Source organism: Ancylobacter sp. GW821-FHT10E12 (assembly GCF_058809335.1).
Window position 1 is genome coordinate 441,809 of the sequence record NZ_JBXASN010000001.1, and the last position, 53,163, is coordinate 494,971.

The 53,163-nt window shown below is 68.5% G+C and carries 49 protein-coding genes, 1 tRNA gene, 1 pseudogene and 1 riboswitch (1 of these 52 running past the window's edge); of the genes and pseudogenes, 37 read left to right on the top strand and 14 right to left on the bottom strand.

The features are described from left to right. The 6 genes from AC1RU4_RS02140 to AC1RU4_RS02165 all read left to right on the top strand — a co-directional run. Positions 1–217, top strand: partial view of an Nramp family divalent metal transporter gene (locus tag AC1RU4_RS02140; RefSeq protein ID WP_492889337.1) — the end only. Its footprint begins 1,118 nt before the window's first position; 217 of the gene's 1,335 nt are visible here — the last part of the coding sequence; its start codon lies off the left edge, out of view; it ends in the stop codon at positions 215–217. Between the two features lie 90 nt (positions 218–307). Next, a complete protein-coding gene (locus AC1RU4_RS02145; protein ID WP_492889338.1) occupies positions 308–1,681 on the top strand; it encodes a malonyl-CoA decarboxylase in 1,374 nt (457 codons plus the stop codon). A 207-nt stretch (positions 1,682–1,888) separates the two neighbouring features. Beyond that, positions 1,889–3,142 carry a class I SAM-dependent methyltransferase gene (locus AC1RU4_RS02150; RefSeq protein ID WP_492889339.1) on the top strand — a complete coding sequence of 418 codons (1,254 nt, stop codon included), beginning with the start codon at positions 1,889–1,891 and terminating at the stop codon, positions 3,140–3,142. Between the two features lie 84 nt (positions 3,143–3,226). Continuing rightward, positions 3,227–3,754, top strand: a complete 528-nt coding sequence (locus AC1RU4_RS02155) for a biliverdin-producing heme oxygenase (RefSeq protein ID WP_492889340.1) — start codon at positions 3,227–3,229, stop codon at positions 3,752–3,754. After that, positions 3,741–6,299 carry an HWE histidine kinase domain-containing protein gene (locus tag AC1RU4_RS02160; RefSeq protein WP_492889341.1) on the top strand — a complete coding sequence of 853 codons (2,559 nt, stop codon included), beginning with the start codon at positions 3,741–3,743 and terminating at the stop codon, positions 6,297–6,299. Before AC1RU4_RS02155 ends, AC1RU4_RS02160 begins: the two co-directional genes overlap by 14 nt. Positions 6,300–6,670: 371 nt before the next feature. After that, complete coding sequence (locus AC1RU4_RS02165) at positions 6,671–8,257, top strand: 2-isopropylmalate synthase (protein WP_492889342.1); 1,587 nt, start codon at positions 6,671–6,673, stop codon at positions 8,255–8,257. Positions 8,258–8,315: 58 nt separating this feature from the next. Here the strand turns inward: AC1RU4_RS02165 and AC1RU4_RS02170 are convergent, their stop codons facing one another. Then, positions 8,316–9,284, bottom strand: coding sequence for an MBL fold metallo-hydrolase (locus tag AC1RU4_RS02170; protein ID WP_492889343.1), 969 nt, complete (start codon positions 9,282–9,284; stop codon positions 8,316–8,318). A gap of 219 nt (positions 9,285–9,503) precedes the next feature. On the opposite strand from AC1RU4_RS02170, the gene AC1RU4_RS02175 reads away from it, so the two are divergent. Beyond that, entirely contained in the window at positions 9,504–10,244 is a 741-nt protein-coding gene (locus AC1RU4_RS02175; RefSeq protein ID WP_492889344.1) for a DUF930 domain-containing protein, read from the top strand. 6 nt (positions 10,245–10,250) lie between these two features. On the opposite strand, the gene AC1RU4_RS02180 is transcribed toward AC1RU4_RS02175, so the two are convergent. From AC1RU4_RS02180 to pabB, 3 genes are read right to left on the bottom strand one after another with little or no spacing between them, the layout of a single operon-like run. Next, complete coding sequence (locus AC1RU4_RS02180) at positions 10,251–11,078, bottom strand: aminotransferase class IV (RefSeq protein WP_492889345.1); 828 nt, start codon at positions 11,076–11,078, stop codon at positions 10,251–10,253. After that, positions 11,075–11,650 carry an anthranilate synthase component II gene (locus tag AC1RU4_RS02185; protein ID WP_492889346.1) on the bottom strand — a complete coding sequence of 192 codons (576 nt, stop codon included), beginning with the start codon at positions 11,648–11,650 and terminating at the stop codon, positions 11,075–11,077. Before AC1RU4_RS02185 ends, AC1RU4_RS02180 begins: the two co-directional genes overlap by 4 nt. A gap of 5 nt (positions 11,651–11,655) precedes the next feature. Next, positions 11,656–13,065: an aminodeoxychorismate synthase component I gene (gene pabB / locus AC1RU4_RS02190; protein WP_492889347.1), complete on the bottom strand. Its 1,410-nt coding sequence runs from the start codon at positions 13,063–13,065 to the stop codon at positions 11,656–11,658. A 148-nt stretch (positions 13,066–13,213) separates the two neighbouring features. Here pabB and AC1RU4_RS02195 point away from each other — a divergent pair, with 148 nt between their 5' ends. The 5 genes from AC1RU4_RS02195 (at position 13,214) to AC1RU4_RS02215 (ending at position 17,032) form a co-directional block, all read left to right on the top strand. Then, positions 13,214–13,561, top strand: a complete 348-nt coding sequence (locus AC1RU4_RS02195) for a hypothetical protein (protein WP_492889348.1) — start codon at positions 13,214–13,216, stop codon at positions 13,559–13,561. Positions 13,562–13,792: 231 nt separating this feature from the next. Then, positions 13,793–14,779 carry a tripartite tricarboxylate transporter substrate-binding protein gene (locus AC1RU4_RS02200; protein WP_492889349.1) on the top strand — a complete coding sequence of 329 codons (987 nt, stop codon included), beginning with the start codon at positions 13,793–13,795 and terminating at the stop codon, positions 14,777–14,779. Between the two features lie 79 nt (positions 14,780–14,858). Then, on the top strand, positions 14,859–15,347 hold the full coding sequence (locus tag AC1RU4_RS02205; RefSeq protein WP_492889350.1) for a tripartite tricarboxylate transporter TctB family protein: 489 nt from the start codon (positions 14,859–14,861) through the stop codon (positions 15,345–15,347). A gap of 15 nt (positions 15,348–15,362) precedes the next feature. Then, positions 15,363–16,862 carry a tripartite tricarboxylate transporter permease gene (locus AC1RU4_RS02210; protein WP_492889351.1) on the top strand — a complete coding sequence of 500 codons (1,500 nt, stop codon included), beginning with the start codon at positions 15,363–15,365 and terminating at the stop codon, positions 16,860–16,862. A gap of 94 nt (positions 16,863–16,956) precedes the next feature. Then, positions 16,957–17,032, top strand: a tRNA-Lys gene (locus AC1RU4_RS02215). A 153-nt stretch (positions 17,033–17,185) separates the two neighbouring features. On the opposite strand, the gene AC1RU4_RS02220 is transcribed toward AC1RU4_RS02215, so the two are convergent. Continuing rightward, on the bottom strand, positions 17,186–17,377 hold the full coding sequence (locus AC1RU4_RS02220) for a hypothetical protein (protein ID WP_492889352.1): 192 nt from the start codon (positions 17,375–17,377) through the stop codon (positions 17,186–17,188). An 84-nt stretch (positions 17,378–17,461) separates the two neighbouring features. Here AC1RU4_RS02220 and AC1RU4_RS02225 point away from each other — a divergent pair, with 84 nt between their 5' ends. After that, on the top strand, positions 17,462–17,761 hold the full coding sequence (locus AC1RU4_RS02225) for a hypothetical protein (protein WP_492889353.1): 300 nt from the start codon (positions 17,462–17,464) through the stop codon (positions 17,759–17,761). Positions 17,762–17,791: 30 nt separating this feature from the next. After that, a complete protein-coding gene (locus AC1RU4_RS02230; protein WP_492889354.1) occupies positions 17,792–18,682 on the top strand; it encodes a transglutaminase family protein in 891 nt (296 codons plus the stop codon). 102 nt (positions 18,683–18,784) lie between these two features. Here the strand turns inward: AC1RU4_RS02230 and AC1RU4_RS02235 are convergent, their stop codons facing one another. After that, entirely contained in the window at positions 18,785–19,876 is a 1,092-nt protein-coding gene (locus tag AC1RU4_RS02235; protein WP_492889355.1) for an alkene reductase, read from the bottom strand. A 160-nt stretch (positions 19,877–20,036) separates the two neighbouring features. Between AC1RU4_RS02235 and AC1RU4_RS02240 the strand changes: the two genes are divergently transcribed. The 11 genes from AC1RU4_RS02240 to AC1RU4_RS02290 all read left to right on the top strand — a co-directional run bounded on the left by AC1RU4_RS02240 (position 20,037) and on the right by AC1RU4_RS02290 (position 35,488). Next, on the top strand, positions 20,037–20,504 hold the full coding sequence (locus tag AC1RU4_RS02240; RefSeq protein ID WP_492889356.1) for a MarR family winged helix-turn-helix transcriptional regulator: 468 nt from the start codon (positions 20,037–20,039) through the stop codon (positions 20,502–20,504). A gap of 9 nt (positions 20,505–20,513) precedes the next feature. Beyond that, on the top strand, positions 20,514–21,656 hold the full coding sequence (locus AC1RU4_RS02245) for an HlyD family secretion protein (RefSeq protein WP_492889357.1): 1,143 nt from the start codon (positions 20,514–20,516) through the stop codon (positions 21,654–21,656). Positions 21,657–21,784: 128 nt separating this feature from the next. After that, positions 21,785–23,344 (top strand): DHA2 family efflux MFS transporter permease subunit, encoded by a 1,560-nt coding sequence (locus tag AC1RU4_RS02250; protein ID WP_492889358.1) that lies wholly within the window; start codon positions 21,785–21,787, stop codon positions 23,342–23,344. Positions 23,345–23,419: 75 nt separating this feature from the next. After that, positions 23,420–24,712, top strand: a complete 1,293-nt coding sequence (pncB, locus tag AC1RU4_RS02255) for a nicotinate phosphoribosyltransferase (RefSeq protein WP_492889359.1) — start codon at positions 23,420–23,422, stop codon at positions 24,710–24,712. 629 nt (positions 24,713–25,341) lie between these two features. Beyond that, on the top strand, positions 25,342–26,430 hold the full coding sequence (locus AC1RU4_RS02260; RefSeq protein WP_492889360.1) for an SH3 domain-containing protein: 1,089 nt from the start codon (positions 25,342–25,344) through the stop codon (positions 26,428–26,430). 134 nt (positions 26,431–26,564) lie between these two features. Then, positions 26,565–27,560 carry a Gfo/Idh/MocA family oxidoreductase gene (locus AC1RU4_RS02265; RefSeq protein ID WP_492889361.1) on the top strand — a complete coding sequence of 332 codons (996 nt, stop codon included), beginning with the start codon at positions 26,565–26,567 and terminating at the stop codon, positions 27,558–27,560. Between the two features lie 13 nt (positions 27,561–27,573). Then, a complete protein-coding gene (locus tag AC1RU4_RS02270) occupies positions 27,574–28,728 on the top strand; it encodes a DegT/DnrJ/EryC1/StrS family aminotransferase (RefSeq protein ID WP_492889362.1) in 1,155 nt (384 codons plus the stop codon). Positions 28,729–28,781: 53 nt separating this feature from the next. Next, positions 28,782–29,375 carry a Uma2 family endonuclease gene (locus tag AC1RU4_RS02275; RefSeq protein WP_492889363.1) on the top strand — a complete coding sequence of 198 codons (594 nt, stop codon included), beginning with the start codon at positions 28,782–28,784 and terminating at the stop codon, positions 29,373–29,375. A 33-nt stretch (positions 29,376–29,408) separates the two neighbouring features. Beyond that, complete coding sequence (gene murJ, locus AC1RU4_RS02280; protein WP_492889364.1) at positions 29,409–30,959, top strand: murein biosynthesis integral membrane protein MurJ; 1,551 nt, start codon at positions 29,409–29,411, stop codon at positions 30,957–30,959. 135 nt (positions 30,960–31,094) lie between these two features. Further along, the gene (locus AC1RU4_RS02285) at positions 31,095–32,303 is read left to right on the top strand and encodes an efflux RND transporter periplasmic adaptor subunit (RefSeq protein ID WP_492889365.1); all 1,209 of its coding nucleotides are present in this window, start codon (positions 31,095–31,097) and stop codon (positions 32,301–32,303) included. Between the two features lie 17 nt (positions 32,304–32,320). Then, positions 32,321–35,488 carry an efflux RND transporter permease subunit gene (locus AC1RU4_RS02290; protein ID WP_492889366.1) on the top strand — a complete coding sequence of 1,056 codons (3,168 nt, stop codon included), beginning with the start codon at positions 32,321–32,323 and terminating at the stop codon, positions 35,486–35,488. A gap of 73 nt (positions 35,489–35,561) precedes the next feature. On the opposite strand, the gene AC1RU4_RS02295 is transcribed toward AC1RU4_RS02290, so the two are convergent. After that, the gene (locus AC1RU4_RS02295; protein WP_492889367.1) at positions 35,562–36,182 is read right to left on the bottom strand and encodes a helix-turn-helix domain-containing protein; all 621 of its coding nucleotides are present in this window, start codon (positions 36,180–36,182) and stop codon (positions 35,562–35,564) included. 170 nt (positions 36,183–36,352) lie between these two features. Between AC1RU4_RS02295 and AC1RU4_RS02300 the strand changes: the two genes are divergently transcribed. After that, complete coding sequence (locus AC1RU4_RS02300; RefSeq protein ID WP_492889368.1) at positions 36,353–37,348, top strand: threonine ammonia-lyase; 996 nt, start codon at positions 36,353–36,355, stop codon at positions 37,346–37,348. Between the two features lie 3 nt (positions 37,349–37,351). Here the strand turns inward: AC1RU4_RS02300 and AC1RU4_RS02305 are convergent, their stop codons facing one another. From AC1RU4_RS02305 to AC1RU4_RS02315, 3 genes are all read right to left on the bottom strand, one after another. Further along, positions 37,352–38,425 (bottom strand): glycosyltransferase family 4 protein, encoded by a 1,074-nt coding sequence (locus AC1RU4_RS02305; RefSeq protein ID WP_492889369.1) that lies wholly within the window; start codon positions 38,423–38,425, stop codon positions 37,352–37,354. Further along, positions 38,425–39,231, bottom strand: a complete 807-nt coding sequence (locus tag AC1RU4_RS02310) for a UDP-2,3-diacylglucosamine diphosphatase (RefSeq protein ID WP_492889370.1) — start codon at positions 39,229–39,231, stop codon at positions 38,425–38,427. The genes AC1RU4_RS02305 and AC1RU4_RS02310 overlap by 1 nt, the downstream gene beginning before the upstream one ends. Before the next feature lie 225 nt (positions 39,232–39,456). Then, the gene (locus tag AC1RU4_RS02315) at positions 39,457–40,053 is read right to left on the bottom strand and encodes a LysE family translocator (RefSeq protein ID WP_492889371.1); all 597 of its coding nucleotides are present in this window, start codon (positions 40,051–40,053) and stop codon (positions 39,457–39,459) included. A 145-nt stretch (positions 40,054–40,198) separates the two neighbouring features. On the opposite strand from AC1RU4_RS02315, the gene AC1RU4_RS02320 reads away from it, so the two are divergent. Continuing rightward, complete coding sequence (locus AC1RU4_RS02320; protein WP_492889372.1) at positions 40,199–41,047, top strand: fumarylacetoacetate hydrolase family protein; 849 nt, start codon at positions 40,199–40,201, stop codon at positions 41,045–41,047. A gap of 40 nt (positions 41,048–41,087) precedes the next feature. Here the strand turns inward: AC1RU4_RS02320 and AC1RU4_RS02325 are convergent, their stop codons facing one another. Next, complete coding sequence (locus AC1RU4_RS02325) at positions 41,088–41,903, bottom strand: universal stress protein (RefSeq protein ID WP_492889373.1); 816 nt, start codon at positions 41,901–41,903, stop codon at positions 41,088–41,090. A gap of 242 nt (positions 41,904–42,145) precedes the next feature. On the opposite strand from AC1RU4_RS02325, the gene AC1RU4_RS02330 reads away from it, so the two are divergent. From AC1RU4_RS02330 to AC1RU4_RS02340, 3 genes are all read left to right on the top strand, one after another. Further along, complete coding sequence (locus tag AC1RU4_RS02330) at positions 42,146–42,586, top strand: c-type cytochrome (RefSeq protein WP_492889374.1); 441 nt, start codon at positions 42,146–42,148, stop codon at positions 42,584–42,586. 1 nt (position 42,587) lies between these two features. After that, entirely contained in the window at positions 42,588–43,292 is a 705-nt protein-coding gene (locus AC1RU4_RS02335; protein ID WP_492889375.1) for a cytochrome b/b6 domain-containing protein, read from the top strand. Between the two features lie 63 nt (positions 43,293–43,355). Continuing rightward, the gene (locus AC1RU4_RS02340) at positions 43,356–44,276 is read left to right on the top strand and encodes a DMT family transporter (RefSeq protein ID WP_492889376.1); all 921 of its coding nucleotides are present in this window, start codon (positions 43,356–43,358) and stop codon (positions 44,274–44,276) included. 6 nt (positions 44,277–44,282) lie between these two features. Here the strand turns inward: AC1RU4_RS02340 and AC1RU4_RS02345 are convergent, their stop codons facing one another. Then, positions 44,283–44,519 (bottom strand): Lrp/AsnC ligand binding domain-containing protein, encoded by a 237-nt coding sequence (locus AC1RU4_RS02345; protein ID WP_492889377.1) that lies wholly within the window; start codon positions 44,517–44,519, stop codon positions 44,283–44,285. A gap of 140 nt (positions 44,520–44,659) precedes the next feature. Then, a riboswitch (TPP riboswitch) is annotated at positions 44,660–44,771 on the top strand. A gap of 55 nt (positions 44,772–44,826) precedes the next feature. On the opposite strand from AC1RU4_RS02345, the gene thiD reads away from it, so the two are divergent. Together thiD and AC1RU4_RS02355 are read left to right on the top strand one after the other, a co-directional pair. Next, a complete protein-coding gene (thiD, locus tag AC1RU4_RS02350) occupies positions 44,827–45,648 on the top strand; it encodes a bifunctional hydroxymethylpyrimidine kinase/phosphomethylpyrimidine kinase (protein ID WP_492889378.1) in 822 nt (273 codons plus the stop codon). A 93-nt stretch (positions 45,649–45,741) separates the two neighbouring features. After that, positions 45,742–46,893 carry an MFS transporter gene (locus AC1RU4_RS02355; RefSeq protein ID WP_492889379.1) on the top strand — a complete coding sequence of 384 codons (1,152 nt, stop codon included), beginning with the start codon at positions 45,742–45,744 and terminating at the stop codon, positions 46,891–46,893. Here AC1RU4_RS02355 and dgcA read toward each other — a convergent pair. After that, positions 46,890–47,867: an N-acetyl-D-Glu racemase DgcA gene (gene dgcA, locus AC1RU4_RS02360; protein WP_492889380.1), complete on the bottom strand. Its 978-nt coding sequence runs from the start codon at positions 47,865–47,867 to the stop codon at positions 46,890–46,892. The genes AC1RU4_RS02355 and dgcA overlap by 4 nt on opposite strands. A 288-nt stretch (positions 47,868–48,155) precedes the next feature. Between dgcA and AC1RU4_RS02365 the strand changes: the two genes are divergently transcribed. Genes AC1RU4_RS02365 through AC1RU4_RS02385 form a run of 5 tightly spaced genes read left to right on the top strand, consistent with a single transcriptional unit; the run spans position 48,156 to position 52,452 of the window. Continuing rightward, positions 48,156–49,304 carry an MlaE family ABC transporter permease gene (locus AC1RU4_RS02365; protein ID WP_492889381.1) on the top strand — a complete coding sequence of 383 codons (1,149 nt, stop codon included), beginning with the start codon at positions 48,156–48,158 and terminating at the stop codon, positions 49,302–49,304. A gap of 8 nt (positions 49,305–49,312) precedes the next feature. Further along, positions 49,313–50,140: an ABC transporter ATP-binding protein gene (locus tag AC1RU4_RS02370; protein ID WP_492889382.1), complete on the top strand. Its 828-nt coding sequence runs from the start codon at positions 49,313–49,315 to the stop codon at positions 50,138–50,140. 9 nt (positions 50,141–50,149) lie between these two features. Then, complete coding sequence (locus AC1RU4_RS02375) at positions 50,150–51,196, top strand: MlaD family protein (protein ID WP_492889383.1); 1,047 nt, start codon at positions 50,150–50,152, stop codon at positions 51,194–51,196. Positions 51,197–51,237: 41 nt separating this feature from the next. Beyond that, complete coding sequence (locus AC1RU4_RS02380; RefSeq protein WP_492889384.1) at positions 51,238–51,849, top strand: ABC-type transport auxiliary lipoprotein family protein; 612 nt, start codon at positions 51,238–51,240, stop codon at positions 51,847–51,849. Positions 51,850–51,906: 57 nt separating this feature from the next. Next, on the top strand, positions 51,907–52,452 hold the full coding sequence (locus tag AC1RU4_RS02385) for a hypothetical protein (RefSeq protein ID WP_492889385.1): 546 nt from the start codon (positions 51,907–51,909) through the stop codon (positions 52,450–52,452). A 115-nt stretch (positions 52,453–52,567) separates the two neighbouring features. On the opposite strand, the pseudogene AC1RU4_RS02390 reads toward AC1RU4_RS02385, so the two are convergent. After that, positions 52,568–53,163: pseudogene (locus tag AC1RU4_RS02390) on the bottom strand (apolipoprotein acyltransferase); the annotation flags it as partial.

Consider the following 53,163-nt stretch of genomic DNA (forward strand, 5'->3'; position numbering starts at 1 on the left):
CGAGAGCGGCGCCGGCTCGCTGCTGATCCTCAGCCAGGTGATCCTCAGCCTGCAGCTGCCCTTCGCCATCGTGCCGCTCATCATGTTCACGGCGGACAAGCGCAAGATGGGCACGCTCGTCGCGCCCCGCTGGCAGACCGTGCTGGCGATCATGGCGGCCGCGCTGATCATCGCGCTCAACATGAAGCTCCTGTTCGACTTCGTGACGGCGTCGTGATCGCGCCCATCCAAAAGGCCGTCTTGCGTCCGTCGCCGCGACGACGTCTCATGACGCCTTCTTCGGTGCGTCGTCGACGCGGGGACGGGCATGAGCGATACGGCAAGCTTCTTCGGTGATCTGCTCGGCAGCATCGCCGAGCGCGGGCGGGCGCTGCTCGACATGGGCCGCGAGCGCAAGCCGGCCGGGGCGGTGAAGGCCGCCGGCCTCGTCGCCGCCTGCGAGCAGCTGCATTCCGGCCGCGGGGAGGCCTCCGGGGTCGCTCTGGCCGACGAGATCCTGCTCGCCTATGGCGGGCTGAAGAGCGCGGAGAAGATCGCCTTCTTCGAGGCGCTGGCCAGCACGTTCGGGCCGGATGTCTCGCGGCTGGATGCCGCCGTCGCCGCCTACGCGGCCGCCCCCTCCGCCGCAACGGCGCATGCCCTGCATCTGGCGAGCGAACCGCGCCGGCAGGAACTGATCCGCCGGCTCAACCTTGCGCCCGGCGCCACCGCGCGGCTGGTGGCCATGCGCGCGGACCTGCTCGCCAGCCTGAAGCGGCGGCCCGAGCTGGCCGAGGTCGACCGCGATTTCACCCATCTCTTCGCATCCTGGTTCAATCGGGGGTTTCTCGTGCTGCGCCGGATCGACTGGTCAACACCTGCGAACGTGCTCGAAAAGATCATCCGCTACGAGGCGGTGCACGAGATCCGCGACTGGAACGACCTGCGCGCCCGCGTCGACAGCCCGGACCGGCGCTGCTACGCCTTCTTCCATCCGACGCTGGTCGACGAGCCGCTGATCTTCGTCGAGGTGGCGCTGACCCGCGACATTCCCGGCGCCATCGCGCCGATCCTGGCGCAGAAGCGCATCCATCTCGATCCGGCCAAGGCGACCACCGCGGTATTCTATTCCATCTCGAACACGCAGACCGGCCTCGGCGGGGTGAGCTTCGGCAATTTCCTCATCAAGCATGTGGTGGAGGAAATCTCGCGCGAGCTGCCGGGTCTGAAGACCTTCGTCACCCTGTCGCCGGTGCCGAGCTTCCGCGCCTGGCTGGAGGCCGAGCGGGCCAGCGCCGGCTCGTCCCTGTTCACCGCCGCCGATCGCGCGCTACTCGCCGGGCTCGACGCGCCCGGCCTCGCCGAGGACGAGGCGCGCCGCATGGCGCTCGCCCCGCTGCTGGCGTCGCTGGCGGCGCATTACCTTCTGGTGGCGCGCAATCCGCGCGGCCGTCCGCTGGACCCGGTGGCGCGCTTCCATCTCGGCAATGGCGCGCGGCTGGAGCGCATCGACCCGTTCGGCGACCTGTCGGAGAAGGGCATGAAGCAGGCCGCCGGCCTGATGGTGAACTACCGCTACGTGCTCGGCGACATCGAGGCCAATCACGAGGCCTATTTCGACCACGGCGAGGCGGTGGCGAACCCGGCGGTGCGCAAGCTCCTGCGCGCCGAGACGCAGCAGAAGGCGCTGGCGGTGCAGTAAGGCTGGATCCCCGGCGTTCTGCGGCGGCCAAATCCTCCGGTGCCGATGGCGCGGTCTTCCGGGCCTCGCAGGCCGGCGCACGCAAAGGGGCCTTGGCCGCCAGCCTCGCCCCTGCGTGCCGGCCCGTCGATCCCGCACTGCCTTGACAGGACCCGCCGGGCCATGCCCGATGCCGGCAGTTGTATCGGTCCCCGGGTCGCCTTGCGCATGTTCCTTCTCCCTCATCTCCTGAAGCGTTTCGTCGACAAGGGCCGGCTCGTCGTGATCGACGAGAAGGGGGCCTCGCACAGCTTCGGCTCCGGCGAGGGCGGGCCGGCCGTCACCATGCGCCTGCACGACGGCAAGCTCGACCGCGAGCTGTTCTTCAATCCCGAGCTGGTGATGGCCGAGGCCTATATGGACGGCCGCCTCACCTTCGAGAACGGCTCCACGATCTACGACTTCCTCTATCTGTTCTCGATCAACCGCAAGGGCCTCGCCTCGCACCCGATGCAGCAGGCGCTGCGCAAGGCGTGGCGGGCGCTGAAGCGCTGGCACCAGTCCAATCCGCTCGGCCGCTCGGCGAAGAATGCGCAGAGCCATTACGACCTGCCGCCGGATTTCTACCGGCTGTGGCTCGACGAGCAGATGATCTATTCCTGCGCGTATTTCCCCACCCCCGATGCATCGCTGGAGGAGGCGCAGCACGCCAAGCTCCGCCACATCGCCGCCAAGCTGAAGCTGGAGCCCGGCATGCGGGTGGCCGAGATCGGCTCGGGCTGGGGGGCGCTCGCGATCTATCTCGCAAGGGAATGCGGCGTCCACGTCACCGCCATCAACGTCGCCACCGAGCAGCTCGCCGAATCGAAGAAGCGCGCCGCGGCGGCCGGGGTGCTCGACCGCATCACCTTCTTCGAGCGCGACTATCGCGAGCTCACCGGCACCTATGACCGCGTGGTGTCGGTCGGCATGATGGAGCATGTCGGCGTCCATTATTTCGACGAGTATTTCAATACCGTGAAGCGGCTGCTGGTGCCCGGCGGCTTCGCGATGATCCACGCCATCGGCCGCATGTCGCCGCCCGGCTCCACCGCGCCGTTCATCCGCAAATACATCTTCCCCGGCGGCTATGTGCCGGCGATGTCGGAAGTGTTCTCGTCGCTGGAGCGCGTCGGCCTGTGGACCGGCGACTGCGAGATGCTGCGCCTGCACTATTACTGGACCATCCGCCACTGGCGGCTGAATTTCGAGGCCAAGCGTCCCGAGGTGGTCGCCATGATGGGCGAGCGCTTCGCCCGCATGTGGGAATTCTACCTCGTCGCCGTCGAGCTCGGCTTCCTCAACGGCTCGAACATGGTGTTCCAGCTGCTGCTGGCAAACGAGCGCGACGCGGTGCCGGTGATCCGCGACTTCATCGTCGACGAGGAGCGCATGCTCGCCGCGGGCGAGACGGCGCGGGCCGCGGAACCCTTTGCCGGCTGAGGCGTTGTCACGGCGTTTTCCACCCCTGCCGGCGTGCCGGCCAATCCTCGTTTTCCAATGCCTGATGATTCCCGGCGCCATCGGTTGCGCGCCCTGACCAAAGACGCCCACAGCCTCGTCGATGCTAGCGTCGGCAGCTTTGACAGCCCGGCGGATTATGTCCGCTACCTGAAGGGCCAGATCGCCTTCCGCCACGCCGTCGAGACGGGCCTGGCGCGCCTGCCCTGGCCGGCGAGCTTCGGCGGCTGGCTGTTCCGGCCGCTGGCGCCGCTGCTGCGGGCCGATCTCGACGATCTCGGCATTGCGCCGCCGCCGCTGCCGCCCCTCGCGCCGGTCGCGCCGCAGGACCTGCTCGGCGTGCTCTATGTGCTCGAAGGCTCCAGTCTCGGCGCCCGCGTGCTCTACAGGCGTGCCCGCGCACTCGGCTTCGACGCCGGGTTCGGCGCCCGCCACCTCGCGGCGCAGGCCGAGGACCGCGAGGCCTGGCCGGGCTTACTCGCCATCCTCGAATCCGCCGAGCCCTTCGACATGGACCGTACCGTGACCGCCGCGCTCGCCACCTTCGCCGCGGCCGGTCGGGCATTCGAAAGGCCGCTCGATGTCGTCGGCTGAGGCGGTCGATCTCACCAATTGCGATCGCGAGCCCATCCATGTTCCGGGAAGCATCCAGCCGCATGGCGGGCTGATCGCCTGCGATCCCTCGAGCGGACGGCTGCTGCGCTGGTCGGCCAACATGCCGGGCTTCATCGGCGTCGACGGCGCCATGGATGGCCGCGACCTCGCCGGCCTCGTTGGCGCGACGGCGGCCGCGCGGCTGGCCGATGCGCTGGCGCAGGCGCGCGAGGGGCGGCCGCCGCTGCTGCTGTTCGGGCTGGTGGCCGGTTCCGGCGCGCGCTTCGACGTCACGGTGCACCGCACCGCCGAGGCCGGCCTCCTCGAATTCGAGCCGCCCTCCGCCGAGGACGGGCCGGCGCTCGACATTGCCCGCGCCATGATCGCCCGCACCACCGGCGAGGACACCGTCGACGCGCTGCTCGAACGCACCTCGCAGGTGGTGCGCGAGGTTCTCGGCTATGACCGGGTGATGGTCTATCGCTTCGCCCCCGACGGTGCCGGGCAGGTGGTCAGCGAGGACAAGCGCCCCGATCTGGAGAGCTTCTTCGGCCAGTGGTTCCCGGCGAGCGACATTCCCCAGCAGGCGCGCGATCTCTACAGGCGCAACCTCATCCGCGTGATCGGCGACGCGCGCGGCGCGCGCTGCGCCATCGTGCCGGAGCCGGACGGGCAGGGCCGGCCGCTCGACCTCTCCCATGCGCATCTGCGCTCGGTCTCGCCGATCCATCTCGAATATCTGCGCAACATGGGCGTGGCGGCCTCGATGTCGATTTCCGTGCTGGTCGACGGGGCGCTGTGGGGACTGATCGCCTGCCACCATTATTCCCCGCGCGTGCTGCCGATGGCGCAGCGCACGGCGGCGGAAATGTTCGGCTCGTTCTTCGCGCTGCGGCTGCATGCGCTCAAGCAGAAGCGCACACTGGAGATTTCCACCGCCGCCCGCCGCGGGCTCGACCGCTTCCTGCGCATCGCCTCGCATCACGACGATGTCGGCGAGCTGCTGCGCACCAACATGCTGGAATTCGCCACCCTGATACCCTGCGACGGCATCGGCCTCTGGCTCGGCGGCGAGTGGACCGGCCACGGCGCCACGCCGCCGGCCTCCGCCATTGCCGGCCTCGCCCGCGTCGTCGGCACCCTGGCGGAAGGCCGGGTCTGGGCCACCCATTCGATGTCCGCTTCCTGGCCGCCGGCGGAGGAGTTCTGCGAGGTGGCCGCCGGCGTGCTGGCCCTGCCGCTGTCGCAGCTGCCGCGCGACTATCTGCTCTTCTTCCGCCGCGAGGTGGTGCAGACCCTCGCCTGGGCCGGGCGGCCGGAAAAGCTCTACGAGACCGGCCCGCATGGCGACCGGCTGACGCCGCGCAAGAGCTTCGCCATCTGGAAGGAGACGGTCGACCGGCACGCCAGCCCCTGGACCGAGGCCGATCGCGAGATCGCCGAGGCGGCGCGCTCGACGCTGGTCGAGATCGTGCTGCGCCACAACGAGCTGATGGCCGACGAGCGCGAGAAGTCCGACACCCGCCAGCGCATGCTCAACGAGGAGCTGAACCACCGCGTCAAGAACATCCTTGCGGTGATCAAGTCGCTGGTCGAGCATTCGATGCAGGACGGCCGCTCGGTGCAGGACTACGTCGCCTCGCTGCGCGGGCGGGTGAATGCGCTGGCGCTGGCGCATGATCAGGTGGTGCGCGGGGCCGGCGGCGGCTCCCTGCTCGATCTGCTGCGCGCCGAGCTCTCGCCCTATGAGGGCGCCGCCGCCCATGCCGCCCTCAGCGGCCCCGTGGTCCGGCTCGACGCCCGCGCCTTCTCGGTGATGGCGCTGGTGCTGCACGAGCTCGCCACCAACGCGGCCAAATATGGGGCGCTCTCGCGCGCGGGCGGCCATGTCGAGGTGCGCTGGCACGTCGATGCGGTCGGGGATTGCGAGATGGTCTGGCAGGAGCGCGGCGGCCCGCCGGTGCGCGTGCCCGGCCGCAGCGGCTTCGGCACCGCGCTCATCGAGCGGGCCATCCCCTACGACCTCGGCGGCGAGAGCCGCATGAGCTACGAGGAGGCCGGCTTCGTTGCCCGGCTCAAGCTGCCGGCCCGCCACATCGCCACCACCGGCTTCGGCGAGGGCGATTGGGTGGAGGGCCTCGCCGCCGCGCAGACCGCGCCGGTGTCGTTGGCCGGCGCCTCGGTTCTGCTGGTCGAGGACCAGATGATCATCGCCATGGATGTCGAGCTGATGATGAACGAGGCCGGCATCACCGATATCGCCACCGCTGCCTCGGTGGCCGACGCGCTGAGGAGGCTGAAGGGCTACACGCCCGATATCGCGGTCCTCGACGTCAATCTCGGCTCCGGCACCTCGGCGTCGGTGGCGGAGGAGCTGCTGCGGCGCGGCGTGCCCTTCGTGTTCGCCACCGGCTATGGCGACCGCTCGATGATCCCGCCCGGCTGCGCGCATGTGCGCGTGCTGTCCAAGCCCTATGACCGCGACGTGCTGCTCACGGCGCTGCGCGATCTCTACGGCACCCGCAGCGAAAAGGTGCCGGGCTGACCTCTCGCCAGCGGGCGGGAGGGACAGAGTCCATTGATCGAGACAGAGTCCATCGCTTGGGACAGAGTCTAGCGCTTGGGACTTGCCAGCACCGGCCTGTTTCCATTAAGAGGAAATCCAGAGCAACCTCGCGAGAGCCGAGCCGTGACGCATTCGTCCGTCCGCCGCACCGCGACCCCGACCGCCAGGCGGTTTGCGGGGAACGCTCTCCTTCTGTCCGGCCTGCTGCTTCTTAGCCGCCCCTGAGGGCCGGCCGGGCTGCGTGCCTGGGCGCTCAGGGGATGATGCCCGCACCGCCCGCACTACCAGTTTCGAGCCGCCGCCGTGACCCCAAGGGGCCGCCGGCTCGCGCGTCCAGAAGGAAGACCGACATGTCCCCGCACGCCCCGTCCGCCGCCGCCGCCCATGACCGCGTCGTCATCTTCGACACCACGCTGCGCGATGGCGAGCAGTGCCCCGGCGCCTCCATGACCTTCGAGGAGAAGCTGGACGTCGCCGAGCTGCTCGACGAGATGGGCGTCGACATCATCGAGGCCGGCTTCCCCATCGCCTCCAACGGCGATTTCGAATCCGTCGCCGAGATCGCCCGCCGCACCCGCAATGCGGTGATCGCCGGCCTCGCCCGCGCCATTCCCGCCGACATCGCCCGCGCCGGCGAGGCGGTGAAGCATGCGCGCCGCCCGCGCATCCACACCTTCGTCTCCACCTCGCCGATCCATCTGGAACACCAGATGCGCAAGACGCAGGAGCAGGTGATCGAGATCATCACCGCGACGGTGACGCAGGCCCGCAACCTGGTGGAGGACGTCGAGTGGTCGGCGATGGACGCCACCCGCACCCCGATCGACTATCTGGCGCGCTGCGTGGAAACCGCGGTGAAGGCCGGCGCCACCACCATCAACCTGCCCGACACGGTCGGCTATGCGACGCCGTCGGAGTATGAGGCGATGTTCCGCCAGGTGCGCCAGCAGCTGATGGACCGCGTCGCCAATGCCGACAAGGTGATCTTCTCCGCCCATTGCCACGACGATCTCGGCCTCGCCGTCGCCAATTCGCTGGCGGCCCTGGCCGGGGGCGCCCGGCAGATCGAGTGCACCGTCAACGGCCTCGGCGAGCGCGCCGGCAACGCGGCGCTGGAAGAGATCGTCATGGCGATCAAGACCCGCGGCGACGTGCTGCCCTTCGCCACCGGCATCGATGCCGGCATGCTGACCCGCGCCTCCAAGATGGTATCGGCGGTCACGTCCTTCCCGGTGCAGTACAACAAGGCGATCGTCGGCCGGAACGCCTTCGCGCATGAGAGCGGCATCCACCAGGACGGCATGCTGAAGAACAACACCACCTACGAGATCATGACGCCGGAAAGCGTCGGCGTCTCCAAGACCTCGCTGGTGATGGGCAAGCATTCCGGCCGCGCCGCCTTCCGCGACAAGCTGAAGGCGCTCGGCTACGAGCTGGGCGAGAACGCGCTCAACGACGCCTTCACCCGCTTCAAGGATTTGGCCGACCGCAAGAAGATCGTCTATGACGAGGACATCGAGGCGCTGGTCGATCACGAGATCGCCGCCGCGCATGACCGCATGAAGTTCGTCTCGCTCTCGGTCATCGCCGGCAGCCACGGCCCGCAGCGCGCCACCCTGAAGATGGAGGTCGACGGCCGCGTGTTCACCGAGGAGGCCGAGGGCAACGGCCCGGTCGACGCCACCTTCAACTGCATCAAGGCGATCGTGCCGCATGCCGCCAAGCTGGCGCTCTACCAGGTCCACGCCGTCACCGAAGGCACCGACGCGCAGGCGGAAGTGTCGGTGCGGCTGGAGGAGGGCGACAAGGCGGTGACGGGTCGCGGCTCGGCTCCCGATACGCTGGTCGCCTCGGCGCAGGCCTATATCATCGCGCTCAACAAGCTGCAGTCGAAGCGCCAGAGCCTGAACGCGCAGGCGAGCCCGGCGGCGGAGTGAGGCTCGGCGGATTCGCGCCCCGCCCGGGCCAAGACCGGGGCGGGGCGCGGTCGTCTTTTCAGTCTTCCGAGGACGGCCGCGGCACGAAGCGGTAGCCGTCGCCGTCCTTGGCGACATGGCCGACGCCCGGGAAGGGCAGGTGCGCGCCGGCGATCAGCAGCCGGTCGGTCGTCACCATGTCGAGCACCTTCCTGCGGCTCGCCACAGCCTGCGCCTGGTCGGTGTCGAAGGCGATGGCGCGCTGGGGTTCGGGGAACTGCAGCACGGCATTGTGCACGATGTCGCCCCAGATCAGCAGGTCGGCGCCCCCGCCCGAGCTGACGCGGATCATGCTGTGGCCGGCGGTGTGGCCCGGCGCCGCGATGACGCCGATGCCGGGCAGAATCTCCTGGTCGTCCTTGAACAGCACCAGCTTGCCGGCGTCGGCATAGGGCTTCACCGCCACCTTGGCGATGGTGAAGAACGACTTCGCCTCGGCCGGCGCCTGGGCGGCGATGGCCTCGCTGGTCCAGAACGCATGTTCGGGCTCGGCGACATGGAGCGTCGCATTGGGGAAGGCGGCCTTGCCGTCCACCGCCAGCCCGCCGGCGTGGTCGGGATGCAGATGGGTCATCACCACGGCATCGATCTGTTCGGGCCTTATGCCGGCGGCCGCGAGATTGCCGCCGAGATGGCCGAGCGTCGGGCCGAACAGCTGCGCGGTGCCGGTATCGACCAGCACGAGGCGATCGCCGGTATTGATCAGCCACTCGTTGACCGAGGTGCGGGCCGTCTTCGTGGGGAGGAAGTCGCCGGCGAGCCGTCGCTCGGCGGCCGCGGGGTCTCCGGTGAATATCCTGGTGTCGAGCTCCAGCACACCGTCCTTCAGTACGGTGACCTGATTGGAGCCGAGCTTCATGCGGTAGAAACCCGGTGCTCCACCTTCGGCAAACGGCGCCTTGGCGGCGGCGGGCGTGAGGGAAAGGGGGCCCGGCACCAGTGCGGCACCGAGCGCGGCGAGCCCGAAGGAGCGGCGTGACAGGGTCATCGGTAGTCTCCCGAGATGAGGATAGCGGCTTTGGCCGCCTACACGATGGATGGCATCTTAGTGCCGTTGCGGCAGCGTGGCGATCCGGCTCCACATATGCCCCTCTCGCGGGAATGCCGGTCGATCATGCGCCATAATGCTGCCCGTCCGGTCGGGAATGGCTGGTGCTTCCGCCGGAGACCTGCAGAAGGACGTCGCCTCCCGCATGATCGCCGCCGCATGATCGCCGCCTCCGCCCCCGGCGTCGAACTGAACGCGCTGGATGCGTGCCGCCCGCGCCGCGCGCCGTCGCGCTCCGGCGCCGGGGCGGTGCGGCTCGCCGCCTCGCTGGCGCTGCACCTGGCGGTGCTGGCGGCGGCGGCGCTCGTCGGCACCGCGCCGTTCCTCGAACCTCGCGACGCGCCGGCGATCGAGACCGAGGTGATCGACGCCCGCGAATTCGACGCCCTGCGCGGCGTGGCTCCCCGCCCTCCGGCGCCGGAACCGGCCGCCGAGGCGCTGCCGTCCGCCGCCGCTGCTGCGCCGCCTCCCGCCGCCGCCCCGCCAAAGGCCGCCGCGCGGCCGGCGCTTCCCGACATGATCCGCCCCTCGCAGATGCTCTCCGAGCGCGCGCTCGCCGATCCGCGCAGCCGTGGCATCAAGCGCGAGCTCGCCCGCCTCGCCGACGAGGAGCGCATCGCCCAGCTCTGCGATCTCGAGGCGATGGAGCAGATCCATGCCTGGCAGGCCGCCTATCAGCCCGACCGGCTGGTCGACTACGCGCTGTCCGACACGCGGATGCGCGAACGCACGCTGCTCGTCGATGGCGGCGCGTTCCGCAGCCATCTCAAATGGTACGAGGTGTCGTATTCCTGCGAGCTGGACGAGGGGATGCGCAAGGTGGTCGGCTTCGCCTTCCGTGTCGGCGAGGCGATCCCGCGCGAGGACTGGACCGCCCTCAACCTGCCGGCCATTCACTGAGCCGGCTCACGACCGGCGCGGATCGACCCCGCAATCGGCCGCGATCCGTGCGTGGAGCGCATCTTCCAGCGCCCCGAGCGGTGCCCGGCCGAGCGCGGCGCCGTCGAGGGCCGTCACCGGGCGGATGAAGCGCAGGCTGTTGGTGAGGAACACCGCCTCGGCGCCCGCCAGCTCCGCCGGCTCCAACGCCCGCTCCACCACGGGCCAGCCGATGTCCGGCGCGATCTCCATCACCAGCGCCCGCATTACTCCGGGAAGGCAGCCCTCGGTGAGGGGCGGGGTGACGAGCCTGCCATCGATGAGCGCGAACAGGTTGGCGATGGTGGTGCAGGCGACGCGTCCCCGCGTGTTCAGCAGCAGCGCGTCCTCCACGCCGGCCCGGGCCGCCTCGCGGGCCGCGAGGACATGGTCGAGATAGCCGAGCGTCTTGAGACTGGCGGTCGGCGAGAATTCATTGCGCCGTCCGCTGGCCGTCACCAGCCGCGCCGCCTGGCCGAGCAGCGCCGAGCTCCAGGGCGCCGTCGTCGCCACCACGGTCGGTTCCCCGACGCTCGCCGGCCATAGCCCCCGCGCGGCGGCCCCGCGTGTCACCGTGGTGCGAACGACCAGCGGCGCCTCCGTCATCGCGGCCTCCATCGCCGCCTCCATCGCCGCCTCGATCCGCGCGCGCTCGACCGCGATGCCGATCGCCTGCGCCGCCGCGACCAGCCGGTCGACATGCCGCGTCCGCGCCACCACCGCGCGCCCCAGCGCCAGCGCGGTATCGAACACGCCGTCGCCGAGCGTGAAGCCGCGATCCTCGACACTCACCACCTGGTCCGCGGTCCCGCTCATGCGGCGACTTTGGCCAGTGCGAGGAAATTCGCCATCAGCGCATAGCCGTGCTCGGTCAGCACCGATTCCGGGTGGAACTGCACGCCATAGGTCGGATGCTCCCGGTGGGCGAGCCCCATGATCTCGCCATCGGCGCTCCAGGCGGTGGCGAGCAGCGGCCCGGCGGGGTCGAGCTCCACCGCCAGCGAATGGTAGCGGCCCGCCATGAAAGGCGAGGGCAGGCCGGCGAATATATCGGTGCCGTGATGGCGGATCGCCGAGGGCCGGCCGTGCATGGGCTCGCGTGCGGCCACCACCCATCCGCCCAGCGCCTCGCCGATGCATTGATGGCCGAGGCAGATGCCGAGGATCGGCACCCGGCCGGAGAGCGCCCGGATCGCGTCCAGCGACACTCCCGCCTGCTTCGGGGCGCAGGGGCCGGGCGAGATCACCAGCGCCTGCGGGCGGAGCGCCTCCAGCGCGGCGACATCCACCGCGTCGTTGCGCAGCACCTCCACCTCGGCACCCAATTCGGTGAGGTAGCGGGCGACGTTGAAGGCGAAGCTGTCGTAATTGTCGATGAGGACGATCATGGCCGTCACTCCCCCGGCCGGAAGGCGCGGAAAATCCGCTCGGCCTTGGTGAGGCTTTCCTGATATTCCGCCGCCGGATCGGAGAGCAGCGTGATGCCGCCGCCGACCCCGAACGCCGCCTCGCCGTTCTCCAGCGTCACCGTGCGGATGGCGATGTTGAGGTCCATCGCCCCGTCGAAGCCGATATAGCCGATGGCGCCGCAATAAACCCCGCGCGGCCGGCCTTCCAGCGTGCGGATGATCTCCATGGCGCGGATCTTCGGCGCGCCGGTGATCGAGCCGCCGGGGAAGGCGGCGGCAAGGAGGTCCAGCCCGTCGCGACCGTCCTTCAGCGTGCCGGTCACCACCGAGACGAGGTGATGCACGTTGGCATAGGTCTCCAGCCCGCACAGACGGGGCACCTTCACCGTGCCGGGCCGGCAGACGCGCGACAGGTCGTTGCGCAACAGGTCGACGATCATCACGTTTTCGGCGCGATCCTTCTCGCTGGCGGCCAGCTCCCGCCCGCGGAAGGCGTCGAGCGACGGCTCCACCGAGCGCGGCACGGTGCCCTTGATCGGCCGGGCCTCCACCTGCAGTGCATTTTCAACCGCGCGCAGGGTGAGGAAGCGTTCCGGCGAGGAGGAGGCGACGGCGCGCCCTTCGGTCAGCATCAGCGCCGCGAAGGTGGCCGGGTTGGCCTGCCGCAGCCGCTGATACACCGCCAGGGGGTCGACCTCGCCGATGGCGGCCCGGAACTGCTGGGTGAAATTGGCCTGGAAAATATCGCCGGCGCGGATATAGGCGATCACCTTCGCCACCGCCGCCTGATAGCCGGCGGCATCGAAATTCGAGCGCCATTCGACCGGCGGCAGCGTCGTGTCGAGCGGCGGCAGCGGGGCGGCCAGCGCCGTGCTCATCTGCGCCATCCGCTCGCGGGCGCGGGCGAGGCGGGCGGCAGCATCGGCCTCCGGCCAGCCGGTGGAGATCAGATAGGCCTGGTGCGACATCACGTCGAAGGCGAGCACGACGTCGTAGAAGCCGAGGTCGATTTCCGGCCCTTCGCCCGCTTCGGGCCGCGGCGTCGGGAACCGGTCGAACAGCCGGCCGGCCTCATAGGCGAAGCAGCCCATCGCCCCGCCCTGGAAGGGGGCGCCGCAGGGCAGGGGAGGCTGGGCATGGCGGGCGAGGCGCCGGCGCAGCGCCTCCATCGGCGCGCCGTCCTCCCGTATCCCGTTCCAGCGGGCGGTGCCGCCCTCGACGCGGAAGCGGCCGAACGGGTCGGCGGCCACGAGCGACCAGCGCCCGAGCTGCGGATGCCCCATGGCGCTGTCGAGGAAGGCGAGGCCGTCGAAGGACGCGGCCAGCCGCCGGGCGGCGTGCCAGGGGTCCTGATAGTCGATCGCGACGACCAGCGGGGGTGGCTCCTGAATCATGGGCGGGACTATGGATCGAACGCGGCGCGGTTCCTAGCCGGTCGGCGCGATCCGTCGGTGGAGCGTGAATCCGGGCGCGCGCTTGCGCCGCGGCGCCACCGCCTATTATTCTACCTTAAGATGTGTCAAACACGCGAAAATTGTATCCATGCGTGCGCTCCTGTCTCGCCTGCGTCGACCTGCCTTGCCCATCGCCGGCCTGTTGGTCCTGTCCGCGGCTGTCGCGGGCTGCGACGTCCTGTCGGATCCCGTCGCCGACAGCTGTGTCCGGCAGACCGGAGCCAGCGCCTCGGCATGTTCCTGCGTCTCCTCGCGGGTGAAACAGGTGCTGAGCCCCGAGGAGTGGCAGGTCGTCGTCCTTCGTTCGAAAGGCGACAATGACGCCGCGGAAATCGCGATGGCCAAGCTGGGGACTGGCGGGCAATTCGGCTTTGTCGGCCACCTGGCGAATGCCATCGGCATTGCCGGGCGCCAGTGCAAGGTCGCCGGCCTTTAGCGGCGCTGCGCAGGGGCGGCCGACGCGGCGGCGATGGCCGGTTGGCCGAAACCTCGTGCACGCCGGCTGGCGGCACGCCCGATTTCGTCGAACGCGTTGGAAATAGCCGAAATGGCAGCTTGACGGTTGGTCAGGCGAATGCTCGCCTAGCGGCCCCAAAAAGTGGCGCCGTCGGCGAGGCGGCGCCCGAAAAAACAACCCCGCTTCGCGCGCTATTTCTGGAGGAACGCCATGATGAATTGGAAAGCCGCCGCCGCCGGTCTTGCGGCCCTCGCCCTCGGCCTGTCGCCGCTCGGCGCGGCCCAGGCCCAGGATTACCCGACCCGTGCCATCTCCATGATCGTGCCGTTCTCGGCCGGCGGCCCCACCGATACCGTGGCCCGGCTGATCGCCGAATCCATGTCCCGCTCGCTCGGCCAGCAGATCGTGGTGGAGAATGTCGGCGGCGCCGGCGGCACCCGCGGTGCCGGACAGGTCGCCAAGGCGCCACCGGACGGCTACACCGTCCTCCTGCACCATATCGGCCAGGCCACTTCCGCGACGCTCTACCGCAAGCTGCCCTACAACGTGCTGACCGATTTCGAGGAGGTCGGCCTCGTCACCGACGTGCCGATGACCATGATCGCCAAGCCGGGCCTCGAGCCGAAGGACATCACGGCGCTGGTCGCCTATGTGAAGGACAAGAAGGAAGGCGTGATCTACGGCAATGCCGGCGTCGGCTCCGCCTCGCATCTGTGCGGCATGCTGTTCATGTCGGCGCTCGGCACGCCGATGACCACCGTCCCCTATCAGGGCACCGGCCCGGCGATGAACGACCTCGTCGGCGGCCAGATCGACCTGATGTGCGACCAGACCACCAACACCACCGGCCAGATCAAGGCCGGCAAGGTGAAGGCCTATGCGGTAACCACCAAGAACCGCCTGAAGTCGCTGCCGGACGTCCCGACCATGCAGGAAGGCGGCGTGAAGGACTTCGAGATCGCGGTGTGGCACGGCATGTACGCGCCCAAGGGCACGCCGCCGGCGGTGGTCGCCAAGCTCAACGCCGCGCTGAAGGCGGCGCTGCAGGATCCGAAGGTCATCTCCCGCTTCGCCGATCTCGGCACCGAGCCGGTATCGCAGGACCGCGCCTCGCCGGAAGTCCACAAGGCCTTCCTCGCCGCCGAGGTTGCCAAGTGGAAGCCGGTCATCGAGCAGGCCGGCGTCTTCGCCGACTGATCCGGGCCTCCGTTTCCCGTCCGCCCGCCCGCGGGGAGGGCGGACGGGTGTCGGCTTGTTTCTTGCGCGGGGGTACCGAATGGATCGCTTTATCCGAAGCCCGAAGGACGTCGTCGCCGGGCTGCTGCTGATCGCGCTGGCCGCCTATTTCGCCTGGCTGGGATCGGAACTTCCGATCGGCCGGGCGATTCGGATGGGGCCGGGCTATTTCCCGCTGGTCCTGTGCGGAATTCTGGGCTTTCTCGGGCTCATCGTACTTCTCACCGGCCTCACTTTACGTGGCGATGCGGAGCCCTCCGAGCCGGATGCGCACCAGAGCCCGATACCGTGGAAAGGGATGATGCTGGTCACCGTCTCGGTGGTCGCGTTCGGTTTCACGGTGCGTCCGCTCGGCCTCGGCCCGGCGATCGGCCTCGCGGTCTTCATCTCCGCTGCGGCCAGCCGCCGGTTCACCCTCGTCAGCGGAGCCTCCATGGCGGTGGTGATGATCGTGTTTGCCTGGGCGGTGTTCGTCCATGGCCTCGGCCTGCCACTCCCCATGCTCGGCCCTTGGCTCGGCGGCTATTGATCGGAGGCTAAGCCTATGGAAATCTTCGATCATCTGGCGCTCGGCTTCTCGGTCGCCTTCACCTTCCAGAACCTGTTCTACTGTTTCCTCGGCGTGCTGCTCGGCACGCTGATCGGGGTGCTGCCGGGCCTCGGCCCGGTCCCGACCATCGCCATGCTGCTGCCGATCACCTTCGGCCTGCCGCCGGTGGCGGCGCTGATCATGCTGTCCGGCATCTATTACGGCGCGCAATATGGCGGTTCGACCACTGCCATCCTCATCAACCTGCCTGGCGAGAGCTCGTCGGTGGTCACCGCCATCGACGGCTACCAGATGGCGCGGCAGGGACGGGCGGGGGCGGCGTTGGCCACGGCGGCGCTCGGCTCGTTCTTCGCCGGCTCGGTCGCCACCTTCCTGCTCGCCGTCTTCGCCCCGCCGCTTGCCGACGTGGCGCTGAAATTCGGACCGCCGGAATATTTTTCGCTGATGGTTCTAGGACTTGTGGCCTCCGTATCCCTTGCGTCGGGGTCGGTGGTCAAGGCGCTCGCCATGGTGGTGCTGGGCATCCTGCTCGGCCTGTCGGGCCAGGACGTCTATACCGGTACGCCTCGCTTCACCTTCGACATGGTCGATCTCGCCGACGGCATCGAGTTTGTGGCGCTGGCGATGGGCCTGTTCGGCATGGTGGAGATCATCCGCAACCTCGAGGACGAGCACGGCCGCTCCGTGCTGGTGCAGAAGGTGAAGGGCCTGCTGCTGACCAAGGAGGATTTCAGGCGCATCATCGCGCCGGTGCTGCGCGGCACGGTGCTCGGCTCCTTCCTCGGCATCCTTCCGGGCGGTGGCGCCATGCTCTCCTCCTTCGCCGCCTACTCGATCGAGAAGCGGGTGTCGAAATATCCGCAGCAATTCGGCAAGGGCGCGATCGAGGGCGTCGCGGGGCCTGAAAGCGCCAACAATGCCGGCGCGCAGACCTCCTTCATCCCCATGCTGACGCTCGGCATTCCGTCGAACCCGGTCATGGCGCTGATGATCGGCGCCATGATCATCCAGGGCATCGTGCCCGGTCCCAACGTGGTGAACGAGCAGCCGAATCTGTTCTGGGGGCTGATCGCCTCCATGTGGCTCGGCAATCTGATGCTGGTGATCCTGAACCTGCCGCTGATCGGCATGTGGGTGCGGCTGCTCACCGTGCCGTACCACATCCTGTTCCCGCTGATCATCGGCTTCTGCTGCATCGGCGTCTACAGCGTGAACAACAACGTCTTCGACGTCTATGCGATGGCATTGTTCGGGGTGTTCGGGTACCTGCTCGTCAAGCTCGAATGCGAGCCGGCGCCGCTGCTGCTGGGCTTCATCATCGGCCCGATGCTGGAGGAATATCTACGCCGGGCGATGCTGATCTCGCGCGGCGATCCCACCGTCTTCGTCACCCGCCCGCTTTCGGCGGTGATGCTGGCCCTGGCGGCGCTGGCGCTGCTGGTGGTGCTGCTGCCGTCGGTGCGCAAGAAGCGTGAAGAAGCGTTCAAGGAATGAAAATAGCGTCCGGGCGGGGATGGACATGCCCGGACGCCTTTGCTACACGACCGCAACTCGCGGGGGGAAACGCCCCCAGCGACGCATCCCGGTCGGGCGCATAGCTCAGTTGGTAGAGCAGCTGACTCTTAATCAGCGGGTCCAAGGTTCGAGTCCTTGTGCGCCCACCAACCGCAAGCCCTCCACGCCGCTTCGGTTGGCCTGACCCGGAAACCCCGCCGCTCGTCGGCATTCTTGTTAAATCGTCGCCTACTTATATGGCTACCTCGTTCGCCTGGATCCTTCAGCGCGAGCGCACAGGGGACGCGGCACATCGAACCGTTTCACGACAAGAGCACCATGTGCGCCCGCTGCCTTCGCTGCGGGCGGCGATCCATCCTCGGGCGCAGCGAGCAATTGAAGGCGCTGCCCGATGCGTCCGGCACGATGCAGACCCGGCTGCGTTGCGACATGTGCGGCGGGCGGCGAATCGAGCTCTTCCATGCGCAGGGCCCGATGGAGGTCGTCACCTTCATGTCCGGCCGTTCCTGAGCCGGCACCGAACCAAAGCGCTTCTCGCGCGTTGATGAGCCAATCGGTTCACCAAAGGAGCGCGGGACATGGCCAAGCCCGACACCACGAACATCCCCGATATTCCGGCGGAGCAGGCTTCCGCCCGCCGCCGCCGGAAACCGTCCGCCATGCCTGCCCGTGCGGCTATGCCCGCCCGTGCGGCACGGATGGCCGACGATGCCCGGATCTCGACCGTGCCGGACGAGGTCGTGCCCGAGGTGCCGATTCCCGAATCGCCGGCTGGCGAACGCGCCGTCGCCGGGTGGCCGGAGCGCAAATATTCCTTCAACGCCCTGGTTGCCGTCGGCATTGCCGGCTTTCTCGTCGGTCGCCTGCTGTCACGCTGATCGCGGCCGACATCTTCAGGAAATTCCTTCATGCAAACGCTCACCGTGCGTCACGTCACGCACTACACCTATGCCAATCCCGTGGTTTTCCAGCGACATCGGCTGATGCTGCGCCCGCGCGACAGCCATGACCTGCGGTTGGTCGCCGCCGATCTCTCGATCTGGCCGCATGGCAATATGCGCTGGATGCATGACGTGTTCGGCAATTCGGTCGCCGTGGTCGACTTTCTCGAGCCGTCCAACGAATTGAGGATCGAAAGCGTGCTCACCCTCGAGCGCTATGGCATGGGCGCGCCGGTATTCGAGATCGAGGAGTCGGCGAAGACCTATCCCTTCGTCTATTCAACCGATGACCGCACCGATCTCGGCCGCATGCTCGAATGCCACTATCCCGATTCCAATGGCGAACTGGAAGCCTGGGCGAAGAGCTTCATCGCCACCCGGCCGACCGATACGATGGCGCTGCTCACCGACATGAACAACGGCATCCATACCGGCTTCGCCTATCAGGTGCGGCATGAGCAGGGCACGCAGCCGCCGCTGGAGACGCTGCGGCTCGGCTCCGGCTCGTGCCGCGATTTCGCGCTGCTGCTGATCGAGGCGGCGCGGTCGCTCGGCTTCGGCGCTCGCTTCGTCACCGGCTATCTCTATGACGCGGCGCTGGACAACGACACGCCGGCAGTGGTCGGCGCCGGGGCGACCCATGCCTGGGCGGACATCTACCTGCCGGGGGCCGGCTGGATCGAGTTCGACCCTACCAACGGGTCGATCGCCGCCGACAACCTCATCCGTGTCGCGGTCACGCGGGATCCCAGCCAGGCGGTCCCGGTTGCCGGCGGGTTTACCGGGCTTGTCGGCGACTATCTCGGCATGACGGTCGACGTGTCGGTGCGCGCGCAGCCGGAAGCGCTGGCGGCCTGACGGTCGGCAGCCCGTCATCGGGCAAAAAGAAAGGGCCGCATCGAGCGGCCCTTTCCATGTTCAGGATACCGGGTTCAGGCTTCCCGGTTCAGGCCTCCCGGTTCAGGCCTCGACGACATCGAGCGTCGGATAGTCGGTGTAGCCCTTCTCGCCGCCGCCATAGAGATGGTCGCGGTCGAGCTCGTTGAAGGGCATGTCGCGCCACAGGCGCTCGACGGCGTCGGGCGAAGAGATGAACGGCTTGCCGAAGGCGATGAGGTCGGCCTTGCCGGAGGCCACCGCCGCTTCCGCCATCGCCTTGTCGTAGCCGTTATTCACCATCCAGGTGCCGCTATAGCGCGTGTGCAGCGCATCGAAATCGAAGCCGGGCACGATGTCGCGCGGCCCGCCGGTGGCGCCTTCGATCATGTGCACATAGACCGGCGCCAGCTTTTCCAGCACATCCATGACATGGGCGAACAGCGCCGCCGGATCGCTGTCGGTGAGGCCGTTCGCCGGCGTCACCGGGGAGATGCGCACACCGGTACGGGCAGCGCCGATCTCGCCGATGACGGCCTCCATGACTTCCTTCAGGAAGCGCACGCGGTTCTCGATCGAGCCGCCATAGGCGTCCGTGCGCTGGTTGGCGCCGTCGCGCAGGAACTGGTCGATGAGATAGCCATTCGCCGCGTGAATCTCCACGCCGTCGAAGCCGGCGCGGATGGCGTTGGCCGCCGCCTTGCGGAAATCGTCGACGATGCCGGCGATCTCATCGGTTTCGAGCGCCCGCGGCTCGTCGACCGGCAGGAACTGGTTGTTCACATAGGTCTTCGTCTCGGCGCGGATCGCCGACGGCGCCAGCGGCGCTGCGCCGCCGGGCTGCAGCGAGCGATGCGAGACGCGTCCGACGTGCCAGAGCTGGACGAAGATGCGGCCGCCCTTGGCGTGCACGGCTTCGGTGATCGGCTTCCAGCCTTCGACCTGCGCGTCGGTGTAGACGCCGGGCGTGTCCTGGTAGCCCTGGGCGGTGTCGGAAACCTGCGTCGCCTCGGTGACGATCAGGCCGGCAGTAGCGCGTTGGCCGTAATATCGAATTGCGAGCGGGGAGGGTACGAGACCGGCGCCGGCCCGGTTGCGGGTTAGCGGCGCCATGACAATGCGGTTGGCAAGGGTAATGTCGCCAAGGCGATAGGGCTCGAAAAGCGAGGCTGTCATACGGGAGGTCCTCAAGAGGGGAACATTCCCATTTCAGATAGATACCGATCCCGACCGCACCAGACGTCCGAACGTATGGAGAAATCCTGCTTTAGTAGCATAGGGCAGAATATTGCGCGTTATAATAACGCACGTTATGTTATGCTGTGTAAGGTGAATGATGGCCGCGCAACCTGCCAATGATTTCCTGTCGCTGCTGCACGAGGTGGCGCATCTGCTGCGGACGCGCTTCGATCAGCGGGCGCGGGCGCATGACATGACGCGGGCGCAGTGGGTCATCCTGCTGCGGCTCGAGCGCTTGCCCGGCATGACGCAGAATGAACTCGCCCAGCTCGTCGAGGTCGAACCGATCACCGTCGCGCGGCTGGTGGATCGCCTGCAGGCGCGCGGCTTCGTCGAGCGGCGCCACGACCCGAGCGATCGCCGGGTATGGCGCCTGCACCTGCTTCCGGCCGCCGAGCCGATCCTCGAGGAGATCGCCCAGGTGCGGGGGGAGATGATCACCCAGCTGCTCGGATCGAATGTGACGCCGGAGGCGCTGGCCTGCACCGAGGCGACGCTCTGCCTGATGAAATCGAACCTGACCTGCGAAGGCCGGGCGGCCAGCCCGCTCGCGGACGCCTCGTGAGTATATCCCATGCTTGACCGCACCAAGACCGTTCCTGCCGATCCCGCGATCGGGCCGGCTGCACCCGGCGACATCCCGGCGCCTGCCGCCCTCCCGGCGCCGAAGCGGCGTGGCCGGCTGCGGGCGTTCCTCATGCTCGGCGGCATCGCCGTCGTCGCCCTCGGCGCCGGTTATGCCTGGCTCACCGGCGGGCGCTACGTCTCGACCGACGATGCCTATGTCCGCGCCGCCAAGCTGATGGTGTCGACGGACGTGTCGGGCATCGTCACCGATGTCGATGTGAAGGAAGGCCAGCAGGTCGCCGCCGGAGACGTGCTGTTCCGCGTCGATCCGCGCGAATACGAGATCGCCATGCACAATGCGCAGGCCAATCTCGATCAGACCCGTCTGACCCTCGAATCGATGAAGGTCGACTATCAGCGGATGGCGAGCGACATCGCCGCCGCTGCCGCGACCGTGCGGAACGACCAGGCGACCTTCGATCGCTACGAGATCCTGATCAAGGATACCGCCGCCCTGTCGCGCGCTACCTATGACCAGGCGCGCTTCACCCTCGATGCCGACAGCGCCAAGCTCGATTCGATCAAGCAGCAGGCCGCCGTCCTCCTCGCCAAGCTCGGCGGCAATCCCGATTTCGTGGTCGAGCAGCACCCGCTCTACCTGCAGACGCAGGCAGCGTTCGACGAGGCCAAGCGGCAGCTGGACCATGCGACGGTCCGCGCGCCGTTCTCCGGCACGGTGACGGCGGTCGACAGCCTCCAGCCCGGCCTCTATCTCGTCGCGGCCACGGCGGCGCTGACCAATCGCGGCGCCATCGGCCTGATCTCGGACGAGGACATGTGGGTCGAGGCCAATATCAAGGAAACCGACCTTACCCACCTGAAGCCCGGCGACACGGTCGACGTCACCGTCGACGCCTATCCCGATGTCCACTGGAGCGGCGCCGTCGGCAGCATCGCGCCGGCGAGCGGCGCCGAGTTCTCGATCCTGCCGGCGCAGAACGCCAGCGGCAATTGGGTGAAGGTGGTGCAGCGCGTGCCGGTGCGCATCCTGGTGAAGCACCAGAAGGACGATCCGGTGCTGCGCGCCGGGATGAGCGCCTATGTCGCCATCGATACGGGACACGCGCGCAGCCTGCGCGACATTCTCTAGATCTCCCATCGGCTGCTTCCGCCCCCGAGGCAGCCGGTCGACGGGTGGAGCCCGGCCGCAGGCCTGCGGCTCCACCTGTCTCTATCCTTTCGCCGGCCGTATAGCGCCGGACCAGAAGGCCATGTGCCATGTCGACCGCTCAAGCCGTTGCCTCCGACCCCGCGCGCCCCGTCGGGGCCACCCGCGCGATCATTACCGTCTGTGCGATGATGGCGACGCTGATGCAGGCGCTCGACGCCACCATCGCCAATGTGGCGCTGCCCTACATGCAGGGGTCGCTCTCGGCCACTGCCGACCAGATCACTTGGGTGCTGACCTCCTATATCGTCGCCGCGGCGATCATGACGGCGCCGGTCGGCTGGCTGTCGGCGCGCTTCGGGCGCAAGGCGGTGTTCCTCGCCAGCCTGATCGGCTTCACCGTCGCCTCCATGTTGTGCGGCGTCGCCCAGTCCCTCACCCAGATGGTGGTCTTCCGCCTGGCGCAGGGCGTGTTCGGCGCGGCGCTGGTGCCGCTGTCGCAGGCGACGATGATGGATATCTATCCGGTCGCCCAGCGGGGGCAGGCGATGGCGGTGTGGGGGATGGGCGTCATGCTCGGCCCGATCCTCGGCCCGACGCTCGGCGGCTGGCTGACCGACGCCTATAATTGGCGCTGGGTGTTCTACGTGAACCTGCCCTTCGGCATCGTCGCCACCGCCGGCCTCGTCGTCTTCCTCAAGGACGAGGGGCGCAACGACACGCTGCGCTTCGACTGGACCGGTTTCGGCGTGCTGGCGCTCGGTATCGGCGCCTTGCAGATGATGCTCGACCGCGGCGAGCAGCTCGATTGGTTCGGCTCGACGGAAGTGGCGGTCGAGGCGGTGCTGGCCGGTCTCGGGCTCTACCTGTTCGCCGTGCATGTGGCGACGGCCGAAAAGCCCTTTCTCAGCCCCCGCCTGTTCCGCGACCGCAATTTCGCGGCCGGCCTCGTCATCATGTTCGCCATCGGCATGGTGCTGCTGGCGACCTCGGCGCTGCTTGCGCCTTATCTCCAGCGGCTCGGCGGCTATCCGGTGCAGACCGCCGGGCTGCTGATGGCGCCGCGCGGCTTCGGTACCATGACGGCGATGATGATCGCCGGCCGGCTGGTCTCGCGCGTCGATCCCCGCCTGGTGATGTTCGGCGGGCTGGGGCTGATCGCGTGGAGCCTGTGGGACATGACCGCCTGGACGCCGGACATCGATTCGACCGCGATGATCGTCAACAGCGTGACGCAGGGGGCGGGACTCGGCTTCGTGTTCACGCCGCTCACCGTCGTCGCTTTCGCCACGCTGGCGCCGGAGCTGCGCACCGACGGCACGGCGCTGTTCAGCCTGGTGCGCAATGTCGGCAGCGCCATCGGCGTGTCGGTGACCTCGTTCCTGCTGGCGCAGAACACCCAGATCATGCACGCGCAGATCGCCGAGCATGTCACCCCGTTCAACTCGGTCCTGCAATCGGGCGGCGCCTACCAGTTCTGGAACATCGCCAACCCGGCGACGCTGGCCACCCTGAACGCCGAGATCACCAGGCAGGCCACCGCCATCGCCTATGTCGACGATTTCAAGTTCATGATGCTGGTGACGTTGCCGACCGCGCTGCTCCTGCTGCTGATGAAGGCGCCCCGGCGCGCGCCTTCGGGCGGCGACCATGTCGAGGTGCTCGACTGAGCGGACGACCCTGCCCTGAGGACAATCGGCGGCCCTTCGGCTAGAAGAGGACCCGCCGGAATCGGGCGGGGATCCATGATCGACATCGCATCGCGCGTCTACAACCATACCTGGAAGATCGACCCGATCATACGGTCCGTGCTCGACACGGATTTCTACAAGTTGCTGATGGCGCAGACGATCTATCGGCGCCATTTCCACACGCGCGTCAGCTTCGGCATCATCAACCGCACCCATCGCGTGCGTCTCGCCGACTTCATCGACGAGGGCGAACTGCGCGAACAGCTCGACCATGTGCGGACCCTGCAGTTGACGCGCGGCGAATCCACCTGGCTGCGCGGCAACATGTTCTACGGCAAGCGGCAGATGTTCTCGCCGGACTTCGTCGCCTGGCTCGAGAGCTTCCGATTCCCGGCCTATCATCTCGAAAAGCGCGACGGGCAGTTCGAGCTGACCTTCGAGGGGCCGTGGATCGAGACGACGATGTGGGAGGTGCCCGCGCTCGCCATCGTCAACGAGCTGCGCTCGCGCGCCGTGCTGCGCGGCATGGGGCGATTCGAGCTGCAGATCCTCTATGCGCGCGCCATGGCCCGCGTCTGGGCCAAGGTGGAGCGGCTGCGCGGCCTCGACGGCGTCAACGTCGCCGATTTCGGTACCCGTCGCCGGCACGGCTTCCTGTGGCAGGACTGGTGCGTGCAGGCGATGATCGAGGGGCTCGGGGACAGCTTCCTCGGCACCTCGAACTGCCTGATCGCGCTGCGCCGCGAGGTGGAGGCCACCGGCACCAATGCCCATGAACTGCCTATGGTTTATGCAGCGCTTGCCGATACCGATGAGCAACTCGCGCAGGCGCCCTACCGTGTGCTGCTCGACTGGCAGCAGGATTACGAAGGAAACCTCCGCGTCATTTTGCCCGACACGTTCGGCACGACCGGCTTTCTCGCCGACGCGCCGGAATGGGTGGCCCGCTGGACCGGCATCCGCATCGACAGCAAGGATCCGATCGAGGGCGGGGAGGAGGCGATCGCCTGGTGGCGGGCTCGCGGGCAGGATCCGGCCGACAAACTGGCGATCTTTTCGGACGGTCTGGATGTCGACGATATCGAACGAATTCATCGGCATTTCTACGGGAAAATGAAACTGGGTTTCGGCTGGGGAACCTTGCTCACCAACGATTTCCGCGGTTTCGTACCCGACGGCGCGCTCGATCCGATCTCCATCGTCTGCAAGGTGATTTCGGCCGACGGACGCCCGACCGTGAAGCTCTCCGACAATCCGACCAAGGCCATGGGACCGGCCGCCGAGGTCGCTCGCTACAAGCGGGTTTTCCACGTTGCCGAGCAGGCGGAGAGGGCGGTTCTGGTGTGAGAAACAGCGGAGGATAACTCGGCTGTGGAGGTATTGAGGTAGGTGTGATTGCGGGATGCATAGAGTGCTTGGCCAAGAGTTGCCGCAATCCGTTGCCATGGTGAAAATTCAGGCCTGTGTCTTTCTTGCATCAAGACCATGTGTGCCGGTACTGTGCCGCCGGCCGGAGAACAGACGCAGGGTGACGAATCAGTGTGGATCGCATGCGATCCGCGGCAACGAGTTGGGCGTAACGCATGATGAATGGTTTTCACCGGAGGTTCGGGCAGATGAGCGCAAAGGCCGCGAATGGCTGCAGGCGAGACAATCTTTCCGTTTCCTCCCCGTGGAGCTCGCATTCCGCGTCCCGCCTTCGCGTCCTTCGTCGTTTGAAAGGCTGAGACGCCGCCATGACGACCAATCCCCAGGGACGTGCCGCCTCGGAGCTTTCCGCTTCGCTGGTACGTGATTATCGCGCCATCATCAGTTCGCTGGAGCAGACCCGCGCCGAAGGTTCGCCTCCGCCCGCCGCTCCGGTGCCATCCACCGAATCACTGCCGTCGCCGGTCGAGGGCACGATGGCCGAGCCGGTCATCCGCTCGACCCGCTCCGCCGCGTCGCGGCCGGCTTCCGATACCCGCGCCGTGCCGATGGGCTTTGCCGAGTTGCGCAGCAAGCTCGCGGCGCTGAGCGATGCGCGCGACATCATTCCTTCCCGTCGGCCCACCGATTCGACGTCGGGCGAATCGAAACCCGCCGAGCCGGCGGCTGCTTTCAACGCTGCGGCGCCATCCGAATCGCCGGCGGCCCGCAAGCGGGTGTTCGGCGTAGCCGGGCGTTGTGACGCCGAGGCCGTGGTCCGACGTCGCCGCTCGACCTCCAAGGATGCGTTCACCTGGCAGCGGCTGGGCATGCTGGCAATCTGCATCGCGGCGGCCGGTGGGGCCGCCGTCGCGCTCCAGTCGGTGGTCGGCCGCGATGAGGCGCGGGTCGCGCCGGAAGTCATCGGAAATGCCGCCATCGCCTCGGTCGCGCCTTCCGCGCCGGCTTCGGTGACGGCCGCCCCGGTTTCGGCGCCGACCCAGGTCGCCTCGCTCGCCGCCCCCGACATGCCGCCGGCCCCGCTGGCTCTGCGGGCGTCTCAGCCGGCCGAGGTGACGCTGCCGGGAGCTTCGCAGCCCATCATGCCGCTGATTTCCGCCCGCAACCTGCTGGCGCCGGAACTGGCCGAACCTGGACCGGCCGTGCCGGGACTGACCGCCTTTGCGGCTTCGGAACCCTCGTCGCTGGCTGCCGGGGTGCTTGCCGCTCCCGCCGCTCCGCTCGCCGCGGCCGTACCTCCGGAATCGAAGCTGCCCCGCCAGGCGCCGCTGCCGCCGCCGGCCCCCGTCCGCCACGCCGCCGCCACCCCGGCCTCGGCCCCAGCGCCGACCGCGTCCGATCAGGCCGGTGAGGTGACCAGTGAGGCCGATCAGCCCGATGATGCCGGCAGCTCGAAGTTCGGCGGCGATCCGGTCGGTGGCGCGACGATCCGCACCGCGGTGACCCTGCGCGCCAGCCCGAACAATGGATCGGCGGCCATGGTCACCCTCAAGAGCGGCCAGCATGTCGAATTGGTCGCCTGCGATCGCTGGTGCGAGATCATCGCCGAGGGAAAGCGCGGCTTCGTCTACAAGCGCTTCGTCGAAGCCGGCGCGCCCAAGGAAGCCGATGCGACACCTGCCGCCGCGGCCCAATAAACCGGCGCGCACGCCGTAATATGTTGAAGCAATTATTGAAGCGCCACCAGCGGCTTCAGGCCGGCCGCCGCCTCGCCAGTCCGGCGGTCGCATGTTAGACGGCGCTTGTTAGCTGGTATTCGAGGACACGCCGCATGTCGAACAGCCTGAAGGAGACGCCCCGCCCGGTCCGCATCGGCGTGGTGGGCGTCGGGGTCATGGGCGCGAACCATGCCCGCGTGCTGGCCGACCTGCCCGGCGCCGAACTCGTCGGCATCGCCGATCCCGATGCCGTCCAGGCCGGCAAGGTCGCCGCCGCTCTCGGCTGTGCCGCCGTCGCGGATGTCGAGGCGCTGACCGCGCTCGGCGTCGATGCGGTGGTGGTCGCCGCGCCGACCCACCTCCATCACGACGTGGCGCTCTCCGCCATCGGCGCCGGCGCGCATGTGCTGGTCGAGAAGCCCATCGCCCCGAGCGTCGCCGAGGGCGAGGCGATCGTCGCCGCCGCCCGCGCCCGTGGCGTGGTGCTGATGGTCGGCCATGTCGAGCGCTTCAACCCGGCCGTCGAGGCGGTGAAGAGGGCGATCGACGGCGAGGACATCCTGTCCATCGGCATCACCCGCGTCGGGCCGTTTCCGCCGCGCATGACCAATGTCGGCGTGGTGATCGATCTCGCGGTGCACGATATCGACCTGATCTGCCACTTCACCGGCTCGGAGATCGCCGAGATCCAGCCGCAGGTGAAAGCGGCGGTGGCCGAGCGCGAGGATATCGCGCTGCTGCAGTTCCGCACCGCCAACGGCGTGCTGGCGCACATCAACACCAATTGGCTGACGCCGTTCAAGGCGCGCACGGTGCATGTCGCCACCCGCAAGAAATACGTCATCGGCGACCTGCTCACCCGGCAGGTGACCGAGTGCTTCGACTACCGGCCGGACGGCAGCTATTCCATGCGCCATCTGCCGGTCGCCTATGCCGAGCCGCTGCGCGTCGAGCTGAGCCGTTTCCTTGCCGCGGTGCGCGGCGAGGCGGCCCCGCCGGTGACCGGCGAGGATGGCGTCGCCTCCATCGCCACCGCCATTCGTTGCCTGGAAGGCCCCGAGGCCGTCCGGCCGTCGGTCCAGCCCGCGCGCATGCGCGCCGCCGGCTAGTTCGAGGAAGAACATGAACACCCACGTGAAGACCGACAGCGCGCCGCTTCCCTTCATCGACGTCGCCGCCCAGCGCGCCCGGCTCGGCACCCGTGTCGACGAGGCGGTGACCCGCGTCCTCAACCATTGCCGCTTCGTCAACGGCCCGGAAGTCACCGAGCTGGAAACCAGGCTCGCCGCCTTTGCCGGCGCGCGCCACGCCATTGCCTGCTCCAGCGGCACCGATGCGCTGGCCATGATCCTGATGGCCTGGGGCGTGGGGCCCGGCGATGCGGTGTTCTGCCCTTCCTTCACCTTCTGCGCCACCGCCGAGGTGGTGCCGTGGGTCGGCGCGACGCCGGTCTTCGTCGACGTGCTGCCCGACACGTTCAACATGGATCCCGCCAGCCTGGAGGCCGCCATCGCGGTCGCCGAGCGGCAGGGGCTGACGCCCCGCGTCGTCATTCCGGTCGACCTGTTCGGCCAGCCGGCCGATCTCGACGCCATCGGCTCCATCGCCAAGGCGCGCAATCTCAAGGTGCTGTGCGACACCGCGCAGGGCTTCGGAGCGACCTGGAAGGGCCGGCGCACCGGCTCCTTCGGCGACGCCTCCGCCACCAGTTTCTTTCCGGCCAAGCCGCTCGGCTGCTTCGGCGATGGCGGGGCGGTGTTCACCGATGACGACGATCTCGTCCCGGTGCTGAAGAGCGTGCGCGAGCATGGGCAGGGCGTCGACAAATATGAGAACGTCCGCATCGGCATGACCGGGCGGCTCGACACCATCCAGGCGGCTGTCCTTCTGGAAAAGCTGGCGATCTTCGAAGAGGAGATCGCCGCGCGTGACGTGGCCGCCAGGCGCTACAACGAGGCGCTGGCCGATGTCTGCATCGTGCCGGTCGTCGACGCGCGAGCGACCTCGGTATGGGCGCAGTACACCATCCGCCTGCCGGAAGGCGTGCGCGACGGTCTGGCCGCGGCGTTGCTCAGGGAGGGCGTGCCGACGGCGGTGTATTACCGCATCCCGATGCACCGGCAGCCGGCCTATGCGCAGTATCCCGCCGCCGGCAACGGCCTGCCGGTGAGCGAGAAGCTCTCCGGCGAGGTGATCAGCCTGCCGATCCACGCCTATCTCGACGAGGCGTCGCAGGATCGGGTGATCGCCGCGGTCCGGCGGGCACTGGGGAAATAGCCAGACCCTGCGCTTTTTCGTAGGATGATCCGGTTCTGGGAAGGAGCCGGTTCATGGCACAGCCTGCCTTGCGGCGCATGACGCCGGAAGAGTTCTATCGCTGGCCCGGCGAGGAGGGCGTGCGCTACGAGCTGGTGGACGGCATCCCGGTCAGGGCGATGACCGGCGCGAGCCGTCGCCATGATCAAGTGGTCGTCAACGCTCTTGTCAGCTTGGGCGGCAAACTGCGTGGTTCGCCCTGCCGGCCGTCAACCGACGACATCGCGATCGCTTCGATGAACGGCAATGTCCGTCGTCCCGATGTGTCGGTCGATTGCGGCGATCTCCCTGACACCGCCTATGAGGCGACGTCGCCCCGCCTCGTGGTCGAGGTGCTCTCGCCCTCGACCCGCCAGACCGACCTCGTGCGCAAGCTGGAGGAATACAAGGCGCTGCCGTCGCTCGCCTATATCCTGCTGGTCGAGCCGGACCTGCCGCGCGCGCTGCTGTGGTGGCGGGCGCCGGGCAGCCCGTGGGAGCTGGCGCAGTTCGACGGGCTGGAGGGGATCATCGACCTCGGCGCCATCGGCACCGAGCTCGCCATGGCCGAGCTCTACGAAGGCGTGACGTTCCCCGATCCGCTGGCGGGCGAGGGCGGGCTCCGTTAGGTTCCGGCGACGCTCAACGACGCCGGACATCTCATGATTCGCAGCATCTTCTCGGTCGGCGGCTGGACGCTGCTGTCGCGGCTGACCGGCTTCGTGCGCGACATCATGATGGCGGCGGTGCTCGGTGCCGGGCCGGTGGCCGACGCCTTCACCATCGCCTTTCGCCTGCCGAACCATTTCCGCGCCATCTTCGCCGAGGGTGCCTTCAACACCGCCTTCATTCCCGCTTATGCCAGGGTGAAGACGCAGGAGGGCGACGCCAGGGCGGCGCGGTTCGCCGATGGCGTGCTTTCCGGCGTCGTGGTGGTGCAACTGGCCTTTCTCGCCTTCGCGCTGACGGCGGCACCGCTGGTGGTCTCGACGCTGGCGCCGGGCCTGGCCGACGATCCGGTGCGCTTCGACCTGACGGTCGGCTATACCCGCATCACCTTCCCCTATCTCGGGCTGATCGCGGTGGTGACGCTGGTCGGCGGCGTGCTCAACGCCAATGAGCGCTTCTGGGCGGCGGCGGCGGCCTCGATCCTGCTCAATGTCGCCATGGTCGGCACGCTCAGCGTCGCCGGCTGGTTCCCGACCGCCGGCGATGCGGCGGCCTGGGGGGTGCTGATCTCCGGCTTCCTGCAAGTGGGGCTGCTGGTGTTCGACGCCGAGCGGCATGGGCTCGGCCCGCGCTTCGCCATGCCGCGGCTCGATCCGGAGACACGGGCCTTCCTCGTCGCGCTCGGTCCGGCGATCATCGGCTCGGCCGGGGTGCAACTCGCCATCTTCGCCGATACGCTGATCGCCTCCTTCCTGCCGCAGGGGGCGATCGCGGCGCTGTTCTATGCCGATCGCATCAACCAGCTGCCGATCGGCGTCATCGGCATCGCCGCCGGCATCGTGCTGCTGCCGGACATGTCGCGCCGCATCGCCGCCGGCGACGAGGAGGGCGCCCGCCATGCGCAGGCGCGGGCGGTGGAACTGACGGTGCTGCTGGCGCTGCCGTTCCTCGCCGCCTGCCTCGTGGTGCCGGAGGAGATCATGCGCGGGCTGTTCCTGCGCGGCGCCTTCACCGCCGAGGCGGCGCATGCGGCGGGGCAGACGCTGGCCGCCTATGCGGTGGGGCTGATCCCCTTCGTGGTGATGCGCGCCTTCATGTCGCCCTTCTATGCGCGCGGCGACACCCGCACGCCGGTGATCGCCACGCTCGGTGCGGCGACGGTGAACATCGCGCTGAAGGTCTGGCTGATGCATGACTTCGCGCAGGTAGGGCTCGCCTTCGCCACCTCGGTCGGCGGCTGGATCGGCCTCGTGCTGCTGATCGTGTTCGCGGTGCGCCGGGGCTATGGCTGCGGCGACGCGCCGCTGTTCGCGCTGCTGCCGCGCCTGGCGCTGGTCGGGCTCGGCATCGCCGCGGCGCTTTATGCCGCGGCGCGCTTCGGCGCCCCGCTCATTGCCACGCTTCCGGGCTTTCGCGACGAGGCACTGCTCGCTTTGTGCATTGCGGTAGGGGGGGCGACCTATGCGCTGCTGGTGGCGGCATTGGTGGGTCCGCGGCGGCTGAAAATGCTGTTGCGTCCGGGGTCGTCCGGGCCGGTGGCGTGAATTTTATTGCTTACGCAGTGCAGCAAAACTGTGTTACCAGCCTAGCCAGAATGCCGGTCGGCGTGGGATAGCGGCCCCGCTGAACGGCCCGACATGCATAATAGCCCGTCGGATAAGCACGTTCCGGAGTTAGCCATGACCGTCCTCCCGCTTCGCCGCTTCGCCCCGATTCTCGTCCTGGCCGGTATCGGAATCGGGATGGCCGCATGTTCCGAATCCAAGCAGCCGCAGGGCGGCGGGGCGCCGCCGGCGCCGCAGGTAACGGTCGCCACGCCGCAGGTGAAGCAGATCACCGACTATGACGAATATGTCGGGCGCTTCACGGCGGTGGACCTGGTGGAGGTCTATGCGCGTGTTTCCGGCTACCTGCAGAGCATCAACTTCACCGACGGCCAGATCGTGAACAAGGGCGACCTGCTGTTCGCCATCGACAAGCGGCCCTTCCAGGTGGCGCTCGACCAGGCGACGGCGAATCTGCAGAAGGCGCAGGCGGATGTCGACTTCGCGGCGTCCGACTTGCAGCGCGCCCAGACGCTGATCGACGACAAGAACTCCAACGCCATTTCCCGGCAGAGCTTCGACCAGCGGCTGCAGACCGAGCGGTCGGCCCGCGCGGCGGCGGCGGCGGCGCAGGCGGCGGTGCATGCGGCCCAGCTCGATCTCGAATTCACCGAGCCGCGCTCGCCGGTGACCGGCCGGATCGGCGACCGCCGGGTCTCCGTGGGCAACCTGGTGACCGGCGGCTCGGGCGGCGCCAACACCAACACGCTGCTCGCGACCATCGTCTCGATCGACCCGATCTATTTCGAGTTCACCTATGACGAGGCCTCGTTCCTGCGCTACCAGCGCATGGCCAGGCAGATGGGCAGCGACAGCAAGTCGATCCCGGTGCAGCTCGGGCTGATCGACGAGAAGGGCTTCCCGCACAAGGGCGTGCTCGACTTCGTCGACAACGCGATCAGCACCGCGACCGGCACCATTCGCGGCCGCGCCTCCTTCGCCAATCCCGACGCGATTTTCACGCCCGGCATGTTCGGTCGGGTGCGCGTCCCCTCGTCGGCGCCGCATGACGCGATGCTGGTGCCCGACGTCGCCATCGGCACCGAGCAGACCCGAAAATTCGTCTATGTGATGGCTCCGGGCAGCGACCCGCAGGTGCCGCAGATGAAATACGTCACCCTCGGCCGCCAGGAAGACGGGCTGCGCGTCATCACCAGCGGCCTCGGCAAGGACGACCTCGTCGTGGTCAACGGCCTGCTGCGCATCCGCCCCGGCGCGAAGGTGGTCGGCAAGCCTCAAGAGGCCGCGCCCGCTGCCGCTGCCGCCCCCGCCGCGTCCAACTGACGGACGGGAGAGAGCAGATGCGCTTCTCGCACTTCTTCATCGATCGCCCGATCTTCGCCTCGGTGGTGTCCATCGTGGTGATGATCCTGGGCGGCGTCGCCTATTTCGGACTGCCCGTGGCGCAATATCCCGAAATCGCGCCGCCGGTGGTCAATGTCAGCGGCCAATATCCCGGCGCCAGCGCCGAGACGGTGGCCGACACCGTGGTCGCGCCGATCGAGCAGCAGATCAACGGCGTGGAGGGGATGCTCTACATCTCCTCCAACTCCACCGCGGACGGCCGCTTCTCGATCGCGGTGACCTTCGACATCGGCACCGATCTCGACATCGCGCAGGTGCAGGTGCAGAACCGCGTTGCGATCGCGACGCCGCGCCTGCCGCAGGAAGTGCAGCAGATCGGCGTGACGGTGGCGAAGGCCTCGTCCGACATCCTGATGGTGGTGAGCCTGTTCTCGCCCGACGATTCGCGCGACTCGCTGTTCATCTCCAATTTCGCCAACCTGCAGATCAAGGATCAGCTGCAGCGCGTACCGGGCGTCGGTTCGATCACCGTGTTCGGCTCCCGCGACTACGCCATGCAGGTCTGGCTCGATCCGCTCAAGCTGCAGGCGTTGAACCTCGCCCCGACCGACGTCATCGCGGCGCTGCAGGCGCAGAACATCCAGGTGGCGTCCGGCGTGCTGAACTCGCCGCCGGTGGAAAAGCAGCTCGCCTTCCAGGTGGCGGTGCGCACGCTCGGCCGCTTGTCGACGCCCGAGGAGTTCGGCAACATCGTCGTGCGCCAGGTCGGCAATGCGGTGGTGCGGCTGCGCGACGTCGCGCGCATCGATATCGAGGCGCAGGACAATTCCTCGAATTCCTACTTCGATTCAAAGCCCTCGGTCGCGCTCGGCATCTTCCAGCTGCCCGGCTCCAACGCACTGGCGACCGGACAGGCGATCGAGCGGGAAATTAAGCGCATCGCCGAGACTTTCCCGGCCGGCGTCGCCTATTCCACCGCCTACAACCCGACGCAGTTCATCGCCGAGTCGGTGAGGGCGGTGCAGCACACGATCATGGAGGCGATCGTTCTGGTCGTCATCGTGGTGCTGCTGTTCCTGCAATCCTGGCGGGCGGCGATCATCCCGATCCTCGCCATTCCGGTGTCGCTGATCGGCACCTTCTTCATCATGAGCCTGTTCGGCTTCTCGCTGAACAACCTGTCGCTGTTCGGCCTGGTGCTCGCCATCGGCATCGTGGTCGACGACGCCATCGTGGTCGTGGAGAGCGTCGAGCACAACATCTCGACCGGGCTCAGCCCGCGCGACGCCGCCTACAAGACCATGGACGAGGTGGGCGGCGCGCTGGTGGCGATCTCGCTGGTGCTGGCCTCGGTGTTCATTCCCTCGGCCTTCATCACCGGCATTTCCGGCGAGTTCTACCGGCAATTCGCGCTCACCATCGCCGGTTCGACACTGATCTCGCTGCTGGTGTCGCTGACGCTGTCGCCGGCCATGTGCGCGCTGCTCCTGAAGCCGCACGAACCTGACTACAAGCCGGCCTGGTATGCCCGGCCGATCACCGGCTTCTTCCATTATTTCAACAAGGGCTTCAACGGCCTGTCGCACGGCTATGCGTGGCTCACCGGCCGGCTGGTGCGCTTCGCGGTGCTGGTGTTGATCGTCTATGTCGCCATCCTCGCCGGCGGCCTGCAACTGTTCCGCTCGACGCCGCAGGGCTTCATTCCGGCGCAGGACCGTGGCTACCTGATTATCGCGGCGCAGCTGCCCGGCGGCGCCGCGCTCGCGCGCACCAACGAGGTGATGCAGCGCGCCGCCAAGCTCACGCTGGCCACGCCGGGCGTCGCCCATGTGGTGAACATCGTCGGCTTCTCGGGCGCCACCTTCACCAATGCCCCCAATGCCGGCGCCATGTTCGTCATTCTCGCCCCCGCCGATGAGCGGGCGCTGCATCCGGGCCAATCCGCCGCCGCGATCCAGGGCGCGCTGTTCGGCAAGCTCGCCGCGGTCGAGGAAGCCTTCATGATCGTGGTGATGCCGCCGCCCGTGCAGGGCATCGGCAATGCCGGCGGCTACCGCATGATGATCGAGGACAGGGGCGGGCGCGGCTATGCCGCGCTGCAGGGCGCGGTCTATGCGATGATGGGGCGCGCGAACCAGACGCCGGGTCTCAAGCAGGTCTATTCGCTGTTCGAAACCTCGACGCCGCAGCTCTATCTCGACATCGACCGCACCAAGGCGCAGCTGCTCGGCATCAACATGGCCGACGCCTTCGCGACGCTGCAGACCTATATCGGTTCGACCTATGTCAACGACTTCAACCTGTTCGGCCGAACCTACCGCGTGCAGGCGCAGGCCGATTCACCCTATCGCCTGACGCCCGAGGACGTGCTGAAGCTCAGGGTGAAGAATGCCAGCGGCGAGACGGTGCCGTTCGGCTCCTTCGCCACGGTGAACGACATTTCCGGCCCGTTCCGCGTGCCGCGCTACAATCTCTATCCCGCGGCCGAACTCGACGGCGACGTCGCCGGCATCTCGCAGGGGCAGGCGATCCAGCTCATGCAGCAGATCGCCACCGAGACGCTGCCGGACGGCTTCTCCTTCGAATGGACCGCCCTTGCCTACCAGCAGGTGCGGGCCGGCAATACCGCGATCTTCGCCTTCGGGCTCGGCGTGGTGTTCGTGTTCCTGGTGCTGGCGGCGCAATATGAAAGCCTGACATTGCCGCTGGCGGTCATCCTCATCGTGCCGATGTGCCTGATCGCCGCGGTGGTGGGCATCCTGCTGCGCGGCCAGGACAACAACATCCTCAGCCAGGTGGGATTCATCGTGCTGATCGGCCTCGCGGCCAAGAACGCGATCCTGATCGTCGAGTTCGCCAAGCAGCTGGAGGACCAGGGGGGGAACCGCTTCGACGCGGCGATCCAGGCCGCCCAGCTGCGCCTGCGGCCGATCATCATGACGTCGCTGGCCTTCATCCTCGGCGTGGTGCCGCTGGTGATCGCCACCGGCGCCGGCGCCGAGCTGCGCCAGGCGCTCGGCACGGCGGTGTTCTCCGGCATGATCGGCGTAACCTTCTTCGGCCTGTTGTTCACGCCGACCTTCTATGTGGTGTGCCGCTGGCTTGCGAGCTTCGGCGAGCGCCGGCGCGCCCGCAAGGCGGAGGCCGCCCACGGCGCCGGGTGAGATCGTCCCGCCGCGCAAGCGCAAGGCCCCGGCATCGCCTGCCGGGGCCTTTTGCGTTTTCAGCGGTGCGCGATCAATCGAGCACGGCGGCCTTGAGCAGGCACACCATGGTGGCATGCGCCGTCTCGGTGCCGGTGTTGCGGATGACGTGGCGGCGGTCGCAGCGATAGCGCAACGTCTCGCCGGCGCGGGCGACCTCGGTCACGTCGGCGCATTCGACCTCGAGCTCGCCGGCCAGCACCGACAGGCATTCGATGGAGCCGCGCTGGTGGCCGTCCGAGATCAGCTCGCCGCCGGGCTCGGCGACGAAGTCGAACCATTGCAGCCATTCCACGGTCTTGATCCAGCCGGTGATGGTGAGGCGGCACTTGCCGTCCTCCGAGACCAGGATCGGCGTGTCGGCGCGGGTGAGGTGCTCGACGAAGGGCTCGTCGTCGGTGGCGGCGAGGAAGCGCTCGATCGAGACGTCGAGCGCCTGCGACAGCCGCCACACGGTGGCCAGCGTCGGGTTGGTCTCGTTGCGCTCGATCTGGCTGATGATCGACTTCGCCACGCCGGACTGCTCGGCGAGCTCGGACAGCGACAGATTATAGGTCTTGCGCAGCCGCTGGATGGTGCGGCCGAGCTGGCCGGTAATGGCTTGCGCGCCGGCTTCCATGCCGCCACGGTCGAGGCTGCGCGTGCGGCCGGACATGCTCTCTCCCAATTCAAGGACGGCGGACTTTAGGGCGCCGCGCCCCGCCGGCGCAAGGCAAAGGCGGGCGGCCGCGGGGCCTGCGCACAGGCGTGGACATTCCCGTCGTCAGCCGGTCGATCAGCGAGAAGGGCGGTGCACAATCGCGCCGGCGGGGCTAAGTTGCCGCCATGACCCAACCGCTCCTCCCCAATTTCGACGACATCGTCTCCGCCGCCGACCGCCTGCATGGCGTGGCGGTGCGCACCCCGCTGCTCAACTCGGCGCGCCTCGACGCGCTGACCGGCGGACGGGTGTTCCTCAAGGCCGAGCCGCTGCAGCGCACCGGCTCGTTCAAGTTCCGCGGCGCCTATAACCGCATCTCGCGGCTGCCCGACAGCCAGCGCAGCGGCGGCGTGGTCGCCTGCTCCTCCGGCAACCACGCGCAGGGCGTGGCCGCGGCGGCGACGCTGATGGGCATGCCCTCAGTGATCGTCATGCCGAAGGACGCGCCGGCGCTGAAGAAGGCGCGCACCATCGCCTTCGGCGGCGAGGTGGTGGAATATGACCGCGAGACCGAGGACCGCGACGCCATCGCCCATGCCATCGCGACCGAGCGCGGCGCGGTATTCGTGCCGCCCTATGACGATTTCTACGTCATCGCCGGGCAGGGGACCGTGGGGCTGGAGATCGTCCGCGATCTCTCCGCCCGCGACCTCGACCCGGACGTGGTGATCTCCAACGCCTCGGGCGGCGGGCTGATTTCCGGCATCGCGCTGTCGGTAAAGGAGATGTTCCCGGATGCGCGGGTGCTGACCGCCGAGCCGGCCGGCTTCGACGACCATGCGCGCTCGTTCCGCTCCGGCGGGCGCGAGCGCAACAACCAGGCGAGCGGCTCGATCTGCGACGCGCTGCTGGCGGCGACGCCGGGGCAGCTCACCTTCCAGATTTCCTCCCGCCTCGTCGGGGAGGGCGTGTCGGCGACCGACGAGGAGGTGATGCGGGCGGTGGCCTTCGCTTTCGAGGAGCTGAAGGTGGTGGTGGAGCCGGGTGGGGCGGTGGCGCTCGCCGCCGTGCTGGCCGGCAGGATCGACCTCACGGGCAAGGTGGCGGCGGTGGTACTGTCCGGCGGCAATGTCGATGCGGCGATGTTCGCGCGCTGCCTGGACTATGCCGCTTCCAGCTGAGGATCAGCCGGCCAGCGCCCTGGCGCGGTCGGCGCTTACCTGCGCCTGTTCGACATTGTCGAGGAACTGCTTGGTGCAGGCGCGCCAGCTGTGGCGCAGCGCGAACGCACGCGGCGCCTCGCGGCCGAGTTCGAGCGCGGCCAGCGCGGCGCGGCGCAGATCGTTGTCGAGCACGCCGACCGGCGTATCGGCGGGTGCCGAGCCGATGACGTCCAGCGGTCCGGCGACCGGGAAGGCGGCGACCGGGAGCCCGCTCGCCAGCGCTTCCAGCAACACGATGCCGAACGTGTCGGTAAGGCTCGGGAACACGAACACGTCCGCGGCCGCATAGGCGCGCGCCAGCGCCTCGCCCTCGCGCAGGCCGAGGAACCGCGCCTGCTTGTGCTTGGCCTCCAGCTCGGCGCGGGCGGGGCCGTCGCCGACCACCAGCTTGCTGCCCGGCAGGTCGAGGTCGAGGAAGGCGCTGATATTCTTCTCCACCGACACCCGGCCGACATAGAGGAAGATCGGGCGCGGCAGGTCGAGCAGCGGATCGGCGATGCGGTCGGCGGCCCGCTCGGCTTCGTCGCGAGGGTGGAACAGCTCGGAATCGACGCCGCGCGTCCAGTGCATCAGCCGCTGGAAGCCGCGCTTGCGCAACTCCGCCTCGATGGTCGCGGTGGCGACCATGGTGCCGGCGCCGGCATTGTGGAAGCGGCGCAGCCAGGCATAGGAGAGCGCGCGCGGCACCGGGGCACGGGCGGCGAGATATTCCGGGAAGCGGGTGTGGTAGCTGGTGGTGAAGACCCGGCTGCGCGACAGGCAGACCCGGCGCGCCAGCGTGCCGATCGGGCCTTCGGTGGCGATATGCACGAAATCGGCGCCGATCTCGTCCATGCGCCGCGCCACCATGGCGCGGGTGGCGAGCGCGAGGCGGACCTCGGGATAGGTCGGCATCGGCACGGTGCGGAAATCCTGCGGCGTCAGGAAGGATACGCTGGCGCCGAAGGCGGGAGCCTCGTGGGCGGTGTGCTCCAGCGAGCGCACGACGCCGTTGACCTGCGGGGTCCAGGCGTCGGTGGCGATGAGGATGCGCATCAGGCGGCGACTTTCGGAGCGGCGATCGCCAGCGGCTCGTTGACACGTTGGCGGACGTGGCGGGCCCAGTCGATGACCTCGAAGCGCCCGTCGGGATGTTCGACGATGGCGGTGCAACTCTCCACCCAGTCGCCGCAATTGAGATACTGCACGCCGAACTGGTCGTGCATGGCGGCGTGGTGGATATGGCCGCAGATGACGCCGTCGACCTTGTGCCGGCGCGCCTCGCTCGCCACCGCTTCCTCGAAGCGGCCGATGAAGTTCACCGCGTTCTTCACCTTCAGCTTCGCCCACTGGCTCAAGGACCAATAGGGAAATCCGAGCTTCCGGCGGATCCAGTTGAGATAGGTGTTGATGCCGAGCGCGGCGGTGTAGGCGCCGTCGCCGAGGAAGGCGAGCCATTTGGCGTGGCGCACCACCACGTCGAACACGTCGCCGTGGATGACGAGGTAGCGCTTGCCGTCGGCGGCCTCGTGGATGGCGGTCTCCACCACTTCGATGCCACCGAAATGATTGCCGTAATAGTCGCGGAGGAATTCGTCGTGGTTCCCCGGCAGATAGACGATGCGCGCGCCCTTGCGGCCCTTGCGCAGCAGCTTCTGCACCACGTCGTTATGCGCCTGCGGCCAGTACCAGCCGGCGCGCAGCCGCCACCCGTCGACGATGTCGCCGACGAGATAGAGCGTGTCGGCCTCGTGCCAGCGCAGGAAGTCGAGCAGCATCTCGGCCTGGCAGCCCTTGGTGCCGAGATGCACGTCGGACAGGAATATACTGCGGTAGCGCCGTGCGTCGGGTGCGTCGTTCACCGCGAAAGACCTCTCCGCCCATGCGCCGCGGCTGAGCCGGGCTGGTGCTTCCATATGGTCATGTGGGCAAATAGCCCGACTCGGGTCACGCTTTTATGACGGTTTCCGCAGGGCAGAATCGAAGAGCGCCCGTCATGCTTTCCGCCATGCAAAATCAGGGGATATTCATGACAGGTTCTGCCGGGCGGAGGCAAACTAACTTTCGGACCGCTCCCGCGGGAGAGCTCAGAGAAAAAGCGTCACGACGCTGACGGCGACCAGCGCACCCATGACGACGTTGAGGATGCGGTGCTGGCGCGGTGTCGACAGCAGGCGTCCGATCAGCACGCCGAAGCCGGCCCACAGCGCCAGGCAGGGCAGGGAGAGCAGGCCGAGGACGGCCGCGATGACGAGAACCTCGCCGAGCAGGTCGCCGCCCGGCATGGTGAAGGCCGGTATGACGCCGAGCGCCATGGTCCACGCCTTGGGATTGACCCACTGGAACAGCGCCGACTGCAGCAGGGTGGGCGGCCGCTCCAGCGTGGTGACGCCCATGCCGCCGGAGGCGCTGGCGATCTTCCAGGCGAGGAACAGGAGATAGGCGCCGCCGACGAGCTTGAGGATCCAGTGCAGCTGCGGCACCGCGATGAACAGGCTGCCGAGGCCGAGACCTACGGCGACCACCATGATCGCGAAGCCGATCGCCACGCCGAGTATCTGCGGCACGGTGCGGCGGAAGCCGAAGGCGGCGCCCGTGCCGGCCGAAATCATGTTGTTCGGTCCCGGCGTGACGCCGCCGGCAAAGCCGAACAGGATGAGGGAGAGGATCGGCACGCTGAGCATGGCACTCGCCTTGTTGCCCGGCACGCTGGCCGGCGCGCAACAGCTAGTGACGATGCGACACGCCGGCAACCCGAAATCGCGGCTGTTGCCCGCGGGCCGAAGCCGGTCGATGATCCGCCCGCCCGACACATGTGAGGATCATCGAATGAGACTGGTGCGTTTCGGCGCTCCCGGACAGGAGAAGCCCGGCCTGCTCGACGCCAATGACGTGGTGCGCGACCTGACCGGCGTGGTGGACGATATCGGCGGCACGACGCTGACCCCGGCCGGCCTCGCACGGCTCAGGGCGATCGAGCCGGCCTCGCTGCCGGCGGCGCCGGCCGGCGTGCGGCTCGGCGCCTGCGTGGCGCGGCCCGGGCATTTCATCGCGGTGGGCCTCAATTATGCCGACCACGCCGAGGAAGCGGGCATGGCCATCCCGACCGAGCCGGTGCTGTTCTCCAAGGCGCCGAACTGCGTCGTCGGGCCGAATGACGACGTGATCCAGCCGAAGGGCTCGACCAAGCTCGACTGGGAAGTGGAGCTCGGCATCGTCATCGGCACCCGCGCCCATCATGTCGAGGAAGGGCAGGCGCGCGCCCATATTGCCGGCTTCTGCCTCGCCAACGACGTGTCCGAGCGCGCCTTCCAGATCGAGCACGGCGGGCAGTGGATCAAGGGCAAGAGCTGCGAGACCTTCGGTCCGCTGGGGCCGTTCCTGGCGACGCCGGACGAGATCGGCAACGTGCAGAAACTGGCGATGTGGTGCGACGTCAACGGCGAGCGGCGCCAGCGCGGCTCCACCGCCACCATGATCTTCAGCGCCGTTTTCCTGGTGTCCTATATCAGCCGGTTCATGGTGCTCGATGTCGGCGACGTGATCATCACCGGCACGCCGCCGGGCGTCGGGCTCGGCATGAAGCCACCGGTCTATCTCAAGCCCGGCGACGTCATGCGGCTCGGCATCGAGGGGCTGGGCGAGCAGCGCCAGAAGGTGGTGCCGTTCGAGGGCTGAACCGCGGGTGCCGGGCGGCACGGTGCCGCCCGGCCGGCGGTCAGTGGGCGCAGAGCAGCGGCACCGGCGGATTGGCGAGCAGCGAGGCGGTGACGCCGCCGAGCACCAGCTCGGTGAGCCGCGGCCGGCTATAGGCGCCGATGACCAGGAGGTCGGCCTTGTAGGCGCTCGTCTCCGTGGCGATCACCTCTGCCGCCGAGGCGCCATCGACATGCTTGTGCTCGACATTGACGCCGTGGGTCCTGAGGAAATCGGCGAGGCGGGCGCCGCTCGCCGCGGTGGAGGTCCCGTCTTCGCCGACCGTGAGCACCAGCACCTGCTCGGCCGCCGCGAGCAGCGGCAGCGCGAGGCGCACCGCGTGGCCGGCCTCGCGCGAGGGCTTCCAGGCGACGAGGATGCGGCCGATGCGGGCAGGGACCGGCTTGCCGGTCGGCACCACCACCACCGGGGCGTTGGAGGTGAGGGCGAGATGCTCGGGCAGGATGGCGGCGAGTTCGTCGTCGCTGTTGCCGGCCGTGGTTTCGCTGACCACCGTCACGTCGGCGAAATTGGCGGCGTCGCGCAGCTCGGACGTCACTTCCCCTTCCACCGCCGTCCAGCTGGCCTCGAGGCCGGCGGCGGCGACCGCGGCGTCGAAGCGGGCGCAGATGGCGGCTTCCTTCTCGCGCGCCTCGTGCTTCAGCTGGTTCACATAGATGGATAGGGCCCGCCCGACTCGCGGCACGCCGGCCGGATAGAGCGTATAGAGCGCGACCAGCCTCGCGCCGGACTGCTTCGCCATCGCGACGGCGCAGGCGAGACGGTCGTCGAAGCCGCTATCGGGAGCGGCATGCAGGAGAACGGTGCGGATGGACATGATTCGGCTCTCTTTTTTGGTCGGGGTTTCCTGAATACCAGCGTGACGCTACGTTACATGCGAATGCCGAAACATTCGGGGAAACACGATCCGCGAAATCCCGGCCGCCGACATCCGGGAACGTGCGGGGAGGGCGATCACGAGCGCGCGATTTTCGCTGTGTTGCGTTGCAGCAGTTTGGAGCCGAACTAATCTGCTGCCGCCGGGCCCGCTGTTCCGCCCGGCTCTCGAGGGAGCCATTCATGATGAGCCGTAAGGCGGTGCTTGCCGTCGCCGCCGCGATTTCTGCCATCGCCGCCACCAGCGTCCTGGCACAGGACCCCGTTGCCGAGCGCGAGAAGCTGATGAAGGAATGGGGCCAGGCGACGCGCCCGGTCGGCGGGATGCTGAAGGGCAGCGAGCCGTTCAACCTCGCCACCGTGCAGGCGAGCCTCGACATCTATGCGAAGAATGCGGCGGTGCTGCCCTCGCTGTTCCCCGCCGGTTCGGGCGGCGGCAAGACCGAGGCGCTGCCGACGGTGTGGAGCCAGAGCGCCGAATTCACCGCGCTGTTCGCCAAGTTCGGCGCCGATGCCGCCGCAGCCAAGGCGGCGATCACCGACGAGGCAAGCTTCAAGGCGAATATCCCCGGCGTGATCAAGACCTGCGGCACCTGCCACCAGACCTTCCGCCAGAAGAGCTGACATGTCACCCAGCGAACAGACCGGGCCGGCGACCGTGCTGGCCTGGGACCTGCCGACGCGGCTGGCGAAATGGACGCTGGCCGCGCTGGTCGGGCTCGCCTTCGCCACAAAATATTACGGCGATGTCGGGCTCGTCTGGCACATGTGGAACGGGCTCGCCATCCTCACCGTGCTGGTGTTCCGCCTCCTGTGGGGGCTGGTCGGCGGCAGCACCGCGCGTTTCGCCGGCTTCCTGCGCGGGCCTAGGGCGGCGCTCGCCTATGCGTGCGGCCTCGTCACCGGCAGGGGACGCAGCTATCTCGGCCATAACCCGCTCGGTGGCTGGATGACCGTCGCGCTGCTGGCGGCGGTGGGAGGGCAGGCGGTCGCCGGCCTGTTCACCACCGACGACATCATGGTCGACGGGCCGATGGTGGCGGCGGCGAGCGGCGAGGCGGTGTCTCTCGGATCGATGCTGCACCAGCGCATCTATCCGATCCTGCTCGGGCTGATCGGACTGCACGTCGTCGCCAACCTCGCCTATTCGCTGTTCGGCGGCGATAACGTGATCCGGGCGATGATCACCGGCCGCAAGCCGCCGCGCGCCTATGCCGACCGGGCGCCGGCGACGCCGGGGTCGGCGCTCATGGCGATCGCCTGCCTCGTGCTGGCGGCGGCCATCGTGTTCGGCGGTATCGCGCTGGCGGGAGGCAACCCGTTTCCCTGAATGCACGGCCGCCCTGCGGAAGATCATCTTGTCGCAGGGCGGGACTCATGCTCCAAGGCGCGCATGAACGCGCTCAAGGGGATCGCGCTGCAGGTCGGCGCGACCTTCGTCTTCACCATCATGGCCGCCATGGTCCGCATCGTGTCGGAACGGATTCCGACGGGTGAGGTGGTGTTCGCGCGCTCGTTCTTCGCGCTGTTCCCGCTGCTGGCCCTGCTCGCCTGGCGCAACGAGATCGGCGCGGCGGTTCGTACCGCCAATCCGATGGGACATGTGCTGCGCGGCATGATCGGCGTGTGCGCGATGAGTCTCTCCTTCACGGCGCTCGCCTATATCCCGCTCGCCGACGCCACCGCCATCGGCTTCACCGCGCCGCTGATCACCGTGGCACTGGCAGCGGTGATGCTCGGCGAGACGGTGCATGCCTATCGCTGGGGAGCGGTGGGCATCGGCCTGATCGGCGTGGTGGTGATGCTGTGGCCGCACATGGGCGGCGGCTTCGAGACCCGCGACAGCGCCATCGGTGCCGCCTGCGCGTTCATCGGTGCCTTCTGCACCGCCGGGGCCATCGTGCAGGTGCGCCGGCTGACCGGCACAGAGACCACGGCGGCGATCGTGTTCTATTTCCAGTCGCTGGCCGCGGTCGCCGGGCTCGCCACCGCCGCCTGGGGGTGGGTGGTGCCGGGCTGGCGCGAGGCGGTGCTGCTGCTTGCCATCGGGCTGTTCGGCGGGGTCGGGCAGATCCTGCTCACCGAGAGCTACCGCTACGCGCCGGCATCCGTGGTGGCGCCGTTCAACTACTCGGCGATGCTGTGGTCGCTGCTGCTCGGCTTCATCCTGTTCGGCGAGATGCCGCCGCTGCTGGTGCTGATGGGCGCATTGATCGTCATCGGCGCCGGACTGTTCGTCATCCTGCGCGAGCGCCAGCTCGGCGTCGAGCGCGAGGAGGCGGCCGCCGGCCCGCCGGCCGGGCCGACCGCTTAGGCGAGATCAGAACGCCTTGAAGGTGATGATGGTGCGGGTGTCCTGGATGCCGGCAATGGCCTGCACCTTCTGGTTCACGAAATGGCCGATATCGGTCTCGGTCGGCACATAGAACTTCACCAGGAGGTCGAAATCGCCGGCCGTCGAATAGATCTCCGACGCGATCTCGGCATCGGCGATGGCGTTCGCCACCTCGTAGGAGCGGCCGAGCTGGCATTTGATCTGCATGAAGAAGGGGACCATGGCGGGATTCCGGGAACCTTGACGCATAGAGCCTGACGTGATGCCGCCACAGGACCAGAAGGCCGGTGCCGGCGCAACCCCCGGCCGGGGTGCGCGGCTTCGCCTTGCACCCGGTCACGTCATCGCTTAACTGCTGGATGACGATCGCGTTGGGGTGTCCTTCCGGCCTTGCCGGCGGGGCTGAGAGGCCGGCGGCCAACCCACGAACCTGATCCGGGTCATGCCGGCGGAGGAAACGGGTCGCGCGCAGCGGGGTCGTGTGCCTCGCCATGGACGCGCCCGGCCTTCCCCGGCCAGGGAGGCGCCGATGAGCGAGCAGACGAGCAGCAGGACGGCCATCGCGGTGACGATCGCCGGCTCCGATTCCGGCGGCGGCGCCGGTATCCAGGCGGACCTCAAGACCTTCTCGGCGCTCGGCGTCTACGGCGCCAGCGTCATCACGGCCCTCACCGCGCAGAATACGCTCGGCGTCACCGGCATCCACGACGTGCCACCGGCCTTCGTCACCACGCAGATGGACGCCGTGTTCTCCGATCTCGCGGTCGATGCGGTGAAGATCGGCATGCTGTCGCGTCCCGAGGTGATCGAGGCGGTGGCGGCCGGGCTCGACCGGCACGAGCTTACCCGCGTGGTGCTGGACCCGGTGATGGTCGCGGCCTCCGGCGACCGGCTGCTGGTGCCGGAAGCCATCGACAGCCTGCGCCGGCAATTGCTGCCGCGTGCGCTGCTGATCACGCCCAACCTGCCGGAGGCGGCCGCGCTGCTCGACGAGGAGCCGGCGGCCGACCTCGATGCGGTGCGCCGGCAGGCGGAGCGGCTGCTCGCGCTCGGTGCCCGCGCGGTGCTCGTCAAGGGTGGGCACGGCGAGGGGCCGGACAGCGTCGACGTGCTGCTCGATGCCGATGGCTTCATGGAGCTGTCGGCGCCGCGCGTCGCCACCCGCAATACCCATGGCACCGGCTGCACGCTGTCCTCCGCCATTGCCGCCGGGCTCGCGCGGGGGCTCGAACTGCGGCCGGCGGTGGAGGCGGCGAAAGCCTATCTCACCCGTGCCATCGGCGCCGCCGACCGGTTGGAGATCGGCCGGGGACACGGTCCCGTGCATCATTTTCACGCCTGGTGGGGCTGATCGGGGCCATCAAGGTCGTTCGCAGGCGACCCGGCCGGTGCTATCGCAGCCTCGGCCGCGCGTTCGAGGCGAATCGGCCGTCGCGGATCGGCCATGCCTGTGATTGCCCAACGCCCTATCGTCGCCCAGCGGCATGCCATCTCTGCCGTCTATGTCGGGCTGTTCTTCGGCATCGGCATCTACCTGCCGTTCTTTCCGATCTGGCTGGCCGGGCGCGGCTATGACACCTCGTGGATCGCGGTGGCGCTCTCGGTGCCGCTGCTGGCGCGGCTGTTCACCCAGCCGCTCGGCGGTCTCGTCGCCGACCGCACCGGGCGGCCGCGGCTGACGCTGGTCCTCTATTCGCTGGTCGCCGCCGCCAGTTTCGTGGCGGTGCTGATGGCGCCGGGGCCGTGGTCGATGCTGGTCGCGCTCGGCGTCGCCTCGGTGTTCTGGCAGCCGACCCTGCCGGTGCTCGACGCCTATACGGTGGCGCGCCGGCGCTCGATCGGGCTCGACTACGGCCGCACGCGGCTCTGGGGCTCGGTGAGTTTCATTGCCGGCAACATTGTCGCCGGGGCCATGCTCGGCGTGCTGCCGGGCGATGGCATCATCTGGCTGATCGTCGCCGGGAGCCTCGCCTGCGCGCTCGCCGCCTCGCGACTGGAGGAGGCGCCGGCGCAGCGCGCGCGGGTGGAGGCGGCGGATGGGCGGGTTCCCGCGGTGCTGCTGGTGGGCATCGGCGCGGCGGCGCTGGTGCAGGGCTCGCACGGGGTGCTTTACGCCTTCTCCTCGCTGCACTGGCAGTCCATGGGACTTTCCGGCGGGATGATCGGCGTGCTGTGGGCGATCGGCGTGATCGCCGAGGTGGCGCTGTTCCATTTCGGCACGCGGCTGACGGTCCGGCTGGGGCCGGCGCGGCTGATCGCGGTGGGTGGGCTCGGCGCGGTGCTGCGCTTCGGCGCGATGGGCCTCGATCCGCCGGCGGCGGCGCTGCCGCTGCTGCAGATGCTGCATGCCTGCACCTTCGCCTGCACCTATCTCGGCTTGGTGGAGCTGGTGGCGCGCCATGCGCCGGCCGGGCGCGGCGCCAGCATGCAGGCGCTCGCGACCTGGGGCGGGACCATCGGCGTCGCGTTGGTGACGCTGATCGCCGGGCCGCTCTGGAGCGCGATCGGCGCCGCAACCTTCTTCCTGCCGGCAGGGCTGGGCGCGGCAGGGGCCGCCCTCGCCCTCGTCGCGCACAGGCTGCGGCCAGCCGGTTAGCCCCAGAGCTCCGGTTCCGGCGGAAGCATCAGGCTGCCCTCGTAGCGCAGCGCCGGCTCGCGGTCGCGCGCCAGCAGCAGCGGGCCGTCGAGATCGACGATGCGGGCGAGCTCGGCGAGCAGCAGGGCCGGTGCCATGGAAAGCGAGGTCGCCACCATGCAGCCGACCATGATGTCCAGCCCGGCGGCGCGCGCCGCGCGCCCCAGAGCCAATGCCTCGGTGAGGCCGCCGGTCTTGTCGAGCTTGATGTTGATGGCGTCGTAGCGGCCGACCAGCCCGGCGAGGCTGTCGCGTCCATGGGCGCTCTCGTCGGCGCAGATCGGCACCGGGCGGGGAATATCGGCCAGGGCCGCGTCGGCGCCGGCCGGCAGCGGCTGCTCGATGAGGGTCACGCCGGCGCGGACACAGGCATCGAACAGTGCCGGCAGATCGTCGGCGCTCCAGCCTTCATTGGCGTCGACGATCAACTCGCTGTCCGGCACCGCGGCGCGGATGGCGGCGAGCCGCTCGGCATCGCCGGGCGCACCGAGCTTGAGCTTGAGCAGGGGACGGGCGGCGGCGCGGGCGGCACTCGCCATCGCTTCCGGCGTGTCGAGGCTGATCGTATAGGCGGTGACGACCGGGCGCGGCGCCGGCAGGCCGGCCAGCTCGAAGGCGCGGCGGCCGGTGCGCTTGGCCTCGAGGTCCCATAGCGCGCAGTCGAGCGCGTTGCGGGCGGCGCCGGGCGGCAGCTTGTGCTGGAGGGCGGCGCGGTCGAGCCCGGCGGCGATTTCGCCGGCGAGGGCTTCCAGTGCCGCGACCGTCGCCTCGACGCTCTCGCCATAGCGCGGATAGGGCACGCATTCGCCGCGCCCGACCAGCGGGCCGTCATGCACTTCCGCCAGTACCACCGCGGCTTCGGTCTTGGCGCCGCGGGCGATGACGAAGCGGCCGGCGATAGGGAATCGTTCGGCGCGAACGAGGAGATGGGGCATGGCGCGACACCGACGGCAGGTTGCGAATCGCCCGGCAGAGTGCATCGGGCCGGGTCCGCCCGCAAATGCGGCGCCGGGGCGTCACAAGGAAAGCACAGTGGGTGGCGGAGCGTGCGTGTATCTTACGATAATACCGTTAAACGCTGTCCCGCGACCATGGTGCCCTCGACAGCGGGACCCTTGCGCGGATAAGAGGTTACGAGGATTCCGGTCCGCTTGCGGCCGGTTCGTCGAGGCCATGCGGCGGGTTCGCCATCGCCTGCCGCGCGTCGAAGAGGGGAGCCGGATTTGGGAGCCGCTGAAGCACCGCTGCTCGCCGTTGCCCGCAACGGGCGCGAGCTGGTGGTTGTCGGCAACGGCCGATGGATCGCCACCCAGAGCGCCGCCCTCGAAGGTGCGGTGGACGCGACGCTGGCCGAAGCCGGTGCGGGTGCGACCGAGACGGCGCGTGTGGATCTTTCCGGCGTGCGCAGCGTCGACACCGTCGGGGCGGTGATGGTCGACCGTCTGGTGCGCGGGCTCGGCGAGGCCGGGGCCAAGGTCGGGCTCGTCGGGCTGGAGCGGCGCTTCCAGCCGCTGCTCGCCGAGATCACCCAGGGCTGTCACCAGGTGCCGCCCTCCCGTCCGCATCTCAACCCCATTGTCGGTGGGCTCAACGTCGTCGGGCGCACGGTGGCGGAGACGGCCGAGGACGGCCTGCTGTTCCTCTCCTTTGTCGGCTCGGTGACGGCGGCGTTCCTGCGCGTGCTGCTGCGGCCGCTGACGTTCCGCTGGACGTCGATGGTGTTCCATCTGGAGCGCACCGGGCTGCGGGCGGTGCCGATCATCTCGCTGATGACCTTTCTCATCGGCTGCATCATCGCCCAGCAGGGCATCTTCCATTTCCGCCGCTTCGGCGCGACCACCTATGTGGTCGACATGGTGGGCATCCTCACCCTGCGCGAGCTTGGCGTGCTGATCGTCTCGATCATGGTCGCGGGCCGCTCGGGCAGCGCCTTCACCGCCGAACTCGGCTCGATGAAGATGCGCGAGGAGGTCGACGCGCTCCGGGTGATGGGTTTCGACCCGAACGAGGTGCTGGTGCTGCCGCGCATCGTGGCGCTGATCATCTCCGTGCCGCTGCTCACCTTCATCGGCTCGATGTGCGCGCTGTTCGGCGGCGGGCTGGTGGCCTGGCTCTATGGCGGCATCTCGCCGGAGATCTTCATCAACCGGCTGCGCGCGGCGATCTCGCTGACCACCTTCGAGGTCGGCATGATCAAGGCGCCGTTCATGGCCGCCATCATCGGGCTGATCGCCTGCATGGAGGGCATGCGGGTCGGCGGCAGCTCCGAATCGCTCGGCGCCCACACCACCGCCTCGGTGGTGAAGGCGATCTTCCTGGTGATCGTGGTGGACGGGCTGTTCGCCATGTTCTTCGCCGCGATCGACATGTAAGGCCGGCGATGCAGCTCGATACCCAGCGCCCCCGCACCGCCGAACCGGATGACGAGGCGATCATCTGCGTGCGCGACCTCGTGGTCGCGTTCGGCGAGCGCAAGGTGCTCAACGGCCTGTCGCTCGACGTGCGGCGTGGCGAGATTCTCGGTTTCGTCGGCGCCTCGGGCGGCGGCAAATCGGTGCTCACCCGCACCATTCTCGGCCTGGTGCCGAAAGTGTCCGGGCAGGTGCAGGTGTTCGGCGAGGATCTCGACACGCTCAGTTTCAGCGACCGGCGCAAGGTCGAGCAGCGCTGGGGCGTGCTGTTCCAGCAGGGCGCGCTGTTCTCCTCGCTGACGGTGAAGCAGAACATCCAGTTCCCGATGCGCGAATTCCTCACCATGTCGCAGCGGCTGATGAACGAGGTGGCTCTCGCGAAGGTCGAGATGGTGGGGCTTCCGCCCGACGTGCTCGAAAAGATGCCCTCCGAGCTGTCCGGCGGCATGATCAAGCGCGTGGCGCTTGCCCGCGCGCTGGCGCTCGACCCGGAAATCCTGTTCCTCGACGAGCCGACCTCCGGCCTCGACCCGATCGGCGCCGGCGAATTCGACGACCTGATCGCCACCCTGCAGCAGACTTTGGGGCTCACCGTATTCATGGTAACGCACGATCTCGACAGCCTGTACACGGTCTGCGACCGAATCGCGGCTCTGGCCGACGGCAAGGTGGTGGCGGTGGGGCCGATCGATACCCTGCTGAAATCCGACCATCCCTGGGTGTCCGCTTATTTCCACGGCAAGCGGGCGCGGGCGGCCGGCCTCGGCAAAAGTGCCGGACAAGACGAGCGACGGTGAGACCGGACGATGGAAACGCGCGCCAATTACACGATCATCGGCCTGTTCACCCTCGCGATCGTCGCGGCCGGATTCGCCTTCGTCTGGTGGTTCAACGGCTCGTCCTCGCGCGGACCGCGCTCTTCCTATGACGTGGTGTTCAACGGGCCGGTGAGCGGGTTGCAGACCGGATCGAGCGTCACCTTCAACGGCATCCCGGTCGGCGAGGTGACCGGGCTTCGGCTCGATACGCAGGACCCGCGCAAGGTGGTGGCGACCATCGCCGTGCAGCCCTCGACCCCGGTGAAGTCCGACACCCGCGCCCAGCTCGATGCGCAGGTGCTCACCGGCATCGCCGGCGTCGGGCTGGTCGGTGGCCTCGCCACCGCCGAGCCGCTGCCCGCCCCGCCGGAGGGCCAGCTGCCGCGCATTCAGGCCGATGCCGGCGCGGTGCAGGACCTGGTGCAGGGCGCCAAGCAGGTGATGGGCCGGGTCGACGACGTGGTGCGCCGGGTCGACGACCTGCTGCGCACCAATGAGGGCAAGATCAATTCGGTGATCGACAATGTCGACAAGTTCACCACGGCGCTCGGCGACAATTCGGCCAATATCGACACCTTTCTCAGCGATGTGAGCTCAGCGGCCAAGCGGCTCGACCAGCTGGCGATGAACCTCGACAAGACGGTGCAGGCGGTCGACCCGGACAAGGTGCGCACGACGGTGAACGACATCAACGCCTTCACCGCCCGGCTCGGCGCCATGTCCGACAAGGTCGACACCATCCTCGACAATGTGAATGCGCTGACCACCAGCGAGGAGGGCAAGGGGATGTTCAACGAGATATCCGCTGCCGCCGAGGAGGTTCGCAAGCTCGCCGCCAATCTCGACGTGCGTACTGCCGAGCTGTCGAAGAACCTCAACCAGTTCACCGGCCCCGGCTTGAGGCAATATGAGGCGCTCGCCGCCGACGGACGCCGGACGCTTGCCGATATCGAGCGGGTTTTCCGCAAGCTGGAAAGCAATCCCCGCCAGTTCATCTTTGGCGGCTCGACCGTTCCCAACTACACTGGACGGTGAATATGGCTGGGCATGAAGCAAAAACGGTTGGGAGCCTGCGCGTGGGTGTTCTGAATGGACGGCGCCGCCGGCTCGGCGGCGTCGCGATGATGCTTGCGGCGGCGCTGGCGCTCGGGGGCTGCGCGTCGCTGCTCGGCAGCAAGCCGGTGCCGACATTCGACCTGACGGCGCCGACCGGCTTTACCGCGCCGCGCGGCGCCGGGCTGCTGGTGGTGAACACGCCGACGGCGCTGCAGGTGCTCGATACCCAGCAGATCGTCGTCGAGCCGCGGGCCGGGCAGATCACCTATCTCGGGGACGCGCAGTGGAGCGACCGGCTGCCGGCACTGTTCCAGGCGCGGCTGATCGAAACCTTCGAGAACGGCAGTCGCGGCGCCGCGGTGGCGCGGGCCGGCGACGGCGTGAGCGCCGACTACCAGCTGCTCACCGACATCCGCACCTTCGGGCTGCGGACCTACGAGGGCTCCGAGGCGGTGGTGGAGGTTTCCGCCCGCATCGTCGCCAATAGCAGCGGCCGCATCGTCGCGGCGCGGGTGTTCACCGGGCGGTCGCCCGCGTCCGGCACCGCCGGGCCGGCCGCGACGCAGGCGCTCGACGAGGCCTCCGACCAGGTGCTGATCGCCCTGGTGACCTGGGCTTCGGGCCGCCGCTGAACGCGTCGGGGGAGCGGCGAGCTTAGCCGGCGATGGGCGATGACGTCGCTGCCCGGGGTGATCACCCACAATTACGATCCGGCACGGGGCATCGCGCGGAACATCTGCGACCTGCCGCCGCCTGATGCCGAGCGCATTCTGGACGACATCCGGGCATCCGGCCGGCGACAGATCAAGCCGAATTATCAGCCGCGCCGACGCACGGTTGAAGACTGGTTGATCGCGGAACGCTACAGGAAGCTTGGCGACACGCCGCTGCATCGCCCGGTTTATTTCTTCCTCGGTGATTTCGCAGATGGGAAAGATCCCTCGCGGCCGGCCTCGCTGGTGATGCCGCTGAGCGCTTTCCGGTCGGAGACACTGACCTTCACCTATCCCGACAGCATGGCCAGCCTGCCGATCGCAACCCGGCAGGACCTTGCCGCCCATCGCAAACCTTATCACGGCGAGGTCTTTACACTGGCGGAGATCGAGGCGGTGGTCGCCCGTTTCGGCCTTCCGGGAGAGCGCTGGAAAACCGATCCCGCCATGGCCTATGACCGTTTCATCGAGGTTCAGGTCTGGGATGCGGCGCCAATGGCGGTGTTTCTGGAACGCGGGTAATCGCTCCAGTTCATGTCACGGGTGACCTCCGCGTGGGCTCGTTCAGTACGGGGATTGCAAAAGCAACGGGCGCCACATGGGCGCCCGTCCACTTTCATCGATGTCTTCCCGCCGCTCAGTCGAAGCGGCCGGCGGCGTGGGCGAGCAGGGTGTAGACCTTGCCGGTGTCCGAGGTCAGGTAGGTATTGGTCAGCGCCTGGCCGCGCTCATCGTGCGAAATCTGCTCGAGCAGCCGCTCGAATTCCAGGATGTAGCGGTCCACCGTGTCGCGGAATTCGAGATCGCGGCGGTATTTGCGGCGGATTTCCTCGAAGGTCTGCTGGCCCTGCATGGTGTAGAGCCGGCGGGTGAACACGTTGCGTTCGCCGCGCTTGTAGCGCTCCCACAGCTCCACCGCCGCCTCATGGTCGATCATCCGGGCGATGTCGACGGAGAGCGAGTCGAGCGATTCGATGGCGTGATGCACCGGGCGCTCGTTCTGCGGGGCACGCGTCTCGGCGGGACGAGCCGGGGCGCGCGGCGCCGGAGGCGTCGTCTCGGTATCGGCGCGAGCCAGCAACTCCGACAGCCAGCCGCTCTGGGCGTCCTGCGCCGAGGCGGGACCACGCGCCACCGGCGGGGTCGGGACGGGACGGCGCGCCGGCTGGGCCGCGGCCGGAGGCGTTGACGCCGGGCGGGCCGGCGCCGCGGCGGGCGCACGAGCGGTGGGCT

What these genes read in the sequence shown, in the direction of transcription:
- AC1RU4_RS02145 (WP_492889338.1), top strand. Translation starts at nt 308, where the DNA reads ATGAGCGATACGGCAAGCTTCTTCGGTGATCTGCTCGGCAGCATCGCC.
- AC1RU4_RS02150 (WP_492889339.1), top strand. Translation starts at nt 1,889, where the DNA reads ATGTTCCTTCTCCCTCATCTCCTGAAGCGTTTCGTCGACAAGGGCCGG.
- AC1RU4_RS02160 (WP_492889341.1), top strand. Translation starts at nt 3,741, where the DNA reads ATGTCGTCGGCTGAGGCGGTCGATCTCACCAATTGCGATCGCGAGCCC.
- AC1RU4_RS02165 (WP_492889342.1), top strand. Translation starts at nt 6,671, where the DNA reads ATGTCCCCGCACGCCCCGTCCGCCGCCGCCGCCCATGACCGCGTCGTC.
- AC1RU4_RS02170 (WP_492889343.1), bottom strand. Translation starts at nt 9,284, where the DNA reads ATGACCCTGTCACGCCGCTCCTTCGGGCTCGCCGCGCTCGGTGCCGCA.
- AC1RU4_RS02175 (WP_492889344.1), top strand. Translation starts at nt 9,504, where the DNA reads ATGATCGCCGCCTCCGCCCCCGGCGTCGAACTGAACGCGCTGGATGCG.
- AC1RU4_RS02180 (WP_492889345.1), bottom strand. Translation starts at nt 11,078, where the DNA reads ATGAGCGGGACCGCGGACCAGGTGGTGAGTGTCGAGGATCGCGGCTTC.
- AC1RU4_RS02185 (WP_492889346.1), bottom strand. Translation starts at nt 11,650, where the DNA reads ATGATCGTCCTCATCGACAATTACGACAGCTTCGCCTTCAACGTCGCC.
- pabB (WP_492889347.1), bottom strand. Translation starts at nt 13,065, where the DNA reads ATGATTCAGGAGCCACCCCCGCTGGTCGTCGCGATCGACTATCAGGAC.
- AC1RU4_RS02195 (WP_492889348.1), top strand. Translation starts at nt 13,214, where the DNA reads ATGCGTGCGCTCCTGTCTCGCCTGCGTCGACCTGCCTTGCCCATCGCC.
- AC1RU4_RS02200 (WP_492889349.1), top strand. Translation starts at nt 13,793, where the DNA reads ATGATGAATTGGAAAGCCGCCGCCGCCGGTCTTGCGGCCCTCGCCCTC.
- AC1RU4_RS02205 (WP_492889350.1), top strand. Translation starts at nt 14,859, where the DNA reads ATGGATCGCTTTATCCGAAGCCCGAAGGACGTCGTCGCCGGGCTGCTG.
- AC1RU4_RS02210 (WP_492889351.1), top strand. Translation starts at nt 15,363, where the DNA reads ATGGAAATCTTCGATCATCTGGCGCTCGGCTTCTCGGTCGCCTTCACC.
- AC1RU4_RS02220 (WP_492889352.1), bottom strand. Translation starts at nt 17,377, where the DNA reads ATGAAGGTGACGACCTCCATCGGGCCCTGCGCATGGAAGAGCTCGATT.
- AC1RU4_RS02225 (WP_492889353.1), top strand. Translation starts at nt 17,462, where the DNA reads ATGGCCAAGCCCGACACCACGAACATCCCCGATATTCCGGCGGAGCAG.
- AC1RU4_RS02230 (WP_492889354.1), top strand. Translation starts at nt 17,792, where the DNA reads ATGCAAACGCTCACCGTGCGTCACGTCACGCACTACACCTATGCCAAT.
- AC1RU4_RS02235 (WP_492889355.1), bottom strand. Translation starts at nt 19,876, where the DNA reads ATGACAGCCTCGCTTTTCGAGCCCTATCGCCTTGGCGACATTACCCTT.
- AC1RU4_RS02240 (WP_492889356.1), top strand. Translation starts at nt 20,037, where the DNA reads ATGGCCGCGCAACCTGCCAATGATTTCCTGTCGCTGCTGCACGAGGTG.
- AC1RU4_RS02245 (WP_492889357.1), top strand. Translation starts at nt 20,514, where the DNA reads ATGCTTGACCGCACCAAGACCGTTCCTGCCGATCCCGCGATCGGGCCG.
- AC1RU4_RS02250 (WP_492889358.1), top strand. Translation starts at nt 21,785, where the DNA reads ATGTCGACCGCTCAAGCCGTTGCCTCCGACCCCGCGCGCCCCGTCGGG.
- pncB (WP_492889359.1), top strand. Translation starts at nt 23,420, where the DNA reads ATGATCGACATCGCATCGCGCGTCTACAACCATACCTGGAAGATCGAC.
- AC1RU4_RS02260 (WP_492889360.1), top strand. Translation starts at nt 25,342, where the DNA reads ATGGGCTTTGCCGAGTTGCGCAGCAAGCTCGCGGCGCTGAGCGATGCG.
- AC1RU4_RS02265 (WP_492889361.1), top strand. Translation starts at nt 26,565, where the DNA reads ATGTCGAACAGCCTGAAGGAGACGCCCCGCCCGGTCCGCATCGGCGTG.
- AC1RU4_RS02270 (WP_492889362.1), top strand. Translation starts at nt 27,574, where the DNA reads ATGAACACCCACGTGAAGACCGACAGCGCGCCGCTTCCCTTCATCGAC.
- AC1RU4_RS02275 (WP_492889363.1), top strand. Translation starts at nt 28,782, where the DNA reads ATGGCACAGCCTGCCTTGCGGCGCATGACGCCGGAAGAGTTCTATCGC.
- murJ (WP_492889364.1), top strand. Translation starts at nt 29,409, where the DNA reads ATGATTCGCAGCATCTTCTCGGTCGGCGGCTGGACGCTGCTGTCGCGG.
- AC1RU4_RS02285 (WP_492889365.1), top strand. Translation starts at nt 31,095, where the DNA reads ATGACCGTCCTCCCGCTTCGCCGCTTCGCCCCGATTCTCGTCCTGGCC.
- AC1RU4_RS02290 (WP_492889366.1), top strand. Translation starts at nt 32,321, where the DNA reads ATGCGCTTCTCGCACTTCTTCATCGATCGCCCGATCTTCGCCTCGGTG.
- AC1RU4_RS02295 (WP_492889367.1), bottom strand. Translation starts at nt 36,182, where the DNA reads ATGTCCGGCCGCACGCGCAGCCTCGACCGTGGCGGCATGGAAGCCGGC.
- AC1RU4_RS02300 (WP_492889368.1), top strand. Translation starts at nt 36,353, where the DNA reads ATGACCCAACCGCTCCTCCCCAATTTCGACGACATCGTCTCCGCCGCC.
- AC1RU4_RS02305 (WP_492889369.1), bottom strand. Translation starts at nt 38,425, where the DNA reads ATGCGCATCCTCATCGCCACCGACGCCTGGACCCCGCAGGTCAACGGC.
- AC1RU4_RS02315 (WP_492889371.1), bottom strand. Translation starts at nt 40,053, where the DNA reads ATGCTCAGCGTGCCGATCCTCTCCCTCATCCTGTTCGGCTTTGCCGGC.
- AC1RU4_RS02320 (WP_492889372.1), top strand. Translation starts at nt 40,199, where the DNA reads ATGAGACTGGTGCGTTTCGGCGCTCCCGGACAGGAGAAGCCCGGCCTG.
- AC1RU4_RS02325 (WP_492889373.1), bottom strand. Translation starts at nt 41,903, where the DNA reads ATGTCCATCCGCACCGTTCTCCTGCATGCCGCTCCCGATAGCGGCTTC.
- AC1RU4_RS02330 (WP_492889374.1), top strand. Translation starts at nt 42,146, where the DNA reads ATGATGAGCCGTAAGGCGGTGCTTGCCGTCGCCGCCGCGATTTCTGCC.
- AC1RU4_RS02335 (WP_492889375.1), top strand. Translation starts at nt 42,588, where the DNA reads ATGTCACCCAGCGAACAGACCGGGCCGGCGACCGTGCTGGCCTGGGAC.
- AC1RU4_RS02340 (WP_492889376.1), top strand. Translation starts at nt 43,356, where the DNA reads ATGAACGCGCTCAAGGGGATCGCGCTGCAGGTCGGCGCGACCTTCGTC.
- AC1RU4_RS02345 (WP_492889377.1), bottom strand. Translation starts at nt 44,519, where the DNA reads ATGGTCCCCTTCTTCATGCAGATCAAATGCCAGCTCGGCCGCTCCTAC.
- thiD (WP_492889378.1), top strand. Translation starts at nt 44,827, where the DNA reads ATGAGCGAGCAGACGAGCAGCAGGACGGCCATCGCGGTGACGATCGCC.
- AC1RU4_RS02355 (WP_492889379.1), top strand. Translation starts at nt 45,742, where the DNA reads ATGCCTGTGATTGCCCAACGCCCTATCGTCGCCCAGCGGCATGCCATC.
- dgcA (WP_492889380.1), bottom strand. Translation starts at nt 47,867, where the DNA reads ATGCCCCATCTCCTCGTTCGCGCCGAACGATTCCCTATCGCCGGCCGC.
- AC1RU4_RS02370 (WP_492889382.1), top strand. Translation starts at nt 49,313, where the DNA reads ATGCAGCTCGATACCCAGCGCCCCCGCACCGCCGAACCGGATGACGAG.
- AC1RU4_RS02375 (WP_492889383.1), top strand. Translation starts at nt 50,150, where the DNA reads ATGGAAACGCGCGCCAATTACACGATCATCGGCCTGTTCACCCTCGCG.